42 protein-coding genes (2 of these 42 running past the window's edge) are annotated in these 57,671 nt (G+C 44.2%); 22 read left to right on the top strand and 20 right to left on the bottom strand.

The genetic code is table 11. The features are described from left to right. The 8 genes from BQ7997_RS14115 to BQ7997_RS14080 form a co-directional block, all read left to right on the top strand. On the top strand, window positions 1–313 hold the 3' end of the coding sequence (locus BQ7997_RS14115; protein WP_159436768.1) for a DUF5013 domain-containing protein. 1,112 nt of this gene lie to the left of the window's left edge; the window shows 313 of its 1,425 coding nt (coding positions 1,113–1,425); its start codon lies beyond the left edge, outside the window; its stop codon occupies window positions 311–313. A gap of 70 nt (window positions 314–383) precedes the next feature. Further along, on the top strand, window positions 384–1,928 hold the full coding sequence (locus BQ7997_RS14110; protein WP_083589244.1) for a family 43 glycosylhydrolase: 1,545 nt from the start codon (window positions 384–386) through the stop codon (window positions 1,926–1,928). A gap of 73 nt (window positions 1,929–2,001) precedes the next feature. Beyond that, window positions 2,002–3,567: a family 43 glycosylhydrolase gene (locus BQ7997_RS14105; protein ID WP_083589243.1), complete on the top strand. Its 1,566-nt coding sequence runs from the start codon at window positions 2,002–2,004 to the stop codon at window positions 3,565–3,567. Between the two features lie 13 nt (window positions 3,568–3,580). Beyond that, window positions 3,581–5,299: an alpha-1,3-galactosidase-related protein gene (locus BQ7997_RS14100; protein WP_159436767.1), complete on the top strand. Its 1,719-nt coding sequence runs from the start codon at window positions 3,581–3,583 to the stop codon at window positions 5,297–5,299. A gap of 21 nt (window positions 5,300–5,320) precedes the next feature. Continuing rightward, window positions 5,321–6,448 carry a glycoside hydrolase family 43 protein gene (locus tag BQ7997_RS14095; RefSeq protein WP_073346959.1) on the top strand — a complete coding sequence of 376 codons (1,128 nt, stop codon included), beginning with the start codon at window positions 5,321–5,323 and terminating at the stop codon, window positions 6,446–6,448. 5 nt (window positions 6,449–6,453) lie between these two features. Next, window positions 6,454–8,193 carry a right-handed parallel beta-helix repeat-containing protein gene (locus tag BQ7997_RS14090; RefSeq protein ID WP_073346958.1) on the top strand — a complete coding sequence of 580 codons (1,740 nt, stop codon included), beginning with the start codon at window positions 6,454–6,456 and terminating at the stop codon, window positions 8,191–8,193. 13 nt (window positions 8,194–8,206) lie between these two features. After that, window positions 8,207–9,946, top strand: a complete 1,740-nt coding sequence (locus BQ7997_RS14085) for an alpha-1,3-galactosidase-related protein (protein WP_159436766.1) — start codon at window positions 8,207–8,209, stop codon at window positions 9,944–9,946. A gap of 69 nt (window positions 9,947–10,015) precedes the next feature. Then, the gene (locus BQ7997_RS14080) at window positions 10,016–14,005 is read left to right on the top strand and encodes a hybrid sensor histidine kinase/response regulator transcription factor (protein WP_073346956.1); all 3,990 of its coding nucleotides are present in this window, start codon (window positions 10,016–10,018) and stop codon (window positions 14,003–14,005) included. Window positions 14,006–14,092: 87 nt separating this feature from the next. Here BQ7997_RS14080 and ybeY read toward each other — a convergent pair whose 3' ends face one another. After that, window positions 14,093–14,506: an rRNA maturation RNase YbeY gene (gene ybeY / locus BQ7997_RS14075; RefSeq protein ID WP_073346955.1), complete on the bottom strand. Its 414-nt coding sequence runs from the start codon at window positions 14,504–14,506 to the stop codon at window positions 14,093–14,095. Between the two features lie 16 nt (window positions 14,507–14,522). Beyond that, the gene (locus BQ7997_RS14070; protein ID WP_073346954.1) at window positions 14,523–15,755 is read right to left on the bottom strand and encodes a nucleoside recognition domain-containing protein; all 1,233 of its coding nucleotides are present in this window, start codon (window positions 15,753–15,755) and stop codon (window positions 14,523–14,525) included. A 168-nt stretch (window positions 15,756–15,923) separates the two neighbouring features. Between BQ7997_RS14070 and ruvB the strand changes: the two genes are divergently transcribed. The 5 genes from ruvB to BQ7997_RS14045 all read left to right on the top strand — a co-directional run bounded on the left by ruvB (window position 15,924) and on the right by BQ7997_RS14045 (window position 22,644). Then, window positions 15,924–16,958, top strand: a complete 1,035-nt coding sequence (gene ruvB / locus BQ7997_RS14065) for a Holliday junction branch migration DNA helicase RuvB (RefSeq protein ID WP_022137118.1) — start codon at window positions 15,924–15,926, stop codon at window positions 16,956–16,958. 182 nt (window positions 16,959–17,140) lie between these two features. After that, window positions 17,141–17,617 (top strand): endonuclease domain-containing protein, encoded by a 477-nt coding sequence (locus BQ7997_RS14060; protein ID WP_022137117.1) that lies wholly within the window; start codon window positions 17,141–17,143, stop codon window positions 17,615–17,617. 11 nt (window positions 17,618–17,628) lie between these two features. Next, window positions 17,629–19,125 (top strand): oligosaccharide flippase family protein, encoded by a 1,497-nt coding sequence (locus BQ7997_RS14055; RefSeq protein WP_073346953.1) that lies wholly within the window; start codon window positions 17,629–17,631, stop codon window positions 19,123–19,125. A gap of 2 nt (window positions 19,126–19,127) precedes the next feature. Further along, window positions 19,128–20,483 (top strand): TIGR00341 family protein, encoded by a 1,356-nt coding sequence (locus BQ7997_RS14050; protein ID WP_073346952.1) that lies wholly within the window; start codon window positions 19,128–19,130, stop codon window positions 20,481–20,483. Window positions 20,484–20,502: 19 nt separating this feature from the next. Further along, window positions 20,503–22,644 carry a S46 family peptidase gene (locus BQ7997_RS14045; protein WP_073346951.1) on the top strand — a complete coding sequence of 714 codons (2,142 nt, stop codon included), beginning with the start codon at window positions 20,503–20,505 and terminating at the stop codon, window positions 22,642–22,644. Window positions 22,645–22,820: 176 nt separating this feature from the next. Here BQ7997_RS14045 and BQ7997_RS14040 read toward each other — a convergent pair whose 3' ends face one another. Then, on the bottom strand, window positions 22,821–24,746 hold the full coding sequence (locus BQ7997_RS14040) for a DEAD/DEAH box helicase (protein WP_022137113.1): 1,926 nt from the start codon (window positions 24,744–24,746) through the stop codon (window positions 22,821–22,823). A gap of 74 nt (window positions 24,747–24,820) precedes the next feature. Next, the gene (locus tag BQ7997_RS14035; protein WP_073347430.1) at window positions 24,821–25,882 is read right to left on the bottom strand and encodes a tyrosine-protein phosphatase; all 1,062 of its coding nucleotides are present in this window, start codon (window positions 25,880–25,882) and stop codon (window positions 24,821–24,823) included. 207 nt (window positions 25,883–26,089) lie between these two features. Here BQ7997_RS14035 and BQ7997_RS14030 point away from each other — a divergent pair, with 207 nt between their 5' ends. Further along, on the top strand, window positions 26,090–27,049 hold the full coding sequence (locus tag BQ7997_RS14030; protein ID WP_073346950.1) for a toxin-antitoxin system YwqK family antitoxin: 960 nt from the start codon (window positions 26,090–26,092) through the stop codon (window positions 27,047–27,049). Between the two features lie 50 nt (window positions 27,050–27,099). Here BQ7997_RS14030 and BQ7997_RS14025 read toward each other — a convergent pair whose 3' ends face one another. From BQ7997_RS14025 to BQ7997_RS14015, 3 genes are read right to left on the bottom strand one after another with little or no spacing between them, the layout of a single operon-like run. Next, on the bottom strand, window positions 27,100–28,026 hold the full coding sequence (locus tag BQ7997_RS14025; RefSeq protein ID WP_073346949.1) for a carbohydrate kinase family protein: 927 nt from the start codon (window positions 28,024–28,026) through the stop codon (window positions 27,100–27,102). Continuing rightward, on the bottom strand, window positions 28,014–28,619 hold the full coding sequence (locus BQ7997_RS14020; RefSeq protein WP_073346948.1) for an SIS domain-containing protein: 606 nt from the start codon (window positions 28,617–28,619) through the stop codon (window positions 28,014–28,016). Before BQ7997_RS14020 ends, BQ7997_RS14025 begins: the two co-directional genes overlap by 13 nt. A gap of 4 nt (window positions 28,620–28,623) precedes the next feature. After that, window positions 28,624–29,157 (bottom strand): LOG family protein, encoded by a 534-nt coding sequence (locus tag BQ7997_RS14015; protein WP_073346947.1) that lies wholly within the window; start codon window positions 29,155–29,157, stop codon window positions 28,624–28,626. 104 nt (window positions 29,158–29,261) lie between these two features. Here BQ7997_RS14015 and BQ7997_RS14010 point away from each other — a divergent pair, with 104 nt between their 5' ends. The 3 genes from BQ7997_RS14010 (at window position 29,262) to BQ7997_RS14000 (ending at window position 33,249) form a co-directional block, all read left to right on the top strand. Next, window positions 29,262–30,482, top strand: a complete 1,221-nt coding sequence (locus BQ7997_RS14010) for a M16 family metallopeptidase (RefSeq protein ID WP_073346946.1) — start codon at window positions 29,262–29,264, stop codon at window positions 30,480–30,482. An 85-nt stretch (window positions 30,483–30,567) separates the two neighbouring features. Beyond that, a complete protein-coding gene (locus BQ7997_RS14005) occupies window positions 30,568–32,139 on the top strand; it encodes an ATP-binding protein (protein ID WP_044653697.1) in 1,572 nt (523 codons plus the stop codon). A 12-nt stretch (window positions 32,140–32,151) separates the two neighbouring features. Continuing rightward, entirely contained in the window at window positions 32,152–33,249 is a 1,098-nt protein-coding gene (locus BQ7997_RS14000; RefSeq protein WP_044653696.1) for an SGNH/GDSL hydrolase family protein, read from the top strand. Window positions 33,250–33,335: 86 nt separating this feature from the next. On the opposite strand, the gene BQ7997_RS13995 is transcribed toward BQ7997_RS14000, so the two are convergent. From BQ7997_RS13995 to BQ7997_RS13965, 7 genes are all read right to left on the bottom strand, one after another. Then, a complete protein-coding gene (locus BQ7997_RS13995; RefSeq protein WP_073346945.1) occupies window positions 33,336–34,595 on the bottom strand; it encodes an IPT/TIG domain-containing protein in 1,260 nt (419 codons plus the stop codon). Between the two features lie 6 nt (window positions 34,596–34,601). Beyond that, window positions 34,602–36,389: an IPT/TIG domain-containing protein gene (locus BQ7997_RS13990; protein WP_073346944.1), complete on the bottom strand. Its 1,788-nt coding sequence runs from the start codon at window positions 36,387–36,389 to the stop codon at window positions 34,602–34,604. A gap of 13 nt (window positions 36,390–36,402) precedes the next feature. Then, window positions 36,403–37,344: a phosphodiester glycosidase family protein gene (locus tag BQ7997_RS13985; RefSeq protein WP_235817296.1), complete on the bottom strand. Its 942-nt coding sequence runs from the start codon at window positions 37,342–37,344 to the stop codon at window positions 36,403–36,405. A gap of 13 nt (window positions 37,345–37,357) precedes the next feature. Beyond that, entirely contained in the window at window positions 37,358–38,644 is a 1,287-nt protein-coding gene (locus BQ7997_RS13980; protein ID WP_073346943.1) for a RagB/SusD family nutrient uptake outer membrane protein, read from the bottom strand. Between the two features lie 5 nt (window positions 38,645–38,649). Continuing rightward, entirely contained in the window at window positions 38,650–41,985 is a 3,336-nt protein-coding gene (locus tag BQ7997_RS13975) for a TonB-dependent receptor (protein ID WP_073346942.1), read from the bottom strand. A 132-nt stretch (window positions 41,986–42,117) separates the two neighbouring features. Then, window positions 42,118–43,065, bottom strand: coding sequence for a FecR family protein (locus BQ7997_RS13970; RefSeq protein WP_073346941.1), 948 nt, complete (start codon window positions 43,063–43,065; stop codon window positions 42,118–42,120). 152 nt (window positions 43,066–43,217) lie between these two features. Beyond that, window positions 43,218–43,784: an RNA polymerase sigma factor gene (locus BQ7997_RS13965; protein WP_022137098.1), complete on the bottom strand. Its 567-nt coding sequence runs from the start codon at window positions 43,782–43,784 to the stop codon at window positions 43,218–43,220. Window positions 43,785–44,179: 395 nt separating this feature from the next. On the opposite strand from BQ7997_RS13965, the gene BQ7997_RS13960 reads away from it, so the two are divergent. Beyond that, window positions 44,180–44,794 (top strand): HU family DNA-binding protein, encoded by a 615-nt coding sequence (locus BQ7997_RS13960; RefSeq protein ID WP_073346940.1) that lies wholly within the window; start codon window positions 44,180–44,182, stop codon window positions 44,792–44,794. Window positions 44,795–44,877: 83 nt separating this feature from the next. On the opposite strand, the gene BQ7997_RS13955 is transcribed toward BQ7997_RS13960, so the two are convergent. The 6 genes from BQ7997_RS13955 to BQ7997_RS13930 all read right to left on the bottom strand — a co-directional run bounded on the left by BQ7997_RS13955 (window position 44,878) and on the right by BQ7997_RS13930 (window position 50,090). Then, on the bottom strand, window positions 44,878–45,807 hold the full coding sequence (locus BQ7997_RS13955; protein ID WP_073346939.1) for a hypothetical protein: 930 nt from the start codon (window positions 45,805–45,807) through the stop codon (window positions 44,878–44,880). Between the two features lies 1 nt (window position 45,808). Then, window positions 45,809–46,681: a DUF6175 family protein gene (locus tag BQ7997_RS13950; protein WP_073347428.1), complete on the bottom strand. Its 873-nt coding sequence runs from the start codon at window positions 46,679–46,681 to the stop codon at window positions 45,809–45,811. A gap of 16 nt (window positions 46,682–46,697) precedes the next feature. After that, window positions 46,698–47,144, bottom strand: a complete 447-nt coding sequence (locus BQ7997_RS13945) for a hypothetical protein (protein WP_073346938.1) — start codon at window positions 47,142–47,144, stop codon at window positions 46,698–46,700. Window positions 47,145–47,147: 3 nt separating this feature from the next. Continuing rightward, complete coding sequence (locus BQ7997_RS13940; protein WP_073346937.1) at window positions 47,148–47,981, bottom strand: CsgG/HfaB family protein; 834 nt, start codon at window positions 47,979–47,981, stop codon at window positions 47,148–47,150. 2 nt (window positions 47,982–47,983) lie between these two features. After that, window positions 47,984–48,529: a hypothetical protein gene (locus tag BQ7997_RS13935; RefSeq protein ID WP_044656881.1), complete on the bottom strand. Its 546-nt coding sequence runs from the start codon at window positions 48,527–48,529 to the stop codon at window positions 47,984–47,986. 679 nt (window positions 48,530–49,208) lie between these two features. After that, window positions 49,209–50,090 (bottom strand): alpha/beta hydrolase, encoded by an 882-nt coding sequence (locus tag BQ7997_RS13930; protein ID WP_083589241.1) that lies wholly within the window; start codon window positions 50,088–50,090, stop codon window positions 49,209–49,211. 273 nt (window positions 50,091–50,363) lie between these two features. Between BQ7997_RS13930 and BQ7997_RS13925 the strand changes: the two genes are divergently transcribed. From BQ7997_RS13925 to BQ7997_RS13910, 4 genes are all read left to right on the top strand, one after another. Then, on the top strand, window positions 50,364–52,013 hold the full coding sequence (locus BQ7997_RS13925; RefSeq protein ID WP_073346936.1) for a DUF6377 domain-containing protein: 1,650 nt from the start codon (window positions 50,364–50,366) through the stop codon (window positions 52,011–52,013). Window positions 52,014–52,231: 218 nt separating this feature from the next. Next, window positions 52,232–53,410, top strand: a complete 1,179-nt coding sequence (locus BQ7997_RS13920; protein WP_044653999.1) for a glycerophosphodiester phosphodiesterase family protein — start codon at window positions 52,232–52,234, stop codon at window positions 53,408–53,410. 31 nt (window positions 53,411–53,441) lie between these two features. Next, the gene (locus BQ7997_RS13915) at window positions 53,442–56,438 is read left to right on the top strand and encodes a SusC/RagA family TonB-linked outer membrane protein (protein WP_022137084.1); all 2,997 of its coding nucleotides are present in this window, start codon (window positions 53,442–53,444) and stop codon (window positions 56,436–56,438) included. A 14-nt stretch (window positions 56,439–56,452) separates the two neighbouring features. Then, window positions 56,453–57,671: the 5' portion of a RagB/SusD family nutrient uptake outer membrane protein gene (locus tag BQ7997_RS13910; RefSeq protein ID WP_073346935.1), read on the top strand. The gene runs 557 nt beyond the window's last position; the window shows 1,219 of its 1,776 coding nt (coding positions 1–1,219); it begins with the start codon at window positions 56,453–56,455; its stop codon lies off the right edge, out of view.

Genomic DNA, 57,671 nt, shown 5'->3' with positions numbered 1-57,671 from the left:
ACCCAATGGAGTGTCAGAGGGAAGCCCTTGTTTTTTGAATTTGAATTTCATCGCTGTGAAAGGAAATACAATGCCCGATATTACGGACATCGACAATAATCCCAATGTATTGGGTGGACTCAAGTTCCGTAAAACAGCTGAAGAAACCGGATATAAGAACTGGTATATTCAGGAGAAAAGTTGGGAATGGGATTTTAAGTTTACGGTGGAGGAGGAAATGGAAGTATCTATCGGCTTTGTTGCCAGCTTCGGAAGAGCATCTTTCTTTCGTATCTTCAATATCAATCAGTTCAACCAGTTGGCTTTTGACTAGATGGAAGCAAAAGGTCTCCGCCTGCTGACTAATGCAGGTGGAGATAATAATTATTAAAACATAAAGAAAGATGTTCAAAAGAGTAATATGTTTATTGGGGGTGTTAACCTTGTTCACTCAGTTTTCGATAACCAGTGCACAGAAAGACGGCACTTCTCATATGGAGAGGCGTTATAAGGCGGACACGGGAAGGGGGACTTTTCTTAATCCGGTGATGTGTGGTAATTATGCCGATCCTAGTGTGATACGCGACGGTGAAGACTATTATATGACTCATTCTTCGTTTACTGATATGCCGGGGCTTACTATTTGGCATTCCCGTGATTTAGTGAATTGGGAACCCGTTGCACATGCTCTTAATAAATTTGTAGGTAGCGTTTGGGCTCCTGATATGATTAAGCATAAAGATATCTATTATATTTATTTCCCGGCAAATGGTAAGAATTATGTGGTAACGGCAAAAGATCCGCGTGGCCCTTGGAGCGATCCGGTTGACTTGAATATAGGTGAGATAGATCCCGGACACGTTGTTGCACCTGATGGAAAACGCTACTTGCATATGTCGGGCGGCAATATCGTCCCGTTGTCTGATGATGGGTTGAGTGTAACGGGTGAGATGATACATATTTACGATGGCTGGAAGTTTCCTTCCGACTGGATTGTAGAATGTTTCTGCCTCGAATCTCCTAAACTGACGTATAAGAATGGCTGGTATTACCTCACTTCCGCTCAGGGTGGAACGGCAGGACCGCCCACTAGCCACATGACTATTTCCGCACGTTCTCGAACTCCCTTCGGACCATGGGAAAACAGTCCTTTCAATCCTATTATCAGGAATACCCGCCGCGATTCTAAATGGGTTTCTACCGGGCATGGCACATTGGTTGATTCTCCGGATGGTAAGTGGTGGATTATGTTCCATGGTTATGAACGGGAAAACCGTACTATCGGTCGCCAGACTCTACTATTACCGATAGAATGGACAGAAGACGGTTGGTTTCGCGTACCGAACGGGGTGGATGTAGATCTTCCGATTAAAAAGCCTCAGGGTACTGCGGTGCAACATGGTATGCAGCTTTCAGATGATTTCCGAGGAACGGTATTGGGGCGCCAGTGGTCGGTCATAGAAAATGCTGACAAAACAAAATTTACTGTTGCAGATAATGCTTTGAATATAAGATGCGATAGTAAATTTCCTTCCGAAACTTATCCTTTAGTGTTGATGCCACAGAATAATTTTTATGGAATAGAGGCTGAGATAATAGCTCCGAAAGGTACTGAAGGTGGACTGGTATTTTATTACAACCAACGCTACTATGTGGGTATGTCATTGGAAGATGGAAATGTATGTATGCTTTTTCCGCATGGTGGTAAGTCGAAGTTTGCCGGAGGTTTGGGTGAACATGTGTGGCTGAAGATTGTCAATGACCATCACGACTTGCTTTGTTATTGGAGTATCGACGGGAAGGAGTGGACGAGAGCCGATTTTGTTCGAGATTTGTCCGGTTTCCACCATAACGCATTGTCGGATTGGGGAATATTACGTCCTGGGGTATTTGGTTCGGGTAAAGGAATGGTCAAGGTAAAAAGTTTCAGATATACAGGTCTAGATTAGGTAATTAATTCAAGTTCAGCAAGTGCTTTCTCTGAAAGGAGTTGGAGTGCACTTGCTGAATGTAAAAATCAGGATGATGAAAAGTAAAATGAAGTTTCTATCAGCAGTCTTTCTGACGCTTGTTGTAGCAACACATATTAATGCACAGCCACAGCAGTCGGACAGAATGATAACGGTCACTGAGAATTCCTGGCAGGCAGATCAGGGTGACGGTTATTATATGAATCCCATTCTCAAGGGCGATTGGGGGGACCCGACAGTGCTGCGTGTCGGTAAAGATTATTATATGACTAATCATACGGCTACTCATAGTACCCCCAGTATGCTGATATGGCATTCGCGTGATTTGGTGAATTGGGAACCGTTGACGTACGCTTTGACCGAAGATTTTGGAACTCCCGTATGGGCAGCTGATTTCATTAAGCACGGTGAACTTTATTATATCTATCTACCGGTTCCGGATCGTGGGACTGTGTACGTAATTACGGCCAAAGATCCTGCCGGACCATGGAGCAAACCGGTAGATGTGGGAGTATCCGGCATCGATCCCGGACACATCGCCACACCGGATGGCAAGCGGTATCTCCATGTAGATGCAGGATATATGGTAGAGTTATCCTCCGATGGCTTGAAAGCTGTTACCCCTAAGAAAAAGGTTTATGAAGGATGGCAATACCCGAAGGACTGGATTGTAGAATGTTTCTGCCTTGAATCGCCCAAATTGACTTACCGGAATGGTTGGTATTATATGACAGTGGCGCAGGGAGGGACTGCGGGACCTCCCACAGGACACATGATTACCACCTCCCGTTCGCATACTCCTTACGGGCCTTGGGAACATAGCCCTTACAATCCTATAGTTAAAACATCCGATCGTTCAGCGAAATGGGCTTCGATGGGACATGGTACACTGATTGATACTCCGGAAGGGGAATGGTATATCATCTTTCATGCATACGAAAATAAACTGCGCAGCATGGGGCGGCAAGTGCTGATGCTTCCTGTGGAGTGGACAGCAGACGGTTGGTACAAAATACCCGAAGGGGTTGATCCCGCCGGACGAATAAGAAAGCCGGTAAACGGTAGCAAAGTCGGTACAATGATGAGGTTATCGGATAATTTTGGAGAAGATAAACTGGGACTCCAGTGGAAACTTATTAAAGGAGACAGTCGTAAGAGAGTGACTGTCGGTAGTGGCTTTCTTCAACTGAAAGCGGAAGGTAATTCACCATCAGACAGTCGGCCTTTGGTTATAGATCCGGTGAATGATTACTATCAGGTAGAAGTAACTGTGCAATCCTCGGAAAAAGTACGTAGCGGACTCATTCTGTATGCCGGAATCAATGATTATTTGGGACTTGAGGTGGATGGTAATACACTATATCGTCTTGCCGGAGGAGATTATCATCGTGAAAAGATTGCCGATGTAAATTGCGGGGACGTAATTCGATTCAGGCTTTCCCAAGATCATGGTGATTTACTTTATTGGTATAGTAAAGATGGGGGAGATACATGGAAGCGTGTCGATTTTGTCAATAATCTGACTAGTTTTGGTGGAATGACCATACGGCCCGGTATTTATGCTTTGGGAACAGGGAGTGCTATTTTCAGAAATTTCTCGTATAAAGGAATCAAATAAGATGAAAAAGAATGTGATAACAAGAATTCTTACCGTGTCACTTGCTGTGCTTTTCTGTATGGCTTGTACATCTGTTCATAAACAAGGCGAAACGGTTGATGCTTCTGTTTTCGGGCTGAAACCTGATACTGGTGAAGATGCTTCCGGCTTCATACGCAAAGCATTGGAGTATTGTGCCGGACATCGCGTGGCAAAGCTTATCATTGAACCGGGAAGATATGATTTCTATCCAAAACAGACCTTTGAGACATATCTGTTTATTAGTAACAATCATGACGGTTTGAAAAGTGTTGCTTTCCTGCTCAAAGGAATGACGGATTTCGAAATTTCGGCTTCCGGAGCACAATTCGTGTTTCATGGATATACCTTGCCTTTTGTGCTAGAGAATTGCCGGAATGTAAAGTTAACCGGTTTCTCTATTAATTTTGCTAGAACCTTTCAAAGTGAAGGAGAGATTCTGAGTGTGGGAAATGGTAAACTGGAAGTCTCTTTTTCCGAAGAATACCCGTTCAAAGTGGAGAATGAACGTCTGAAGTTTTATGATGAAACAGGGAAAATTGAATATCCGTTCGGTAATCTGTTAGAGTTCGATCCTATACGTAAAGAAACTGCTTACATGGCACGGGATTATTATATCGGTAATAATCTCAAAGCCGAACAGACCGGACCATGTAGTGTCCGTTTGCACATTCCCGATATTCAGGGCACACCGGGAAACAAAATGGTTTTTGCTCCTAATCATCGCTTAGTTCCCAATATTGTAGCACATCGGTGTGAAGACATTGAGGTAGATAACATAACAATGTATAATAGTGGTGGCATGGGATTCATTGCTCAAATGAGCAAGAATTTGACTGTTCGTAAAATGGTAGTGACCCCGCCTTCAGGTAAGGTCGTGAGTTGTACTGCTGATGCTACCCATTTTTCCAATTGCACGGGAAAGATACGGATCGAAGGCTGTCTGTTCGAGAACCAAATGGATGATGCCACCAATATACACGGAATTTATATGCGGATTAAGAAGAAAATAAACCCATATAAATTACTTGTGCAACTGGTTCATCATGAACAGTTAGGAATGGATATATTTAACCCGAAGGATTCTGTCGAGATGGTAGATGCAAAAACTATGGTTACTTATGCACATGCTCAAATAGACTTGGTGAAACGGCTTAATAAAGACTTCACAGAAATTACCTTTTCCGACAGGTTGCCGGAGAATATAAAGATAAATGATGTTGTCGGTGCTACGGTAACCCCCGCTATTGTTCTGCGCAATACCGTTTGTCGACGAAACCGTGCAAGGGGAGTCTTGTTGGGGTCGCGCACCAATATATTGGTAGAGGGATGTACATTTCATATCGGTGGAGCGGCAATAATGACGGGAGGTGATTCACAATACTGGTTTGAACAGGGTGGAGTAAGCAATATGACCATACGCAACAATATATTCGATAACTGTATGTTCGGTAACTGGGGGAGGGCAATTATCTCGATGGATGCGGGAAAAGAACCGGAACCCGCAGATGTACCTCGTTTCAACCGGAATGTGTTGGTGGAGAATAATGAATTCCGGTTGGTCGATTCCCGGATAGTGAGTGCCGTTTCGGTGGATGGATTTGTGTTCAGAAATAATAAAATTATCCGTTCGGACGATTACCCGTTCTCCTCACGACAGGTAGAACCTTTCATTATGGAACGGTCTGTTCATGTAGACATTGAGAAAGAATAATAAACTAAACAAAATCTGATTATGAAAGTATTAAAGGCTTCTACATTACTGGTTTCATGCCTGTTTGGCATTATTCTCTTTACCAGTTGCAACAATGCTAAAGGCGAGAAAAATGAAGAAGGACAATCACAGACACAGCTGCCTTTCACGTACCAGAATCCTCTTCCATTCTCGTATCCCTATTTCAACGGGCAAGAGGAGCAGATAAAAACCGAATTGCGTGACCCGTGTATTATGCGTGACGGAGATACATATTATCTTGTATATACTCATTTTCCGTTTACTCATCATACTAGCCGCAATCCCGCGTTGCCGGACATGAATTCATCTCCGGGTATCAGGCTTTACTCATCGAAGGACCTCAAGAACTGGAAGTTTGAAAATTGGATTGTCAAGTCGAGTGAGCTACCGGAAGACTGTCCTTATAAACATCGTTTCTGGGCTCCTGAATTACGCAAGATGAATGGTAAATATTACATTATATTTTATGCTGATAATTGGATAAAAGATGAATATAATGTGCGTGGTGAAATGGGATATGTCGGATTTGTCGGTGTAGCAGATAAACCTACCGGTCCTTATGAATATATTACCTGGCTTCCCGGTTCGGGGTGTGATACACATCTCTTTGCTGATACGGATGGCAAGTTCTATTCGGTAATGCCCTTTAGCGATACATTTGTTCAAGAAGCCGATCTGTCGGGTATAAAGAAGGGGGACATTAAGCTGGTGGGCGAGCGACGGAAGGTGGTGAACAGGGATAATGCCGATATCGGTCTGTCTTTCAGTCCCGACTATATGGAAGCCCCGTGGATGATTAAGCGAGGAAACAAATATGTTCTTTTCACCGGTTCACCTTATAAGAAGGAACAAGAACCGGAGAATAACAATAGTGGACTTACTACCGGTTATTGGGTGGGAGTATCGATGGCTGATAATATTTGGGGACCTTATGTGAAGCAGCCACAAATTTTCTTGGGCGGGCATATTGCCGTATTTACCGGACCTGATGGAAAAGAATGGTTCTCTTACCGTGGCGAATCGGGTGGTAAATCACAGGGAAAACTCTGTATTGATCCTATCCCTTTCGGGGAAGATGGAAGTCTCCGGCCATTTACTCCTTCTACTGAAAAAATCACTATAAAATAAAAGCGATGAATTTTTATAAATATTTGGTGGTAGCGTGCTATGCTTGCTGTTTTTTGTCTGTACTTAATGCACAGGAACTGAAAGTGCAGGAAAAAGACTTTGCTGATATAGTTTATGAGTCTCTGCGTACAGGAGAAAAAGAAATCAGTATTCCGGCAGGAATCTATTATATGGCATTGGAAGGAGGAGAACCGCTTCATTTAAAAGGACTTTCCGGAGTAGTCATCGATTGTAATGGTTCGGAAATAATTACCAGAAAGGCTTCGCAAGCTATACAAATTACAGAATGTGAAAATGTAGTGCTGAAGAATCTCAGTATAGATTGCCAACCCCTTCCCTTTACACAAGGCACGATTGTCAACATGGACAGAGAACGCCGTATGTGGTGGGAAGTAGAGATTATGGCAGGGTATCCGATGGAAAGTTTGCTTACCACTGTACCCGACCGCATACAGGTATTTGACCCTGCCACCCTTACACTTCGTAGGAATCTCTACACTTATTGGCGGGGAAACTTTGCCTCTGTAATACGTGTCGGTGACCGTCGTTTTCGCTTTACAAAGAAAAATTTCAATGCCGACTCTAATGAGCAGGTAGGAGACTATCTGACGATGACATTGGAAAGTGGGGCGGGTACGCGCCCTCATTCTATTGTACAGTACAAATCGAAAAAGGTACATTTGGAAAATGTCACTATATGGTCGGGCAACTGTTTTGGCTTTTTTGAAGACCAATGTGAAGCAAACTCTTATCACGGATGTGTTATAGACCGCAAGATGAATGACCCTCGTGTCTCTTTCCCGCGCCTGAGAGCTATCAACGCAGACGCTTTTCATAGTAAGGCAGCAGTGGTAGGACCTACTGTAACCAATTGTATCTTCCGTTACCATGCGGATGATTGTATTGCCATTAATACAAGTTTCTATAAAGTGATGACCGCTAAAGGAACTATTGTCGACGTTGTTTCATCTGTCGGTCAACTTAAGATGAGGCCGGGTGATACACTTCGTTTTGTGAGATACGACGGAAGTATTGCAGGTGAAAGTGTATTGCTGAAGATGGAAACAGCCACCGACTTTTCGCAGCAAGACCTCGATGCAGTCAACAGTAAGTATCATTTTACGGTAGATAAACGTAAACATTCCGATGTCACTCGTTTGACGTTGAGTAGTAAAGTTGATGTCGATAATGGTGGAGTAGTCAGTTCTCTCACAAGAGGAGGAAATGGTTTTATACTTCGCAATAATATATTGGGGCATACACGTGCCCGGGGTATTCTCATTAAAGCTTCTAACGGAGTGATTGAGAATAATGAAGTAGTAGGCTGCGAGTTAGGAGGAATCGTTTTGGCACCGGAACTGGTTTGGCTGGAGGCGGGATTTTCCCACAACGTGCTTGTACAGAACAACCGGATTATCGATTGTATGTTTGCCAATTCATCTTATGGTATCGAACAGGCAGCTCCATTATGTGTGGTAGCTATCAATGCCCGTAATGAAGTGGTTCCGGCAGGAGGTTTCCGGCAGATTTGTGTGCGGCACAATACTATCATTAACAGTCCGGAGCCTGCTATGATATTTACCTCTATAGTTGGAGGAACAGTGGAACACAATACAGTAGTGGTGAGTGATAGCATTCGTAGAACACATGGGCGGATATTGAAAAATACCCAAGCTGGTACAGTATGGCTGATAAATAACAAGAATTTGGTTTACAAGGATAATTTGATTAAGATAAACAAATAAAGGCAAGATGATAATGAGAACAAAGATAATGTTGATAGGGGCACTCCTTTTTGTGTGGAGTGTTTCCTGTTTGGGAAGTAAAACGGTCAATATACTCGATTATGGGGCTTCATCTGGTGGCAGTGATTGTGTACAGGCTTTGCAGAAAGCGCTTGAAGAGTGCCGGCATTATCCGGGGGCTACTTTGTTTTTTCCGAAAGGGGACTATCATTTTTATCCGGCCTATGGGAAAGATAAGTATGTTTTTGTCAGCAATAACGACGAAGGCTTGAAGCGTGTAATATTCCTGTTGGAGGATTTCAGGGAGTTGACTATTGAAGGAGAAGGTTCACAGTTCGTGTTTCATGGATTTGTGAATCCCTTTATTGTGGAACACTCTTCGAACATTCTCTTTCGTAATTTCTCGATAGATTGCAGTCGTTCTTTCCATTCGGAATCTATCATTCTTGCCAATCACGCCCGTGGTATTGATATAGAGATACCGGAGAACTATCCTTACCGGATTAGTAATGGGGTACTTCTGTTTACAGACGGACAGGGTGAGGAACAACGGAAAACCACTGTAAGTAAGGTGAGCGTTTACCCCTATGGCTCTCTACTGGAATATGATCCGGTGAAGAAAGAAACTGCTTATATGGTGCATGATTATTATCTTGATGGCAATCCGTTGCCTGCCGACTCATTGGGAGGCCGCAGAGTTCGGGTATATCTTGACGGTCTTACAGGAATACCCGGCAATGTGATGACTTTTGCTCCGTCTCATCGCAATTATCCGGGTTTTATCCTGACCGACAGCAGAAATATAAAGTTCGAAGAAGTGACAATATACCATTCGGGTGGAATGGGAATAGTGGGACAACGAACAGACAATGTGTCTGTTCTTCGTTGTCGGGTCACTCCGTCCGAAGGGCGGTTGGTAAGTTGCACAGCCGACGCGACTCACTTCTCCAATTGTACAGGTAAGATTGAACTGGGGAATAATCTTTTTGAAAATCAGAAAGATGATGCTACCAATATACACGGTATTTATGTGCAGATTGTTGCCGTTGAAGCGCCGGATATAGTCGTTGCTGAACTCAAACACAGCCAGCAATTCGGTTTTGACTTCCTGAAAGAAGGGAAGGAAATAGAAATAGTAGGCGGGAAGAGTCTTATCACTAAATCAAGAAATAAAGTGCTCGAAGCGGAACGTATAAATAAAAGCCTTACCCGTATAAAGCTCACTGAACCTTTGTCTGTCGGTGCAGGAGTGGGTGATGCAATCGCCGAGATACGTGCCTATCCGGAAATACATATTTATGGGAATACTATTCGCCGGAACCGCGCACGCGGTATGCTGCTCAACTGTCGTGGTAAGACAGTGGTGGAGAACAACTACTTCCATAATCCCGGTGCAGCGATATTGTTCGAAGGGGATGCTAGTTTCTGGTTCGAGCAGGGAGGGGTAAGTGATTGTGTGATTCGTAACAATATCTTTGATAACTGTCTTTATGGAGTTTGGGGAGAGGCTGTGATAGATGTTGCCGCTGGTATTCATGAAGAATGTGAGAAAAGTCGCTATAATAAGAACATACGCATAACGAATAATACTTTCCGTACATTTGATAAAGGATTGTTACTGCATGCCTATGGAGTGGACGGATTGTTGTGGAGAAACAATAAAATAGAGAGAACGGCGGACTATCCTCCGGCAAGAACCTATGAATCTCCTTTCAAAATCAGCGATTCCGACCATATTAACATATGGGAATAACCGGAACAGGGGGGAATTTATTATATTTACCGCCAGGAAAACATAGCTCATTTTATAAGTAGACTTTCAATGAAACCTCTTTATCGTATTATCCTGCTGATGACAGCAATTATCACTAGCTTTTATGTTTCTGCCGATAGTCAGGGACAACTGAAATTCCATTCCCTCAGCGTGAATGACGGACTTTCACAGCATGATATTACCGATATCGTGGAAGATTCATTCGGCTTTATCTGGATTGCTACTTATGATGGTCTGAACCGTTATGATGGCAAGCGGATACGTATTTTCAGGCATAGTACAGGCGATGAGAATTCCTTGTCGGGGAATCGTATCATGTGTATTATGGAAGATTCGAGGCGTCGCCTGTGGATAGGAACCGACGGATATGGTATTAACTATTACTCTTTGGCAGAAGAACGCATTGTGCGGGTAAAAACTCCATCAGACTGCAAAGTTATCTATTCTTTTGCCGAAGATAAGAATGGGAATATATATGCAGGAACTAACAATGGACTTGTTCGTATAGACGAAAATGGAGATACGGCAGAATTGCTGCAACTTCCTATTGCCGGCTTGATGGTTTCCAATATTGCAACGTTAAAAAATGACTTGTATATCTCCACAGAACAAGGTATTTGGACTTTTGACGGCAAAAAGTGCGAACTGCTAAGCTCCATACCTCAGGATAATTATGTTTTCGTAGAATCTGACGGGAAAGAAAATATATGGTTTGCGACTCGGGTGAATGTAATCAAACAGACGCTTCCGACAACTTCCGGCGAGAGCAAAACATTCGATATAAGAGTGAACAACGTTATTCGTTCGCTTCATTATGACCATTCGGGACAACTTCTTGTTGGAACTGAAACGGATGGTATTCTTACCTATGATGCCCGGAATATGTCGCTCTTAGATTCGGTGGTGGCTCGGGCAGACGATCCTCGCGGATTGAAATCGAATTGTGTCACTGCATTACTGGTAGATGCGCAGCGTATTATGTGGGTGGGAACCAACTCCGGTTTTTATTTTACCAACCTTGATGGCTTGCCTTTCCATACTTTTCCCCAGGATGGAGGAACCGGGCAAATCGGCTTTATTTATGCGGGAAAGAATTATGTATATGTCAGTCGGGGAATAAAGGAGAGTATCTGCTATCTTTCTACTCCGGAGGGATATCAGTCTGTTCCCGCTTGTCTACCGCTTGATATGAAGAAGGTAGTTGGGATTGGCGGAAGAAATTATATCGCAACAGGTTCCGGCATTTATATTCAAACTTCCGCCGATAGCCATGCCTATGTCCCTTATACACTCAGTACACGTAATGAAAAAGGACGTTCGAATCTCTATACATCTTTGGTTGTTGATGATTTTGGTAATAAGTATATAGGGACCTGGCGCGGGTTGATTATTGAAAAGATGGACGGGCGGACAGATTGGGTTGATTATTGGAATACCAAAGCGGAAGTATTGCGCAATGAAGGGATATACGACCTTTATTATGATGCCCGTTCAAAAAGCGTATGGGTAGGTACTGTTTCGAGCGGGCTGTTTAGAATTAATCTTGATGCTTCCGGTGATATACTAGGGTTACAAAATTTCAGCGTGACGGCTAATGGTAGTTTTTACATCCCCTGCAATCAGATATGGACTATCTTTTGTTCTGCCAGCGGCACTTTGTGGTTGGGGACGGATGCAGGATTGCTACGTAAAAGCAGTGACAATGAAAGTTTTGAGCATATACAGAACGAAGAAATCCTTGATAAGAAAATCATGTCTATCCAGGAAGATGCTGCTGGAAATCTTTGGATGGGGAATACACAAGGGCTTATCAAATATTCTCCTTCCACCAATCTGGCTCAGCGTTTCACCTATGACGATGGGCTACAGTCCAATACCTTTACCGAAGCCTCTTCCAAATCGGAGGAAGGTATTCTATTTTTCGGTGGACTGAATGGAATAAATTGGTTCAGTCCTACCGAGATTATTCCGAATAATCCCCCTGCTCATATCCTGTTTACCGGATTTATGGTGAATAATGAGTATGTTACCCCACTTGTGGAAGGGCATAATAAAGTACTGCTCGACACCACTATTAATATGAAAACGTCTTTGACGTTGGCCTATTTTCAGAATGATTTTACACTGGAGTACACTACTGTTCCCTTTTACAGCATACAGAAATACAGAACTAGATATATGCTGCAAGGAATGGATAAAGACTGGGTGAATGCTTCACATACCGATATGATAGTATGGTACAAGAATTTGCCTCCGGGGAATTATACATTTATCGTAGAGGGTTACGATGCCAATGTAGTGGGCAAAGTAGTGTCACGCGCTATAGATATTTGCATAAAACCTGCTCCGTGGGATACATGGTGGGCATATCTTTTATATTCCGTAGCTTTCCTTTCCGTTGTGTTCATCGTGTGGCGCGTTTATGATCGTCACCGGAAATTGAAATATCAGTTAGAACAAGATAAATCACTGTTGGAACAGGAAGAGAAGATGAATGAGATGAAGCTGATGTTCTTCACTGACATAGCTCACGAGTTTAAAACACCTCTTTCACTGATTGTAGGGCCGGTCAATGACTTGGTGGAGAAGGGGCCGGCAGATGAGGAACAGAATTTCCGCTTCAAAGTTATTTCCCGAAATGTTCGCCGTATGATGTTTTTGGTGAATCAGTTACTGGATTTCAGAAAGATAACGAAAGGACGTTATTCACTTAGAGTGGCAGAAATGGATCTTGCTGCGTTTGTCCGTCAAGTGGCAAAAGCTTTTGCGTGGGAAGCCGGTAATGAACAGGTGAACTTTAATGTGAATACTCCCGAAGAATTGATTTGCTGGTTCGATCCCGATATTATCGAAAAGGTATTGTACAATATACTGTCCAATGCTTTCCGCTATACTAAAACCGGAGGAATTGTAGAATTGATAGTCCGTAGCGTATGGAAAAACGGCCAGTTAGTTGCCGAGATAGCTGTGGCGGACAACGGGCCCGGTATAGCCGACGATATGAAGCCGCATGTGTTCGAGCGTTTCTATCACGGTACCAGCCGTTATTCCTCAGGCATTGGACTACATCTGAGTGACACATTGATGAAAGAACATCATGGCGAAATTAACATTGCCGATAGCGTTTACAACGGTGTGGAGTTTATCATCAGCTTTCCCGGACTGGCCGATGCTTATAGTGAGAAGGAGTTCCAACCTTATCAGGAAGAAAAACAGATGTGGCTTTCTGAAGAAATGATTTCAAAAGAAGAAATGGCCGGTGCTTCCGCAACCGATTCGAGAGATAAACTCCTGATTGTGGAGGATGATATGGATCTTCGGTTATATCTGCGAAAATGCCTTGAATCACGTTATATTATTTCCGAAGCCCGCAATGGGGTAGAGGGACTCCGGAAAGCATTGGAGATTGTACCTGATCTGATTGTCAGCGATGTGATGATGCCTGAAATGGATGGTCTGGAGATGTTGCGGAAAATAAGGGAGGAAGAATCTCTGTCGCATATCCCTATTATTCTGCTGACTGCGAAAACAGATATTGATAATCAGACAGAGGGTTTTGAAGCAGGAGCTTTCGACTATATTTGCAAACCTTTCAATACCAAGATACTTCTCAAGAAAATAGAAAACTTTATCGAGCAACAAACCGCGTATAGAAATCATATTCTCACCGGAAAAGTTGTGATGGAGATAGAGACAAACTTTACTTCTTATGACCGTAAGTTAATGGACAGGTTGAACACATTGATCGAGGACAATCTGGATAACAGTGAAATGACAATCGACTTCTTAAGCAAGGAATTGGGTATCAGCCGTATGCATTTGCACCGGAAAATCAAAGGTATCACAGGAGAAACTTCTACTTCTTATGTAAACCTGATCCGGATGAAACATGCCCGTAAACTGTTTGACGATGGATGTGACCGCGTACAGGAAGTGATGGATGCTGTTGGCATCAGTAGTAGTTCTTATTTTAATAAATTGTTTAAAAGCTACTATAATGAAACCCCTTCGTCTTATCTAGCGAAAAGAAAGAAGTAAGACATTTTCTCTTATAGAGAAAAGTGCTTCACGGAAGAGTCGAATTTTAACTGGCTTTAAATAAGAACCATGTGTAAGTTTTTTTATTTACCGCATAGATAATGCCTTATTTTCTGCCGCTTCCATAATTTCCCGCTCTCCGGGACCTTTATCGTTGATTCCGCATAGATGAAGTATTCCGTGAATGATAACACGATGTAGTTCATCATCATAGGCCGCACCGAATTGTTCGGCATTAGTACGTATTGTATCCAGGCTAATGAATAAATCCCCGGACAGACGGTCGCCTTCGCAATAGTCGAAGGTGATGATATCCGTATAATAGTCGTGTTGCAGATATTGCCGGTTTACTTCCAGGATTTTCTCATCCGAGCAGAAAATATAGGCGATTTCACCGAGTCTTTTTCCATAGGAAGCGGCTACGGCTTTTATCCATTCCGTTGTCTCACGTTTTTTAATATCAGGCATCTTGACGCCTTCTGTTTGATAAGTTACAGCCATAATTGAATGTTATGATTTAAAAGAAAAATAAATAACTGATTAAGATAGCGGCTATGATACCGGAGAAATCGGCGATTAAACCACAAGTTACCGCATTGCGGGTTTTACTGATACCTACGCTACCGAAATACACAGCCAGAATATAGAAAGTAGTATCCGAAGCTCCACGTACCACGCAACTCATACGTCCTACGAATGAATCCGGGCCTAGCTCTTTCATTGTATCAATCATCAAACCGTTTGCACCACTTCCACTAAGTGATTTCATCAATGCCGTAGGCAATGCTCCTACAAAGCTGGTATCCACTCCGCATAATCCTACTAAATAACCGATTCCACCCACTAAGTAGTCCATCGCTCCCGAAGTGCGGAATACAGCGATACCTACAAGGAAAGCCACCAAATAGGGAATGATACGCACAGCCGTGGTAAAACCTTCTTTAGCCCCTTCCACAAAAGAATCATAGACATTGATTTTCTTTCTGATCCCTGTTAGAATAAACAGGATGATAACACCGAACAGAATGATGTTGGCTATCAGTGTGGAGTAAGTTCCCATTTCCTCACGGGAGACACTGATAAACAGATAAATCAATCCGGAAAAGAAGAGGCAGACTACACCCATCAATATCAGAATCGGCTTATTGATTAAGTTTATCTTCTGGGCAATGCTGACAGCTATAACTCCCACCAAAGTAGAAATGAAAGTACTTAGCAAAATAGGGATAAACACGTCTGTCGGTTGCGCAGCCCCCATTTGTGCACGATATACCATGATACTGATAGGGATAAGAATCAGTCCCGAAGTATTGATGACTAAGAACATAATCATCGGATTGGAAGCCGTGTCTTTCTTCGGATTCAGCTCCTGCAATTCTTTCATTGCTTTCAGTCCCATCGGAGTGGCGGCATTATCTAGTCCGAGCATATTGGCGGACATATTCATAAAGATAGACCCCAGTACAGGATGCCCTTTAGGAATATCCGGGAACAAACGGCAGAGTACCGGACTCAAGAAACGTGCCAATGCACTGATTAATCCACTGTTCTCGCCGATTTTCATAATACCCAGCCAAAGGGCTAATACTCCGGTAAGCCCGAGAGAAATCTCAAAAGCTGTCTTTGAAGAGTCGAATGTCGAGTTCATGATAGCGGTGAATATCTCCGTATCTCCCAGGAAAATCACTTTTGCGAGGGCGATGACGAAGGCTATAAGGAAGAAAGCTATCCAGATATAATTTAGAACCATAGTCGATTGCGTGTATTATAGATTTATATATATCATATATACGATATATATCGTGCAAAAGTAATATTTTATAGTTGCTTTTCATGCTACCGGGCTTTTTTTATTCATCTTTCTTATATTGAAAATGAATGTATTTCTCTATCTTTGTCTCCTACTTTCGAGAAATAAATGGAACAAGAAGATTTTAACATACGCGAACATCAGCTAACTTCAAAGGAACGGGATTTTGAGAATGCACTCCGCCCGTTGAGCTTTGAGGACTTTAGCGGACAGGATAAGGTGGTGGAGAACCTTCGCATTTTTGTGAAGGCGGCACGCTTGCGTGGCGAGGCACTAGACCATGTCCTGCTTCATGGCCCTCCCGGCTTGGGAAAAACAACTCTTTCGAATATTATCGCCAATGAACTGAATGTCGGCTTTAAAGTGACTTCCGGTCCGGTACTCGACAAACCGGGCGACCTGGCAGGTGTACTGACCAGTCTCGAACCGAATGACGTGCTTTTTATTGATGAAATCCATCGTCTGTCACCGGTAGTGGAAGAGTATCTTTACTCTGCCATGGAAGATTATCGCATTGATATTATGATTGATAAGGGGCCTTCGGCACGTAGTATTCAGATTGATTTGAATCCTTTTACGTTAGTGGGTGCCACTACACGCAGCGGCCTGCTAACGGCTCCGCTTCGTGCACGTTTTGGTATTAACCTGCATTTGGAATATTACGATGATGATATCTTGAGTAACATTATCCGTCGTTCCGCATCCATCCTGGATGTACCCTGCTCGGTGCGTGCAGCATCGGAGATTGCTTCCCGCAGTCGTGGAACACCGCGTATTGCCAATGCTTTGCTTCGTCGTGTACGCGACTTTGCGCAGGTGAAAGGTTCCGGATCTATTGATACGGAAATCTCCCAGTTTGCGTTGGAAGCATTGAATATCGACAAATATGGTCTGGACGAGATAGATAACAAGATACTTTGTACCATCATAGACAAGTTTAAAGGCGGCCCTGTGGGATTGACGACCATTGCAACCGCTTTGGGCGAAGACGCGGGAACCATTGAAGAAGTATATGAACCTTTCCTCATAAAAGAAGGATTTATGAAGCGTACTCCCCGTGGTCGTGAAGTGACGGAACTTGCTTACAAGCATCTCGGGCGTAGCCTGTATAACAGTAATCAGAAAACGTTATTTAATGATTAATATAAGGTTAATGTAAAGTTAGCAGAATGTTAATATAAAGTTAGTGTAAATTAGTAGTAAGTCATATCTCATTAGGGGAATCTCCGAGAGTTAATAGTCGGTAGTATTCCCATTCTCCTCCTTCTGGAAGGAGGAGTACCCGTAGGGGGAGGTGGTAGGTGAATACATAAAACAAATGATCTATGCACGATACAATGAATAAGTCTGAACTGAAATCAGTTCGAAAAGATTTAAGAAATGGGGGCACCTCTGCCGAAGCCACTCTTTGGAAACTAATCAAAGGAAAGCAAATTGATGGACTTAAATTTCGTCGGCAGCAGAGTGTCGGTCCTTATATTTTAGATTTCTATTGTCCGCAATTCCGATTGGGTATAGAATTGGACGGAGAAGTACATTCTACTTCGGCGGCAATGGATTATGCGGATACTCGTGCACGTTTCCTGTTTAATGAGAAGGGTATATGGGTCATTCGGTTTGAGAATAGGGTGGTATTTGAGAATCCTTCGCAAATAGTGGAGGAGATTCGAGAGGCTGTGAGGAAGAGGAGAGGGAATCCTACCACCTCCCCCTGCGGGGACTCCTCCTTCCAGAAGGAGGAGAGTGGAGATACTACCGGCTGTTCGATATTAATCGCTAATCATTCGTCCGTTAATCACTAATCATTATCTGCATGGCTGGACTAAAATCATTAGCAAAAGATACTGCAATTTATGGGTTGAGTAGCATTGTCGGACGATTCCTTAACTATATGCTGGTGCCGTTGTACACGGCTGTTTTACCGGCTTCTACGGGGGGATATGGAGTCGTATCCAATGTATATGCTTTTACGGCTTTGATGCTGGTACTGCTTACATTCGGTATGGAAACCGGATTCTTCCGTTTTGCCAACAAATCGGGAGAAGATCCGATGAAGGTATACGCCAACTCTCTGCTTTCGGTAGGCGGGGTATCGTTGATTTTCGTTCTTCTCTGCCTGTTGTTCCTACAGCCGATTTCCAATCTGCTGGATTACGGTAACCATCCGGAATTTATAGCGATGATGGCTATTGTAGTGGCTTTAGACTCTTTTCAGTGTATTCCTTTCGCTTATCTACGCTATAAAAAACGACCGATAAAGTTTGCGGCTATCAAACTGCTTTCTATCATTGGCGGAATCGGCCTGAACCTGTTTTTCTTATTGCTGTGTCCCTGGCTGAATGTGCATTGCCCGGAAATAATCTCATGGTTCTATGATCCCGATTATCTGATAGGCTATATCTTTATCAGTAACCTGATAGTCTCCGTTGCCCAGATGTTCTTCTTTATCCCTGAACTGAGAGGGTTTGCCTACAAACTGGATAGGGCATTGCTGAAACGTATGGTTGTTTATTCCTTCCCGGTACTGATTCTTGGCTTGGTCGGTATTCTGAATCAGACGGTGGATAAGATGATTTATCCGTTCCTTTTCGAAAACCGGCAAGAAGGGCTGGTGCAACTGGGTATTTATGCGGCTACCAGTAAAATAGCAATGGTAATGGCAATGTTTACGCAAGCTTTCCGCTATGCTTACGAACCGTTTGTATTTGGCAAGGATCGTGAAGGGGACAACCGGAAAATGTATGCGGCTGCGATGAAGTATTTCCTTATCTTCTCGTTACTGGCTTTCCTTGCCGTAATGTTCTATCTTGATTTGCTGCGTTATCTGGTAGCGAAAGGATATTGGGAAGGTTTGGGAGTCGTGGCTATTGTGATGCTTGCGGAAATCTGCAAAGGCATCTATTTCAATCTCTCCTTTTGGTATAAGCTGACGGACGAGACACGTTGGGGAGCTTATTTCTCCCTGATAGGTTGTGCTATAATCGTAGTGATGAATATTATGTTCGTTCCTACTTACGGCTATATTGCTTCTGCCTGGGCTTCCGTTGCCGGATATGGAGTAATTATGCTGCTGTCTTATTGGATGGGACAGAAGAAGTATCCGATTCAATATGATTTGAAAAGCCTTGGACTTTATGTGCTGCTTGCGGCGGTACTCTATGTGATTGGAGAACAAGTGCCAATCTCCAATCTTGTGCTTCGCCTTGCTTTCCGCACAGTGCTTTTGTTGTTGTTTGTAAGTTATATTATCAAGCGGGACTTGCCTTTGAGCCGGATTCCTGTTATTAACCGATTTATAAAAAAGAAATAAACATGAAGACAGATGAGCGTAATAAATTTGCCATCAAGTCCTTTTTGAACGAATATCTGGACTTGAAAAAGGATAAGGATAACGAATTGGCAACAGTCGATTCCATCCGTAAAGGAGTAGAATTCAAAGGTGCCAACTTATGGATTCTTATCTTCGCCATCTTTATGGCATCACTTGGATTGAACGTGAACTCTACCGCTGTCATTATTGGTGCCATGTTGATCTCTCCATTGATGGGGCCTATCATGGGTGTGGGGTTATCTGTCGGGCTGAATGACTTCGAACTGATGAAACGCTCTTTGAAGAGTTTTCTTATTACGACAGCTTTCAGTGTGACGACAGCAACCATTTTCTTTCTTCTTGCCCCTATTGCCGGTTCACAATCAGAATTGCTGGCACGCACATCGCCTACTATTTATGACGTATTCATCGCATTATTCGGTGGTTTGGCGGGTGTAGTAGCCCTTTCTACTAAAGAAAAAGGGAACGTGATTCCGGGCGTTGCCATCGCTACCGCATTGATGCCGCCGCTTTGTACGGCGGGATACGGATTAGCGTCAGGTAATCTGATCTATTTTCTCGGAGCTTTCTATCTGTATTTTATCAACTCTGTATTCATCAGTCTGGCTACCTTCCTCGGAGTTCGCGTGATGCACTTCCAACGGAAAGAGTTTGTAGATAAGACCCGTGAGAAGACAGTACGTAAATATATCATCCTGATTGTGATTCTGACGATGTGCCCGGCTGTCTATCTGACGTTCGGTATCATTAAAAGTACCTTCTACGAAGCTGCTGCCAATCGGTTTATTTCTGAACAATTAGGATTTGAGAATACACAGGTACTTGACAAGAAGATCAGTTATGAACATAAGGAACTTCGTGTTGTTCTGATTGGGTCTGAAGTGCCGGATGCTTCCATTTCCATAGCTCGTAGCAAGTTGAAAGAGTATAAGCTCGAAGATACCAAGCTTATTGTATTGCAGGGTATGAATAACGAAGCGGTGGATGTCTCTTCTATCCGTGCTATGGTGATGGAAGATTTCTACAAGAACAGCGAACAGCGTCTCCAAGAGCAGAAAGTAAAGATATCCCAACTGGAGACAACGCTCGAACAATACAGGACGTACGATGCGATGAGCCGTACGTTAGTGCCCGAATTGAAGGTGCTTTATCCTACTGTCACTACACTTTCTATCGCTCATTCGCTCGAAGTGCGGGTAGATTCGATGAAAGCAGATACAGTGACACTGGCTGTTCTGAAATTTACCAAACATCCGTCCACAACAGAAAAACAAAAAATCAGCGAATGGCTGAAAGCCCGTGTAGGAGCCAAGCAGTTGCGACTGATTACAGAATAATGAATCTAAAAATAAGAACATGAAATTCAGACTAACCGCCATCGTACTTCTCTCTATCTGTCTCTCGAAAGCTTTTGCCGACGAGGGAATGTGGTTGTTGGGAAATCTCAATAAGAACAAGCAGACAGAACAAGTGATGAAACAACTTGGCTTGCAGATGCCTGTAAAGAAACTATATGACCCGAAGAAACCATGTCTTGCAGATGCCGTTGTCAGCTTTGGCGGCTTTTGTTCGGGAGTCGTTGTTTCCGAAGACGGCTTAGTGTTTACCAACCATCATTGCGGATTCAGCAGTATCCAGCAACATTCTTCAGTGGAGCACGACTATCTGAAAGATGGTTTTGTGGCACGTAGTCTTGAAGAAGAACTGCCGAATCCGGAGTTGTATGTTCGTTTCCTGCTTCGTACGGAGAATGTGACCAAACGGGTATTGTCCGCTGCCAAACATGCTAAAACGGAATCAGAACGCCGGGTAGCTGTCGATTCTGTCATGAATGTAATCGGCATGGAGATTTCGGAAAAGGACTCCACATTGACCGGGATAGTAGATGCTTATTACGCAGGAAATGAATTCTGGCTTTCTGTTTACAGGGATTATAATGATGTCCGTCTGGTATTTGCTCCCCCTTCTTCGGTCGGAAAATTCGGATGGGATACGGATAACTGGATGTGGCCGCGTCATACCGGTGATTTTAGCGTATTTCGTATCTATGCTAATAGCAAGAACGGTCCGGCGGATTATTCTCCTGAGAATGTCCCATATCACCCTGAATATGTAGCTCCCATCTCTTTGGATGGATATAAGGAAGGCTCGTTCTGCATGACGCTTGGTTATCCGGGAAGCACGGAGCGTTATCTTTCCTCGTATGGCATTGAGGAAATGATGAATGGCATCAATCAGGCCATGATTGACGTGCGTGGAGTGAAACAGGCTGTTTGGAAGCGAGAAATGGATCGCCGTCCGGATATCCGTATCAAATATGCCTCAAAATATGATGAAAGCTCCAATTACTGGAAGAATAGCATCGGAACGAATAAAGCCATCAGACATCTGAAAGTCTTGGAAAAGAAACGTATTGCTGAGGCTGCACTCCGTGAATGGATTCAATCGCACCCGTCAGAACGGGAAAAACTCCTTCGTTTATTCTCTTCTTTGGAATTGGATTATAGCAATCGCCGCGAGACAAACCACGCTTTGGCTTATTTCGGCGAGGCGTTTATTAATGGCCCTGAATTGGTTCAGCTTGCCCTTGAAATCCTGAACTTCGACTTTGAGGCAGAAGAAAAACAGGTAGTAAGCCGCATGAAGAAACTATTGGCAAAGTATGATAATCTTGACCTTTCCATTGATAAAGAGGTCTTTGCTGCCATGCTCAAGGAGTATCAGGAGAAAGTCGACAAGAAATATCTCCCCGCCATGTATCAGAGGATAGATACGCTTTACAACGGGAATATTCAAACTTATGTCGATTCTTTATACGCAACGTCTCAAATAACTTCTCCAAAAGGCTTGAAACGTTTCCTGGAACGGGATACGACTTATAATCTGATTGAAGACCCTGCCGTTTCCTTGAGTCTCGACCTGATTGTGAAATACTACGAGATGAACCAAAGTATCTCCGAAGCTTCCGAGCAGATAGAACAAGGCGAGCGGCTGTTCAATGCCGCCATGCGTCGCATGTATGCCGACCGTAATTTCTATCCCGACGCCAATTCTACCATGCGTTTGAGTTTTGGAACAGTGGATGGCTACTCACCTTTTGACGGAGCTACCTATGACTATTATACGACTGTAAAAGGCATATTCGAAAAGGTGAAAGAGCATGCCGGTGATATTGACTTTGCCGTCCAACCGGAGTTGCTGAACCTGCTTTCTTCCGGTGACTTCGGCAGATATGCCAATGAACAAGGCGATATGAGCGTTTGCTTCATCTCTAATAATGATATTACAGGCGGAAACTCCGGCAGTGCCATGTTTAACAGCAAAGGAGAATTGCTTGGCCTGGCTTTCGATGGAAACTGGGAAGCCATGAGCAGTGATATTGTTTTTGAACCCGATTTGCAACGTTGTATCGGAGTGGATGTCCGGTATATGCTTTTCATTATGGAGAAATACGGAAAGGCGGGAAATCTTGTACAAGAATTGAAAATAGCCCGATAAGATAGCTCATGTAGTCTTACATATGCATTTACTGGAATTATGCCCAGGGGAGAACGACCGTATGCCCCGGGCTAATAAAAATAAGCCCAGGGTTCATCTCATGTGAGCCCTGGGCTAAACTTTGGTAATCCCCGGGCTGAATGGAAATCATTCCGGGAGATATATTAGTTAGAATCTTACTTCTTCGGTTTTCTGCGTGCCCATCCTTCTTCGCTGAAGTCAGGTTCCTTATCTTTGAAGAACTCCTGCCAGTCATCTTTCTTTTTCGGTCCGCGGGCATCCGAATATCCTCGTTCCGCACGGCTCGGTTTTTCTTTCTTTCCGGGTTTTGAACCTTTGGCAGACGCATCCTTAGATTTTCTGTCTTTATTCTCATAGCGTGGCGCACGTTCTTCTCCTTTACCGAATCGCTTACCGTCTTTGCGTTCTCCTGAACCGTTTTCGCGTCCTTTTCCGCCTTCCTCGCTGGATATTTCCACAACAACTTTGCGTCCGTTCCATTTCGCACGGCTTAGGGCTTTCACTACATTGATTGCTTCTTTTTCAGGCACTTCGAAGAAAGAGAAGTTCTGCATTAAGTCAATGCGTCCCAACTCGATGCGTCCGCGTGTGTTATTATTCAGCAAACCGATAAGGTCACTTGGGAAGAAACTGTCCGTTTTACCTAAATTGATAAATAAACGGTTGAAGCCCGGAGCAGCTTTCCGGCTTCTCTTTTCGAAGCCACCCTCTTTGCGGTCACCTCTTCCGGCACGTTCACCGCGGCTTTCACTTGTCGGTTGTTCTATTTCCGGGCGGTGACGGTAATACTCTGCGAAACGGTTGAATTCGTGCGAAACCATTCGTTTTATCAGGTCTTCCTTACTCAACCATTCCAGTTTACGATAGATTTCCGGCATGAAGTCCGCGATTTCTTCTTCGTTTACTTTTACTTTTTCAAGGTCATCAATAACCTTAATCAACTGCTTCTGGCAAATGCCTGCCGCAGTCGGCATCTCTCCGGCAATGAATTTCTTGCCGATGATTCGTTCTATTTCTCTTAACTTACCTCTTTCGCGGAGATTGATGATAGCAATAGAAGTACCGGTCTTTCCGGCACGTCCCGTACGTCCGCTACGGTGAGTGTAGCTTTCCGTATCATCAGGCAAGCCGTAATTGATAACGTGAGTCAAATCGTCCACGTCCAGACCGCGGGCAGCTACGTCCGTAGCAACGAGCAGTTGCAGATTACGGATACGGAACTTTTGCATAACAGCGTCCCGCTGCGCTTGTGAAAGTTCGCCATGCAGCGAGTCAGCATTGTAGCCTTCCTGCATTAATTTGTCGGCGATTTCTTGAGTTTCCTTACGGGTACGGCAGAAAATGATACCGTATATTTGCGGGTAGTAATCTACGATACGTTTTAGCGCCTCGTATTTATCTTTAGCCTGTACGGTGTAGACAACGTGTTTTACGTTGTTGGTACTTTCGTTCTTACGGCCGATAGTGATTTCTTTGGCATTGCGCAGGTAATTCTTTGAAATACGCGCAATCTCCGGGCTCATAGTAGCCGAGAAAAGCAATGTATTACGTTCCTGCGGCACATCAGCCAGGATAGCGTTGATGCTGTCCGTAAATCCCATGTTCAGCATTTCGTCTGCTTCGTCCATCACTACGTTGCGGATGGTAGATAAGGATACGGTTTTGCGTTCCATCAAGTCCAGCAAACGTCCGGGAGTGGCAACGATGATATGTACACCCCGTTTCAGGCTGCGTATCTGGCTGTCAATAGAAGAACCACCATATACAGGCAGCACCTTCAGTCCGTCAATGTATTTGGAATAATCGTTCAAATCTCCCGCTATCTGGAGACAAAGCTCACGGGTAGGGCAGAGGATAAGCGATTGCGGAATTCGATTTTTTACGTCAATCTGTTGGAGCAGGGGCAGTCCGAATGCGGCTGTTTTACCTGTTCCTGTCTGTGCAAGAGCTACTACATCATTATTTTCTCCTAAAAGGTACGGAATCACTTCCTCTTGTACCGGCATGGGATTCTCGTATCCCATTTCTTCAATTGCTCTACGTATCTCCGGAGAAACGCCAAGCTCTTCAAATGTCTTCATTAAATCTCTGTATATCTTTTATTTCGGGCACAAAGATAGAGAATAATTACGAATTATTAATTACGATTTGCCATTTATTCCAGCAGGATACTGCGTAACTCTTCTATTTCTTCGGCAGAAAGTCCTATCCCTTTCTTCAGGTAGTCTTGTACGCTTCCATACTCTGACTCAATCTGTTCCTTTGCAGCATTCAGAAAATCTTCCTTAGCCGAATAGATCGTCGTGATCGCTTCTTGCGAATTTGCCGGTAGTTGATAAGCATATTTTGAAGCCTTGGGAATATTGAAATAATCATTACTCAGCCGGTAGTCCGACATTATCACGTCTTCATTGACACCCAGGGCGGCAAGCAACAAGGCAGAAACGATTCCCGTGCGCCCTTTCCCCGATGTACAGTGAATCACAGCCGGATAGCAGTCACGATTGAGCAAAACAGAGAATAATTCTTTGAATTCCTTCTGATAGTTCATCACTAATTCACGATTCATCCGCTCCACCAGGCGATATATGGTATCGCTTTTTATTTTCTCTTCCTGAATCCCTTGCAGGATTTTATCCATATTTCCTGTCGGGATGGGAATATGCACAATCTTAAACTCATCATCATGTAGCTGCGGATAGTTATGCCGCTCTTCTTCGGCACGTAAGTCTATGATAGTCCGTATGCCCATATTCTTCAGTTCCCGACGCGAACAGGGCGGAATGCTATCTATCTGTGCAGAGCGGTAGAGCATTCCCCAACTGACTGATTTCCCTGTATCGACGGATTTATATCCGCCTAAATCACGGAAATTCTGGATACCGGGAATATTAATGTTGCGGGTAGCCACCTTGACCCTGTATTTATTATCGAACACCATCAAATAATAATAGCGTCGGGACGGGTCGTCGGTGACGATGGTCATCTTGCCGCTGGATATTTTGCTCATCGCTACGGGAGAGTCTTCGGGAATCAACTCGGGGGAAGTAGATGCATATACTCGTACCTGTCCTTTCAGTACTGGTGCCGTTTCCCATTTAATCACGCAGTTTCCCACGTTGTTTTCTTCACATACCACTACTATGGTTGGTGGAGTGCCGGAGCAGGATGGAAGCACTAACAGGATGGTAAGCCAGCTTAACAGGTTCTTGTACATAGTTTCTTTGTCTGAGTGAATCATATACGCAAAGATAGGAATTACCGGAAGATATGGTAATTCCTTTGCGATAATTAGCCAAAGTTAATAGTAATTTACGTGCGGAGCCTTGTTTGTGACATGCCATATAGGTCTTATGAGATTAGGATAAATCGGTTATTGTGTATATATTTGCAAAATATTGGCTAAAAAGATAATCGCATACAAATGATTCAAAGAATAGTGTTTTTCATTATTACTTCGGCTGTTTATCCAGCGTTGTTTTATGTTATCGTTCCGTGGAGTAACTCATTCAAGGATTTTAGCGAATCAACGGATCCTGCCGGTGGGGGTATGGCGGCTGGTTTTTCATTCTATTACGGGTGCCTGTTTTCATTCATTATCTGGTTCGTGCTTTCAACCATACTCGCTCATTGGTGTGTGCGGGCATGGTGGATAGGTGTTTTCGCATTGATAGTGGGTGGTGTTGCCATTCCGGCAATAGAAGCTCATAAGAAGAATCAAGCAGACAATTTACTCTGTCCCTATAAAAGGTGCTATGAAAACGGCATAATTCGCGAAAAAGGATATTATATAGGACAAAGGAGTTCTGAGAATAAGCACGGCAAAATTACCGAATACTATCCGGATGGAACGGTAAAGTCTGTCAACACTTACGAAAGAGGTGTGCCGTCAGGTCCTTGCGAATCATACTACCTTGACGGCAAACTGATGGTAAAAGGTGGATATAAAGGTGGTGAGTGGGATAATGGAGAACTCATCGGAATCCAGGACGGAGACTGGATATACTATCGTAAAGACGGCAGTGTGGACGATGAACGTACCTACGCCGAAGGTAAACTGGTTAGTTCTAAAAACTATACTCTTTGCTTTGATTCGACAGGGGTGGTTTGTGTGATTGCCACAGGCAAACCGTTTACGGGGCAACTCGATAAGACCGGAATTGTTTATAAATATCTTTTCCCCAATCTGTATACCGTATTCGTAAACAATGGCCGGTTTGATGGGGATTTCTGCTCTTATTACACCACAGGGGATGAATTGACCGTCGCTGCAACGGCAACCTATGTCGATGGAGAACTTAATGGTCAACTCAAGATGTATAATCCTGACGGTCAGTTGATGAAAAGTGCGGTATATGTCAATGGAAAAATCGAAGGTAACTAAGTTATCACTTTATTGCAATTGCTTCGATTTCTCCACAGTGCTGATAGTTGTTATATCGGCATGTACCTTTCTGCAAACTCCACCGAAACTGAATTGCTGAAACTACGGCAAACCTCGGCTGCGAAGTCTTTTCCGCACCGGATAATTTTATCCCATACTTCTTCGCTCAGATTATCCAGGTCGCGGTAGCGGACATCATATTTTAATAGTCCGTAAATCAGTCCTGCGTTAAAATTGTCACCTGCTCCGATGGTGCTGACAGCTTCCAGCGGCTCTATCGGATAATCTTTGTTGACCAGGTTGGTGCGTAGCGAAACTTTCTCTCCGCCTGCGGTACAGATAAACCGTGGACAGTAAAATTTGATTTTATCCTTGTATATCTTGTCGGCATCCTGCATACCATACATATAAAGGAAATCTTCTAAAGAACCGCGCACAATGTCCGCATACTCCAGGTTTTCGATGATAGTCGGTGCCAGTTTCATTGCTTCATTCTTGTGCGAAGAGCGGAAGTTCGGATCATAATAGATAATGGCCTTTTTCTCCCTTGCCTGGTCGAGTAATTCGAGAATCTTTTCCCGTAATACCGGATTCAGGGCATAGTATGAACCTACCATAACAATATCATCCTCTTCCAATTTTGGAAACAGGACATCCAGGCGTTGCTTGGGGTAATCTTTGTAGAAAATATATTCGGCATCACTTTGTTCGTTGAGAAAAGCAAGAGATACCGGTGATTTACCGTCGGGGAATACATTCACATGATCCGTCGGGATATTATTCTCACGCATGAATTGCAGGATAATGTTCCCTACACGGTCATTGCCGGTTTCGCTGATGAAACCGACGTTTACTCCCATCCGTCCTAAGGATACGATGCCGTTGAACACAGAGCCTCCCGGTACGGCTGCGGAAGGCTGGTCACCTCGAAAGATGATATCGAGGATTGTCTCTCCGATGCCGATTACTTTTCGCATAGCGATCTTGATTTTTCTCCCAGATAACCGCCGTGATGACGTTTTGAATATTCCTCTATGGTGAATTGGGTTTCCTTCATTGTCTGCACTACTAATATATCACCGATAACGGTCATGGCGGTGGTTGAGGTAGTAGGCGTCATTCCTAAAACGCAGACCTCAGCCGGCTTGCCGGTACTCAGGCAGACATCCGATTCGTGTGCCAGCGGGCTGTCGGGGTTTCCGGTAATAACGATAAACTTCAAGTCCGGGTCCAGATTATGGGCAAGGCGTGTTAATTCTACGATTTCGCGCGTTTTGCCGGAGTTGGAGATGAGCAAGAGTAAATCGTTCTTCTGTAAGATACCCAAGTCACCGTGTTGTGCCTCACTGGGATGCAGAAAAACGGATGGGATACCGGTAGAACAGAAAGTAGTAGCAATGTTCATTGCAATTTGTCCGGCTTTTCCCATGCCGGAAGTTACTAATTTCCCCTTTTTCAGATGTACTTGTTCTACAATCAGTTGTACGGCTTTCTCATAAGCGTCTGTTACAGGGATGTTGAGCACGGCTTGTGCTTCCTGTTGCAAAAGTTGTTTGATGGAGTCTATCATATAATCAGTTTATTTTTTCTTTCAATTCTTCCAGAGTGTTTGTTACTTCGTAATAGGTGGAGAAAGGCTGCCGGGCAAACCCTTTGTCTTCTAATGTTTTGAATGCTTTCAACAGTTCATCGTAGAAACCGTATTCATTGTAAAAGACCACCTTTTTATGATGGTATCCGATGGAAGCGGCGGCTATCACATGAAATATTTCATCCAATGTGCCCACGCCACCCGGCAATGCCACCAGTATATCCGATTTCTCGGTTATCACATCTTTCCGGTCACTTAGATTATGGGTGCGAATCACTTCGTCCAGGCAGTTGCTTACACTGCCTTTCTCTTCCAGTTTGGAAGGGACTACCCCGATGACTTTCCCGCCGTTCTCTTTCACGGCACGGGCTACGCATTCCATAAGTCCGAGGTTGGCTCCTCCGTAAATCAACGTTTTACCTGTTTTCCCCATCCATTCGCCGATTCGGCGGGCGCTTTCGAAGTACATTTTGTCAATGTTTTCTGAGGCAGAACAGAATATTCCTATCTTTTCCATATACGTTGTAACTGTTATAGTCCACAAATATCTGCAATTTTCTATAAACCGCAATAAGTTTTATTGTATTTTTGTACCATAATTCAATAAGGAACTAGAAAACAATGCAATCTAACGTATATACACTCCCCAACGGCCTGCGTATTATCCATGAACCGACTCTCTCAAAAGTAGCTTATTGTGGTTTCGCCATTGATGCTGGAACGCGCGATGAGGCTGAGAACGAACAGGGAATGGCTCATTTTGTGGAACATCTCATCTTTAAAGGAACGGAGAAGCGAAAGGCCTGGCATATCCTCAACCGGATGGAGAATGTGGGCGGTGACCTGAATGCCTACACCAATAAAGAAGAAACAGTAGTCTATTCCGCCTTCCTGACTGAACATTTGGAGCGTGCACTCGAACTGTTGGGGGATATTGTATTCCATTCTACCTTTCCTCAACACGAGATAGAAAAAGAAACGGAAGTCATTATTGACGAAATCCAATCATACGAGGATACTCCTTCGGAATTGATATTCGATGATTTTGAAGACATGATTTTCCGCAATCATCCGTTGGGAAGAAATATCCTGGGCAAACCGGAACTGCTACGGAGCTTCCGCACCGAAGATGTTCTTTCATTTACCCGCCGTTACTATCAGCCGGGGAATATGGTCTTCTTCGTTCAGGGACAATACGACTTCAAGAAAATAATCCGTCTGGCGGAGAAATACCTGTCGGATATTCCCGCCGTGGAAGTGAACAATCACCGTGTACCCCCTCCACTTTACGTCCCCGAGCATTTGACGATTGCCAAAGATACGCATCAGGCACACGTAATGATCGGCAGCCGTGGCTACAACGCCTATGATGATAAACGTACTGCCCTCTATCTGCTGAATAACGTGCTCGGCGGCCCCGGCATGAACAGCAAACTGAATGTATCTCTCCGTGAGCGTAGGGGACTGGTTTATAATGTTGAATCCAACCTGACTTCTTATACCGATACAGGAGCTTTTTGCATTTACTTCGGAACCGATGTTGAAGATATGGACACTTGCCTGAGGCTGACCTATAAAGAGTTGAAGCGAATGCGCGACACGAAGATGACCTCTTCACAATTGGCGGCAGCCAAGAAGCAGCTTATCGGACAAATAGGGGTGGCATCCGATAATTTTGAAAATAATGCATTGGGAATGGCAAAATCCTATCTGCACTATCACAAGTACGAATCATCCGAACTTGTTTTCAAGCGCATAGAGGCACTGACAGCAGAACAATTGCTGGAAGTTGCCAATGAAATGTTTGCAGAAGAGTATTTGTCTACGTTGATATACAAATAATTGACCGTCCGATTTGCTATCATTGCCGGAATTCGTATTTTTGTATCATATATGTATTTGATAACAATCTAATAGCAGAAATAATATGTGGATGATGGGCAGAAAACTCCCTATCGGGATTCAGACTTTTGAAGATATTCGTACTGACGGATACTTATATGTGGATAAAACGGCATTGATGTGGACGATAGCGAATATCGGCAAACCATTCTTTTTAAGCCGGCCCCGCCGATTTGGCAAGAGTTTGTTAATCTCCACGTTTGAGGCATACTTTAAAGGACAGCGTGAACTCTTTACGGGTCTTGCCGTGGAACAATTAGAGCAGAAATGGGAAGAATATCCAGTGTTACATCTCGATTTGAATGCGGAGAAATATGATTCGCCGGAAAGGCTGGATGCAGTTTTGAGCAACCAACTGACGCAATGGGAGGCTGTCTATGGGGTGGGAGATGATGAAACAACTTTGTCTTCCCGTTTTATGGGTGTTATTCGTCGTGCTTCCGAGCAAGCCGGGAAAGGGGCGGTAGTGCTGGTGGACGAATATGATAAACCCTTGTTGCAGGCTATTCAGAATGAGCCGCTTCTCGACTCTTATCGTGCCACCTTGAAAGCATTCTATGGCGTGTTGAAAAGTGCAGACCGCTATCTTCGCTTTGTATTTCTGACGGGCGTCACCAAGTTTTCTCAGGTCAGCGTGTTCAGCGACTTGAACCAGCTGAATGATATAAGTATGAATTATGATTTTTCTACTCTTTGCGGCATTACCCGTGAGGAACTTCTCGCTAACTTCGAACCGGAAATTGCAGCATTAGCACGGGCGAATGGTATGGGGACGGAAGAAATCGTGGATATGATGGCTCAGCAATATGACGGTTATCATTTTCACCACAATGGTGAAGGAGTATTCAATCCCTTTAGCGTTCTCAACGCATTTTTCAATAAAGAGTTTGGCAACTATTGGTTCCAAACCGGTACTCCCACTTTCCTTGTCGAGTTGCTGAAGGAGAGCGATTATGACCTGCGTTTATTAATGGACGGGGTAGAGGCTGCTGCTTCTGCTTTCACCGAATATCGCGCAGATAAGAAAAACCCGATTCCTTTGATATATCAGAGCGGTTATTTGACAATTAAGGATTATGACAAAAGATTTAAAATGTATTGTCTTGGTTTTCCTAACGATGAAGTACGTTATGGATTTCTCAATTTCTTAGTCCCATTTTATACATCCGTGACTGATGATGAACGAAACTTTTATATCGGCAACTTCATCAGTGAACTCGAAGAGGGTGATGCCGATGCTTTCATGCGTCGTTTTGAGGCTTTTTTTGCTGATTTCCCTTATGAATTGAATGACCGGACCGAACGTCATTATCAAGTAGTCATTTATTTGATATTCAAACTGATGGGACAATTCACGCAAGCGGAAGTGCACAGCTCTCGAGGACGGGCGGATGCTGTGGTTCGGACTCCTAAGTTTATCTATATTTTTGAATTCAAACTCAATGGAACCGTTGAACAGGCTATGCGGCAGATGGAAGAAAAAGGGTATGCTCTTCCTTATGCAGTAGAAGGAAGAAAGGTGATAAAGATAGGTGTAGAGTTTAGTGCGGAGAAAAGAAATGTAGAACGTTGGTTGGTGACGAAAGAAAACAGATAATTATTGTTAGCTATGAAAAACTTAACACGAAAAGTCCGGATTTGCTTGGGTTTGTTGATGCTTCCCCTTGCCATGACCGGACAACAGAAAAACAATTTTACCTATACGTCGGCTCAAGAACTTCTGCTGGTAGGTAAGGCAACGTCAGAAGGTGAATATTTCCATCGGGTAGACACCGCGAAGTATCACTCAATGCCGCCCAAAGTGAAGAAGCTTTTCACAAATTCCGCCGGACTGGCAATCTCTTTTACTACGAACAGCCCGGTGATAAAAGCCAAATGGACAGTTCCGGATAACCCACAGTTACCCAATCTGACACGTATTGCTCAGAAAGGCCTGGACTTGTACATCAAGCGGGACGGAAAATGGCAGTTTGCCGGAGTAGGAATGCCGGGTGGCGTGACTACAGAAAGAGTGCTTGTCGATAATATGGGTACTGGGGAGAAAGAATGCTTGTTGTACCTGCCTTTGTACGATGAACTGAAGAGTCTTGAAATAGGAGTGCCCGCTGATTCGTATATACGTAAAGGGCAGAACCCTTTCAAAGAAAAAATTGTAGTGTACGGGTCGAGCATTTTGCAGGGAGCGTCTGCCAGTCGTCCCGGTATGGCTTATCCGGCACGATTGTCCCGTAGTAGCGGGTATAATTTCATCAATTTAGGATTGAGCGGTAACGGAAAGATGGAGAAAGAAGTTGCTGAAATGTTGGCGAATATTGACGCAGATGCTTTTATTTTGGATTGTATTCCCAATCCTTCACCGAAAGAGATTACCGAACGGGCTGTAGACTTTGTAATGACCTTGCGGGAAAAACATCCGGATACACCTATTATTATCATACAGACATTGATACGCGAAACGGGAAACTTTAATCAGAAAGCTCGTGAGAACGTGAAGCAACAGAATGAGGCTATTGCCGAGCAAGTAGAAGTACTGTGTAAAAAAGGTGTAAAGAACCTGTATTTCATTAAAGAAGACCGTTTCTTGGGAACAGATCACGAGGGAACCATCGACGGAACTCATCCCAATGATTTGGGGTTCGACCGGATGCTGAAGAAGTATAAACCGGCTATTGGCAAGATTCTGAAGATTAAGTTCAAGGATGAATAGCAGGAGTGAATAAAAAGGATAGAGAATAAAAGAAAGGTCAACTCATGAGGGCGAGTTGACCTTTTGTCCTATCAAGGAACATTTGATTATTTGACAGTAATGCGTCGAATCAGATAGTTAACGGCACCTGCCACATACATTGTCTTGCAGTCTTCCGTAATGATGATTTCATACGGTTGGTTGAAAGTGGCTTTTAATCCTTTTCCATCAGCGAAACCGGCTTTCCCGGAGCCTGCGATTGTTTCTAATGTTCCTTTCGAGTAGTCACCGTTTGCGTCGGGAGTTAACTTGCGTATACAATGATACGTGTTATCAGAGATATACAAGCATCCGTCCGAGCCGGCAGCGATACCGAATGTCGCACCTACTTTGGCACTAAGCGGATTCCCGGGTTCCCCGTCATAATACTCCTGACCTTTCACACCGTCTCCCGCAATTGTTTTCTGTGTGCCATCCGGACTAATCTGAATCAGGACATAGCTACTGGAAGTGCCGACAATCATATTCTTGTTTTTGTCGAATACAATGTAGTTGGGAGAAGCATTGAGAGTTGCGAAAGTCGTTTTCGTACCCGAAGGGGTAAATTTATAAATCGCTTTGTTGTCACGCGCCGATACATATATGTTGTCTTCATCATCAAATGCTACGTTCATCGGACTCTTCATATCGGTTGCAACAGTTGAAACGGTCATGCTGCCGGCTTCAACTTTCCGCAACATTCCTTTTCCTTTATCAATAAAATAATAATCCCCTTTTGAGTCAAATCCGCCTTGCCAGATGGCACTTTTACTGTCTACAGCCACATCAAGAAGCGAAGTGACCAGGAAATCTGGTGAAATCCGGCGTATCCAGTTATACCCGCGTTCTGTAAACCAAAGGCTGCCGTCGGGAGCAAAGGCGATTCCGGTGGGTAGTTTGGTCGTTGCTTCGGTTCCTACGCCATCCTTCATCTCGAAGATGCCTTTTTGGCCTACGATGGTCTGGACGATATATTCTTGGTCGGGAGTCTTGAGATAATTAAGTTCAAGTCCTGTCAGTTCGCCTGAAGGGGATTTGACGCGGATAGAATACTTTCCCGGAGCCATTTCGGGCAATATGATTTTCAGTTCGTCTTTGGCGGCTTCTATTACCGTCGCTTGCCTGTCATTGATGAAGACAGCGTTCTCTTCCGGCATAGGGCTGAAGTTACGTCCTAATATCGTAGCTATTTCGCCGGAGTAGACATTGGTCGGCTTTACGAGAACTAATCTGAGCTCTGTTACCGATGCTTTGTAGTCGTTGTCACTGCATGCTGCAAAGGTGGATAAAAGCAGGCAGGAAAGCAGTAGTATGTATATCTTTCTCATAATCTTCTATTTATTAATAGTTATGGAACGAATCAAATTGTTTTGTTCATCCGCAACATAAATAATATTGCCGTTGACCAATAAACCGGCCGGATTTTTAAAGGTGGCATTCTGACCTGCCCCGTCCGTTTTGCCTGGCTTGAGTGGTAGGCCTGCAATTGTTTTTAATGTTCCTTTCGAATAGTCGCCGTTAGCGTCAGGTGTCAGAGAGCGGATGGTGTGGCAATTCCAGTCACCGAAATAGAGTGTTCCCGAATCATCGAATGACAGACTGCCGAATACAATTCCCATGGTGGCTTTGGATAAATCACCCGGCTCTCCATCTGAGTAAGTCTCAGCTACAGGCTTTATTCCGTTTCCAAAGATGGTTCGTTTCGTTCCGTCTGTTTCAAACATAAACAACTTGAAAGAGGCACCGTTGGCTGCAAGTACGCGTCCTTTCTTGTCTACGGCAATGGCGCACGGCCCCTGCTTCTCGTCTGACATGTCATAAGTCATACGAAGTTCTCCGTCGATAGTCAGTTTGAATATCTTTTTCGCGTCTCGGTCGGCTACATAAAGACAGTTGTCATTATCAAAAGCAATACCCATGGGAGCTGAGAATGTCGTTTGACATGTGAAGACAGTGGTGGTACCATTCGCCGTAACCTTGACAATATTCTTTAAATCCTTATTGGCTACGTAGAGATTTCCATTTTTGTCGAAGGCACCGGAATAGGACGATTTGAATGATGCGCCCGAAGCTACGGTGGTTACATTAAAGTCTTTGTCCATACGGCGAACAGCATTGTTGCGCTCTACAATCCAGATACTGCCATCCGGAGCGAGAGAAAGAGTTTCCGGGAATTTGAAAGAAGCGGCGGCTCCTGTCCCGTTGGCACTACCGGCAGTTCCACTTCCTGCTACGGTAGCTACCGTATACGTAGTCTTGTCTAAGTAGGTGAAACTCAGATTGTCTACTGTTTTTTCTTCTGTGGTCACCACGACTGGATATCTTCCTGGTTCGTTTTCCGGCATCACAATAGTTAGTGTGCCTGGAGTTACTTCTTTTACCTCTGCCTCTTTTCCATTCACCGTAACTTTCACGTCACTTGGCTTACTGCCGAATCCTTCACCTGTCAGCACCACTTCGTCTCCGGGATTTCCGGTGATAGGTGTCAGGGAAGTCGTTGTCAGTGTAATGATGTGCAGGTAGGTAAACAACGGGCTGTTTGCCTCTTTATTCCCGACTTTTACCCGGATAGGGTAGGTCCCTTCCTGGGTGTCTGGAATGATGATACGGAGTTGACTGGAAGAAATAACCTCTTTTACTTCTGCTTTCATTCCGTTGATGGTAACTTCGTTTTCATCAACAGAACTGCTGAAACATTGTCCGATAAGGAGTACTTCGTCACCTGCATAAGCTGATGACGGCATTACTTGCAGTACTGCCAACTCAGGCGGAGCGGGTGCCGTGGCATAGGTGATTTTTAGTCCTTCCACGGTTTGTTCTTTGACACTCACTTTGACCGTGTATTCTCCGTTGGGATTATCGGGAAGAGTGATGACTAAGCGATTGATAGTCGCATCGGATATTTCCGCTTGAACACCATTGATAAAGACTTTATTATCTGTAACTGTCTCAGAGAAATAAACTCCTGAAATGATGGCAGTACCCCCTGTCGAACCGGCTTTCGGAATGATGGATATGAGTTTCGGGGGAAATTGCCGGGAATCTGTCTCGTCAGAATCTGAACACCCGCATAACAGGTTGCAACAGAATAAAATGGATAAAATCAATATTGAATTCTTCATACTCTTTTGTTTTTTAAGGTTCATTGACTGTTACCATCCAGGCATTTACGACAGGACGTTCTTGGCCGTCGGAAGGACGGTTCCGTATCTGGAATGTATCCGCTATCGGGTGACGGATAAGCATTTGGGTAGATCCGCCGCCGTCCAGGTTTGCAGCCCAGGAACAGCCCAACGCTTTCATGATCGAACCCATTTCGGGATAAGTAAATCCGTATGAGTAGAACTCCACACGTCCGTCTACCACCATAAAGTAGACATGACCATCATTTGAATATCCGACACACGTACGTGGGTCGATACCTTTGTAAGTTCCACCGGATATTTCCCCGTCGCGCAATACGATGACTCCGCTTCCCGTTACTTCTTTGAGATTGTACTGCATACCCCGATATTCCACCGAGTCCGCAATCACCATCTTATTGTCTTTCGTCAATGCAATGAAGCTCAAAGCCTGTTGGGGAAGTGACTCTTTATAGATAAACGAGTTTTTCAGAATTACGCCGTTGCGGTGAATCGGCCCTCTGATGTCCATTGTACTGACATCCCAGAAGTCGGCATTAACCATCGCAGCCACCCGATGCCACGGACGGTCGGCGTAATCAGCCATTTCCGTAAGCGTCTGACGCTGGAAATTATTGCGTACATCGGCATCATACGGCATACCGACTTCGAGCGATACTCCCGGCACATTCAAGTCAATGTCGATTATAAATAGATGGGTGGAGCGGCTGTCCGCTTTCTGAAAGTGAATATCCGTCTCCGTTACTCCCAATGCCACGACAAAGCTCGTATCAGTATATACACGTGCGACAGTCTCGCTGTTAGCCAATAATTTCTTGCCTATCTCGGTCTGCGGAGTGTAGGGAATGTCCTTGATTGTATCGTTTGAACAGCTTAAAAATGCAAACGGTAACAGGAAAGACAGAATCTGTATGTAGTTTAATAAGTTCATCATCTTTGTTATTTTTTTAGTTAGCCCAATATGAATTTTGATTTAGAAGTTTGTTGAGAGACCTCTCTTTTGCCGGAATAGGCAAACGGTTGTATTTGCGTTCGAATCCAAGGTCACTTTCCAGTCGGTTGAGGCGCACCAGGTCGAACCAGCGGAATCCTTCGGCCAGTAATTCTACCCGACGTTCCTGAAGAATCGCATCAATAAATTCACCCTCAGTTGCGGGATGCACGGCAGCAAGTCCGCGGAATTTGCGTAGTTCATTCAGCCGGCCGAGCCCTTTGGCAAGTCCTTGTGCTTCGGCGCTAATCAGGTACATTTCTCCCAACCGGGTGATGATAATCGGGTCGGTAGTGACTTCTCCACCGGGATATTTGTTAATGACCTCGTTCGTTTCCTGCATGTCGACAGATATGGCGGTACGTTTGTCATCCGGCTCGAACATATTCATCACTTTGGTAGTCGGTGCATACGTATAACTGCCGCCATTTGCCGACGAACGCGAATAAAGAGACGCGCTTAGATTGACACTGGATTCATTGAGCAGGTTGGCAAACGTGAAGATTTCTTCCCTATTTGCTTTTCCCCGGAAAATCTGGTCGAAATCCGCCAGTGAGAAGTTGGCGTCCCCAATGACTTCTTCTGCTAATTTCGCAGCTTCTGTCATTTTCCCCTGGGCGAGCTTGGTGCGTGCCATCAAAGCCTTTGCCGCCTGCTTGGAGACATAATTCTTATCTGTAAACACAGGCGCGTAGTCGATGGCCGTCTGGAAATTCTTTTCCACAAAACTCCATCCTTCCGCTTCTGACGATGCGGCAATATCCCCTGAAACGGGAGCTTCGAGGATAGGAACTTCACCATAGCGGCTGACCAAATTGTAATAAAGCAATCCCCGGAAGAAACTGGCTACTCCCAGTATCTCATTCCTGGAAGATGTGTCAGGTAACTTATTCAGGGAGACAATCAGTGAATTGACTTGATAGAGAGCCGTGTAAAAACCGTCCCATGGCCCGCTGACAAAGCCGCTTTCGGGAGTGACAAGGTCTTTGACCAGTAATATCGGGTCTTTCAGTCCGGTAGCTCCGCCGCGCACCAGTTCACCACCCACGACATCCTGCGTGAGATAACCGTTTGCTGTCGGCTTGTTCTGCATATAAAAGTAGAGCCCTGTAAGCAGTAACCGTGCATCCTCTTCAGTCAGGTTGTCACTGGATACTGCGTTGTGGGGATATTGATCCATTTCGTTGCAACTTGTGGCAAATACTAATAGTAGTGCTGTTAGCGATATGATAAAATTCTTCATAGCTGTTAGAATTTAAGATTTACACCTATTGTAAACGTACGCGGCTGTGAGGGATAGAGATAATCGTATCCCATATTGGTGGCGCTAAGGCTTACATTAACTTCCGGGTCCAGGTACGGCCATTTTGTGATTACGAAAAGGTTGTCGGCCTGGAAATAGACACGGAGATTATCAATATGTATCCGGTTAATCCAGCTTTTTGGCAGGCTATAACCGATAGAAGCGGTGCGGCATCGGATATAGGACGCGTCGTGCAGCATCCGGGTATTGACAAATTTTGTCGAGTTCCATGTATAGCCGTAGATGGCACGCGGATTCTTGTTCGTACTTCCCGGCTCTGTCCAGCGGGATTCTGCGGAAGATTTCAGTATCGGCCATGTGCCGTTGCCCATTCGCAGACCACCCGTCCAAAGCTCATACAGCTTATTCCCTGATGAGAAGGTAAAGAATACGCTCAGGTCAAGCCCTTTATATTTGAATGTATTGTTGAAGCCACCGGTGAATTTGGGATTGGCAGAACCTACAAACTGCTTGTCCTTCTCGTCGATGACGTCATTGCCGTCCACATCTTCGTAGATACAGTCTCCGGCTCTTACGCCCTGTTCGTAAATCTTGGCAGGGATTTCGTCGTCCGACTGGTAAATTCCTTTCCATTTAATCATATAGAAAGAACCTATCGGTTCGCCTACTTTCAGGGCGTGCATGGAACTAGTCGTCAATATCTCGTTGTTGTCGAGAAGGGCGGTCAGCTTGTTCCTGATGAAAGAGATATTAAAGTCTGAATGCCACGAGAAAGCCCCTTTGCCTAAATTGGCTCCCAAGGTAAATTCAAGTCCTTTGTTACGCATGGAACCGATATTGCATACCTGGCTCGTATAACCCGATGTGGCAGGAGTGGGCTTCTGATAAAGCAAATCCTTCGTATCCTTTATAAATGCGTCCGCTGTGAACGTGACAGCTCCTTTGAAGAATGAAAGGTCTACACCGATATCCCCTTGCTGTGCTTTCTCCCATTTAAGGTCGCGATTGCCTGCGGTAGTCAGTCCCAGACCATTCTCTCCGTTGTAGTTGTAACCGCCGCCGGCCAGTGCCTGATAGGCATAAGAACCGATACCGCCTTGATTACCCGTGCAACCCCAACTGGCACGTAACTTGACATCTGTCTGCGGAAATTTCCACCAGGATTCTTCTCCCAAGTTCCATCCGGCGCTGACCGATGGGAAATATCCGTAACGGTTGTTGGATATAAATTTGGAAGAACCGTCCGCACGCATCGTTCCGGTCAGCAGATAGCGGTTTTTATAGTTCAAGCTCACACGGCCGAAGAATGACTGAAGCAGGAACGATGAAAGTCCTGTGCTTACATCTGCGAATTCGGCGGCAACGGAATTCACATCGAAAGAGGGAGAAGGAAATCCGATGCCCGTCTGTGCGGACGAGGACGATACGTCTTTCTGTATGGAATGTCCCAGCATGACATCCAGTGAGAAATCTTCCTCGAATGAATGCTTGTAAGTCAGCACGTTTTCCCACAAAGTACTTGCGTAGGAGTTTCGTCCGTCAATCAGCTTGCCTACCTTGTTGCCATACGGATGCTTGTCTGTATAGTAAATATGCTCCTCTTTGTAGTTGAAGTCCTCTCCGAGAGTTGTCTTGAAGTTCAAGTCTTTCGTGATGTTGAACAGCATATAGAGCGAACCAAGGGCGCGGTAGTTGTCGATATATACATCTTCTTCGTTGAGCGCTTGTATCGGGTTGTGATTGGCAAGTTCCGTTCCGCCTACGGCATACTCTCCGTCGGGACGGTAAGGAGAATCCCAGGGACGCTGTTCGATGGCGCGGGTTATTACGCTCGTACCGATATTATAACCGGTAGGCACACGGTTATTGCGTGAATAGCTCAAGTTCAGCGAAGTACCCACTTTCAACCATTTCTTGATTTCCGTGTCCAAGTTGACTTTCAAGTTATACCGTTTGAGCTGATTATTGATAATCACCCCCTCATTATGCTTGTAATTGGCTGACAGGTAATAGTTGGTTTTATCCGTCCCGCCGGATACGGAAGCCGTAGTAGTGTAAGTGACTGCTGTACGAAGTACCAAATCAAGCCAATTGGTCTGTGCCTTTCCCGGAGCCGGATTGTCGATGCGGCTTTGCGTACTGTTCGTCTGGAGATTATAATTGTCAATGGCTTCATTCAATACTTCCAGGAAAAGGTCGGTATCCGCCATGTCGAGTTTGTCGGTTCTTGTCAGGTTGGAGAAGCTGACATTCGTGTCGATGCTCACCTTTGCCTGACCTTTGCTTCCTTTCTTGGTCGTAATCAGAATTACACCGTTCGTAGCACGTGAACCGTAGATAGCGGCGGAAGCGGCGTCTTTCAGAATCTGTATGGACTCCACGTCGGCAGGGTTGAAATCATTAAGACCGTTCATTGACTGCGCTCCCCATGCTCCGGTATCTCCCGAAGTATTGTTGATAGGCACTCCGTCAATCACATACAAAGGCTCATTGCCTGCGGTGATAGACCCGATTCCCCGGATGCTTACCCGGTTCTTGCTTCCCGGCACACCGGATGCCGAGGTGATGTTGACACCGGAGACACGTCCCTGCAACAGCTCGTCCACTCCCAATGCCTGGCGTACATTGATTTCTCCCGGTTTGTACGTACCGATGGAAGAAGTGACATCCCGTTTGGTTTTCGAGCCATATCCGATGACAATTACTTCATCCATCACGTGCGCGTCTTCTTCCAGTGCAATGTGGATGGTCGGGGAAGCCCCGATGCGGATTGCCTTTTTCTTATACCCGATATAGGATATATTCAACGGCTTTGCCGGGTCTGCGGTAACAGTGAAGTTTCCGTCCACATCCGTAATGGTTCCGACGCCACCTTCCTGTATCACGTTGGCGCCGATGATTGGCTCACCTCTGCTGTCGGTCACCGTACCTTTGAGGGTCTTCTTCTCACTTTTCTTTTGTGGCGCTTCTTTCTTTACCAGTACGATGGTATTGTTATTGAGCGACCAGGATATATTCATCGGCGTGAATACCTGTGACAATATCTGGTCGATAGGCTTATTCTGACAATTGACAGTTACTTTCGCCTGGTCGTTGAGCACATTGTTGCGGTAGACAAACGTATACCGGGTTTGCTTCTCAAGTTCCTTTATAAACGTTTTCACCGTGCCATTGTTGATATTCACCGACACATTTCCTTTTTGCGCCAATACCCCTGCGGGCAATAAAACCAGCGCAAGAAATAAAATGGTAAAGTTTCTAAAAATAAGGAGATTCTGTCTCCTCTTTCTAAAGGAATAAATTAACTTTGTGTAATTCATAGTTGATACTATTTTTCATGTTTAATGGATTAATTTTATCGACTTACATACAACCAAAGGATTGGGCGATTCTTTGGTTGTTTTTTTATATAATTACCGGCTGTTCTCCATAGGCTCCTTTCTTTCAATGGGTTAATAAATAGTGATTTTATCTTTGTGTATCTCATATCTGAACTTGTATTGCAGGCTCAGTGACCGGATTACATTCTGTATGCTTTCATGGCGGAAAGAGCCGGACAGTAAATCCTGTCCGATTTGCGGGTATCTTAGCTCTATCTCCACTCCGTACCATCTCTCTATCTCTTCGATAACATCAATCAGAGGTTCGGAATCGAATATCAGATAATCGTCACACCATCCGGTTTCTACATGGACATCGGCTTTCGTTATTCTAAGTGCCTTGTCCGTGCCTGAATAGGTCGCCTTTTCGCCGGGAGTGAGGATATACTCCTGCGGTAGCGAGCCGCCGGATATTTTAATCCGTCCGGTGAGCAGGGATGTTTCGATGATATCCTTCTTATAGGTGTTTACATTGAAAGAAGTCCCCAGTACTTCTATTTGCAGGCCGTTGGCTATCACTCTGAAAGGACAGTCGGGATTCTTTGCTACGTCGAAAAAGGCTTCCCCCGAAAGATGTACCAGTCGTTGCCTGGAGTTATTCACATCATATGTGATTGTAGTGGCGCCGTTCAACTGCACTTTTGTCCCGTCCGGCAATGTGATTTCCGATTTACTGCCCGGCTTCACATTGGCGGTAATCATCTGCTGCGTGTCGGGAGTCTCGAATAAGGAATAGATGCCGAAAGAAGAAGTGACAAGCAAAGCGATGACAGCAGCATACTTGGCAAACTGTATCCAACGGCGTCTCCATATAATCTGATGCAGCTCTTTCCGTATCTGCTTTTTCATCATGGGCGGCATCCCGATTTCCGTTACGGATTCTTTTTCCATATCCATCATGGTATTCCATAGTTCTTCGTCAGGCATATTGCCGAGTTCTTTCTTGAACTCTCCAAAATCAGAAGAAGGGACTCCCTTCCCCATATATTCGCGGTATAAATTTTTAAAACGTACAGTCATATTATCGGGTATTTCTATTGGTTATACGTAAATGAAATAAGAGGGTACTATGATTTCTTTGTGTTTTATAACATAAAAATCAAGTAGGGCGGATTATTTTGTGGGACAGGATGTTGCTTTGTCATCCTTATGATGCGTTGTGGGCAGTGATATTATAAAAAGAACAGGAAGATAATATTGTATTTCAGCATTTCGCTGCGAAGTACTTTTAAGGCGGAAGTCAGGTAGTTTTTCACTGTTTGCTCGGAAAGCTCCAGTTGTTCGGCAATTTGCTTGATAGGCATGTGCTTTTCTCTGCTCAATTCATAGATGTCACATTCCCGTTGCGAAAGGGCTCTCTTTGAATTCTTCAGTTGTTGCAGGAATTCGTCGTATAATAGGATGTCTTCCGGTGATACGTCGGTAGCTTGATTTTCACAATAATCCATGAAGTCCTCGAATTGCAGCTCGTTGACTTGCCGGCGGAAATGGTCAATAACCTGGTGTTTGGCAATAGTGAAGATGAAAGCTTGAAGATTGCCGAAACAGTTCAGTTGTTCGCGGTTGTCCCATAGGCGTAGAAAAGTGTCCTGAACAATATCTTGTGCCAGGGAACGATTTTTAAGTTGTTTTAGAACGAAGCTGTAAAGTCGGTCGGCATAGGCTTCATAAATTCGGGTGAAAGCCTGGTAAGACCCGTTGCGTAGTTCTTTTATGCACTGTATTTCGTTTATTTCCATGTTTCCTATATAGATGTAGGCGTAGACAAATGTACTGAATTAATTTTTATTTCACCAAGTATATGCTGATAAATAAAGCGAAACCACCGTTCGGGGGGGGTATAAAGAAATGTTGTTTGACAATGATATTACATTTATATATCTAGCTTTATTATACCTGCTCTTGCTTTTCGCTGATTAATTTTGTACCTTTACAAGTTTTTGTCTCTTCAGACACAGGTGGTCACCTTATGCAGTGACAAATGTCATCCTGTAAGGTGACATTTGTCTGCTTATAGGGTGACTATTGTCACCTTGCAACGGGACAACCACCCGAATGCATAAACTATTATAGTTTACTGCACTCAAAATTCTTATTCGCTGCACTGAAAACTCTTAAATAGAACTATAAGATTATGGCTTATTACAACTTAAAGAAGAAACCTGCCTTGACTACAAAAGAAGGGGAAACAGAAACGATGTATGCTGACGTTGTTTATAATGGAACGATTACGGCAGAACGATTGATTCACATGGTCGCCAAGAGAACCGGATTTAAGGAAGGAGTGATAGACGGCATCCTCACGGAATTGAAAGATGACGTCTTGCAGTACTTGGGCGAAGGGTACCGTGTCGAACTGGGTGAGTTCGGCTTCTTTTCCGCCAAGGTGAAAGCTTCCCGTCTGGTGGCAGACAAGAATGATATTCGTTCCAGCTCGGTTGCTTTCAATGGTGTGAACTTCCGTGCTTCCAAGAGCTTCCGGGAAGGTATTCGCGGGGATTTGGAGCGTAAGAAATGCATTGATTTCAGAGCTTCACGGGAATGGGATAAGGAAACCTTGAAGAAGATTGTCCTGCAATATATCAGGCAACATGGCTTTATTACACGTTCTACTTATACACAACTGACGGGACGGCTGAAGAATACCGCACTTGCCGACCTCAAGTCTTTTGTATCCGAAGGAGTCATCAAGAGAGAAGGGTGGGGCAATCAGACTCATTTCATTATGTCGAAGAAAGAAGAAGAGTAAAGATAGGGCAGTCATGGACTGCATGAATAAAGAGAAATTAATAGCCTTGGCTGAACATTGAAAATTCAGTCAAGGCTATTGAATTATTTGATAATCTGTGTATAAGTGATTTGGGGCTGGTTGCTCAAATAAGCAGTTGCTATTTCCTTGATGGCATCAATACGTCTTTTCTCCAGACTTATTTTCTTGTTTAATAGTTTTTCTTCTAGTTCTTGTTCGGCTTTTTGGTCTGCTTTGATGGTATCTTCCACTTTCTTTATTAATTTCGCGGCATCAGAATGACAGACCGATTCTGTATCAATAGATGCTAAAATAAAAGCAGCTTCCTCGTAATTCTGCAAAGATATAGCAGCTTCAGCCTTTAATATCATTTGGGCGCAGACTTGATTCTGGTATTTTTTATAAATCTCAATGGCTGCTGCCTGCACCTCTTTTGCTCCTTTCAGATTTTGAGGAAAGGTCGTCAGTAAAGCCAATGCTTGCTCGTATTGCTGGTTTGCTGCCAATTGATGTGCCTGGCTTAATAGATTAGCTTTATTCTCAAGATAATAGTTAGCTATTTTTTCCTTCGTTTGTGTCAGGAACTGGCTATATACATTATCTCTCGTGTTCATTCCGGAAAAAGCATTTCGTATGGCATCTGATAAGTTTCGACCGTTTCCTTTTAAAATTTTGGAACAGCTACCGAAAAGTGTATGAGTAACTACTTGTTTGACAAAAAGTGAAAGTTCCACTTCAACCATTGTTATATTACGTAGTCCGCCTTCCACCAACTTCTGGTCGAGTATGTTTACTACAGGATATATAACGAAAGTCCCGTTTGTCTCAGACGATACACCGTTCGCTCCCATTACGGCATTTAGTCGGGTAGCCAGTAGACGGAAAGCGTTCGCGTCCATTTCCTTTTGTTGCTCAGGAACGACGATCCCGATTGTGATGTCATTATCGTGCTGGGCATAAGTGGAGGAAATGCCTAGTAAGCCGATTAAAAAGGATAAGATAAGTTTTTCCATCTTATTTAATTGTTATATAGATTGTTGTTCCTTTTATATCACGCTGTACCTGTAGCCCTAGTTTTCTCATGAATTTGAAGATTTCTAAAGCAAATTTATTGGTGTTGTAGTTATTGCCGTTTTTAGGGTCTTTCAAGGGAATACGCACGTCATCGAATATCATTTGTTTATCAGTCGTTCCCTGTATGTGATAATTATTCTTATAAGCATGTTCTTCCATCCACATTTCCAGCTCGTCGGATAATTGTAAACCTTGTCCGCCTATTTCTGAAGACATGGAATAAGAAGAATTCTGGTCGAATCCGAAATTAATGATTACTGAACGTCCGTTCTCTACAATGTCGGAGAATTTAGTCTGAATAGTATTCAGAAATTCCTCAGCACATGACCCTATAGACTTGCTTGCCAGTTTTCCAATATCGTCCGTATAGAATTTTCCGCTATCGCCTACTTTGTTCGCCAAAGATGCTCCCGTTGATACATCATAAGCCGTAACAATCACCTTCACAGAGTTTCCTGATGAAGATAGAAGGACATTCATTTCTGCTTCCACGTAAATATCTGCTCCGGACATTTCTATCAACTGGCTTTTCAGATCGGTTTGATTGTCGGCGGTAAAGACTTCATTTTGAGAGATTGCTTTTAACCGTGCGGTAAAATCAATGGTTGTAAACCCCCGGTCATCAAATGCCTCTCTGATTTTTGCCAATGTAATTCTTTTGTTGACGTCATCCTCCAATACGGTACGTAAATCTTCACCTTCCTTTGTATAAGGTATTACCATAATTTTAGGCTGAACAGTATTTACATTTTGTGCGATAGCTCCTGCTACGTTAGACAGTAGCAGTAAAAGCATCAGGATATATTTGCTCATATTCATGTATTTTTAATTAAAACCCGAATTTCCGAATCACTTTATGTTGTTCCAAATCACTGCGCAGAGCCTGAAGATTGACTTTTATATCTGTGACAATACATTTCTTTTTTGTAGCGTCTTTGGAGAACTTGGAGACGGGTATAGTAGATAAGATAAAACTGCTGCAACGCTTTTCTTCGAAAAGTTCCTTGAAGTAAGATTTGTGTTCTTTCTGTATTTTTTCTTCATTTACGCCAATTAAAGGATTCTCTACCTGGTTGGAGCCCGGTATGCCTCTGAACAGGATTGCTCTGACTGCTGCCTGTTCAGCGTTCTCTATCGCTTCCTTTGCTTTTTTTCCGTATGCAGTTACACGGAGTGATAATGTGTTTGGCCCGTCGGACAGAAAATTGACTTTATTTTGTCCGAAAAGATTATATGCAATCAGGAGGCATATAATTAATAAACAGTGTCGTAACATATTCTATTCAATAATTAGGTTACAAATAATTTTCTCATTACCCGTGAAACGGGCTTTTATTTCTCCACCCATTTTCTTGGGGACTTTACATTCGGCGAAAGATTCTCCTGAAAGTTTCTGTACTTCTATCTCTCCGAGTTCTTTCGGATAAGGTTGCCCTTCAAGCATTTCCACAATAGATACAATGAATTTATCCCTTTCTTTCACGCCTTGTTTCTTACCGATATTTAGCAGAACGACTTTGGCACCGGTCTTATCTTCTTGCAGAATTTTGAGTATCTTGCCGGAAACAGGGAAATTCTTCCGAAAATATTCTTCCAGTTGTCCCTGCAATGATTGCATGGCTTGCGTGACGGCACTTTCCGGTGAAAGCATCAGATCACTCGCTTTACCGTCGAAGCTTACAGCCTCTGTGCTCAATCCTGTGGCCACATCGACTACTTTCATTTGGAAAGAAACGCTTCCTTTATACCCCTTGACAGAACCGTCTGCATTCTTCATGGCATAAATAGGGATCTTATTGATATGACCGGTAATCAGTTTCTCTGCTGCTATGGCGATATCTTGTTCTACCAGATTCTTGCTGTCCATGAAAGCTTCACTTTTTTGTAGTTCCAGTTCCGCTTTTACTTTATCGTTACTGGTACGATCTACTACCTGAAAACGTTTCGTGTTGGTCAGCATCTCCACTACCTTTTCTGTGACTAGTCCGGAAAACCGGCTGTCTGTTTCGCACGTAAATTTGGCAACTCCCACTACGGGACGTGTGTCCGCCTGATTTTGTGTATAGCCATAAAGGCTATACACAAACATTAGGAATAATAAACTCAAACGCATGTTTATAGGTTCTTAGCTGTTTTTGCGGTTTCTATCATTGCAGCAATGGCCTTTGTTTGAGCAGCGGATTCTTCTACCAAGATAGGATACGCATCCTTTGTAAACCCTAGAGCTGTGGCAATTTTAGCTGCTTTCATCGGATTCTTCTGTGCTTTGGAGGCAGATAAAGCTTTATCTGCGGCACCGGCGGCATCCTTGATTGTCAAAGCTTGTGCAGCAATGGTCACACTGAGTGCGGTCAGTTCTTCTACTGTCGGTTTTTTGATGTTTACATCTGTCACACCGTCTTTTGTCTCACCTATTGAGCGATAGTACAGATTCTGTAATTGTTCTGTTGTGCTCATTGACAAGATAGCTGCATCATAGACGTTCTTGACATAGGTGTCCACGTCACCTACTCCGGTAGACTTCGGCTCTTTCTGGCATAGTTTTGCCAATTTTTCCATACGCTCCTGGGAAGCTTTCATTTCATCTTTTGTCTGTGCGTTAGCGACATTCACCCCTGCCACCATGAATAAGGTGACTAATACTAAAAACAACTTCTTCATAATTGTTTTGTTTTATAAATGTCCGCAGATTCCCGAACCGGACGGTTCTTATTAAAATAATTGATGAATATATATAAAGAAAAAGCGCGGGAATCTGTACCTGTCACTCATCCCGCTTATCGAGGCCTTCGCATTGCCCATCACTGCCAGAACGAGCAACGCAGAAGCCCACGCCGATATGTATAGTAATTCCACAAACCTTTTCTTATGAAAAGGTAAGCAGAAGATATAAACATATCCCGCAGACACCTACTGTTGCTTTGCTTTGGGCAGTGTTCAAAAGTTGCGAAGTTTCGATAAGCCAAAGACAAAACGTCAAGTAAACGTCTTTCTTTATAATATAAATAAACATTCCCCCATCCCTCCCTTACTCCACGACTGGAGTATCGGCGTGAGAGAACGCTACAAAAATATATAAATAAAATCAAATATCTTGTGTCGGGAGAGGTTTATTTTCTGTGTGAATCATATTTGGACGAATAGAAAGAGAGTAAAAGGTATTTTGTAACTTGGATTGTGAGTGAAATCGTTGAATGGGACTATGATTCATGTAGCGAAAATGTATTGGAGAAATATTTTCGCTACATGAATCCGAGGGTTGTTCAGATATGCAGAGCTATTGGGATAGAAAGGGAGAGAGCGATATTTTTGCGGTGAATAGTTCGGAGCCCTTTGGGTATTATTTTATACGAGTGAACTTCAGCCACATACCAAGCAACTCAAGCATCTGCGAATGATATTCAAAATCTATATTCATCCCCCAGCCATGACCACCTTTGGGAAATATATACATGGTTGCGGGGATACTGTTTTTCTTCAATGATTCATAATAGAGTACGCTATTGGTAGTAGGTACGGATTTGTCATCATCACTCAATAACAAGATGGCAGGCGGGGTATTTGTATTGACATGCTTCTCGTTAGAAAAGAACTGAATGTCTTCAGACTGAGGTTTATCACCCAGTAAGTTAGAACGGGAACCGCCATGAGTGGCTGTTTCCATAGTTATGACAGGGTAGAAAAGGATGGAGAAATCAGGTCTTGTGCTTACTCCTTCTGTAGTATAGTGGGTAGAAGCGGTAGCTGCCAAATGTCCGCCTGCCGAGAAACCGGCGATGCCTATTTTATTGGTATCTACACCAAACTCGTTGGCATGTTCGCGTACATAACGTATTGCCTGCTGTGCATCATCCAATGGTACTTCCTTATGTTTGTTCGGCATCCGGTATTTAAGCACGAAGGCTGTTATCCCTTGTCCGTTCAGCCATTTTGCAAACTGCGAGCCTTCGTGCTGAATAGCCAGTCCGGCATATCCGCCACCCGGGCATATCACAACTGCCATTCCTGTGCTTTTTGTTTTGTTGGCCTGATAAATAGTCAATTCAGGTGAAGATACATTAGTTACCCAGTTGCCGTTCCTCTCAGATTTCTCGGCTTCTGTTATTTCATTACTTGTCGGTGGAGTTGTCTCCCACAGTTTTATGACCTTTTGAGCATTCATAGTTGTACATGTAAATATCAGCAAAGCGCTTAGCGCTAATAATCGACCTTTTTTCATCATGTTAATCAAATTTTGAATATTAGAAATAGATAAGAATCTAAAGGCTACAAAGTTACATTTTATTCTTTGTAAAATGAAAACCTGATTGGATATAATTTGAACTCATTTCTTAAAAGAATTGTAACATAGTTCTTATTTTATGCCGTTTTTTCTTTGCGATAGACCATTAACCTTTGTAATTTGTGAGTTATTTATAGTAAGATTACGAAGAAATTCTCTACATTTGTCTAATCAATCTCTTGAATCTTATACATACTAAAGTCTGTTCGCCCGATGAAAAAGAACTGCCTGTTATACCTTTTACTTCTATTTTCTTGTTCTTCAGTCCTTGCCGATGAGCGTTTGGACTCGCTGCTGAATGTACTTGATAAAACCATTAAGGAAGCCGATACTTATGTGCAGATTAAGGAGAACAGGCTTCGTGAGCTAAAGAGAGAAGCCGGAAAGACACCACCTGTTTCCATCGAACGATATAATCTGAATGATAGGATTTATTCTGAATACAAGGCGTATAGCTCCGATTCCGCACTCCATTATCTGAATGAAAACAAATTACTGGCACGGCAGTTGAACGACAGGGAACGTGAACTTAAAATTCAGTTGGAGCTGTCCTATCTGTTATCATCCATCGGAATGTATATGGAAGCGGCGGACATACTTAATTCCATAGACCGCCGGACACTTCCACAGTCTCTTCTGGGATATTACTATACATGCTATGAACACGTATATGCCGAAGCAGGAGCGGCGCAGCCGCGATACCGGATGTTTTCATCGCATTATTTCAAGTTGAGCCGTGCTTATCGGGATTCCATGCTGGTAGTTCTGGAACCCGCTTCGGATACCTACCTGTGGTTGCGTGAAACTCAACTGAAAGAAGCAGGGAAGTATAATGAAGCTCTTGAATTCAGTGACCGGCGGCTTTCGGAATCTCCATTCGGCACTCCCCAATATGCATTGGTGGCCTATCAGCGCTTCCGTCTTTTTGAAAGTATGGGGAAGAAAGACGAGCATTTATATTATTTGGTTCTTTCCGCTATTTCCGATGTACGTTCCGCCATCAAAGAACAATCCTCGTTGATGGTACTGGCACAGGAACTGCATGGCAAAGGAGATTTGAAACGTGCGTATGCATATATCAACTTCTCCTGGGAAATATCACAATTCTATAAAACGCGGTTGCGCAGTTGGATGAATATAACCCCGCTTTCCATGATAAACGGGAATTACCAGGATATCATCAGGAAACAAAACAAGGAACTGCTGATTTATATCGTATGTGTAGCCCTGCTTGCGTTATTACTGGTGATAGCGTTAATCTACATCTACCGGCAGATGAAAGCCCTTTCCGTTGCCAAGAAAGGATTGCAGGAAGTGAACGAACGACTCTTCTCACTGAATGAAGAACTGGAAGAGGTGAACCGGCATCTTCGTTCCACAAATTTAGACCTTTCCGAATCCAACCTTATTAAAGAAGCCTATATCGCCCGCTTCTTCAAGCTCTGCTCTGTCTATGTAGACCGTTTGCAGGCATACAGAAAGCTGGTAAACAAGAAATTGCAACGAGGACAAGTGGCCGAACTGTTGAAAATGACTCATCTTAGTAACGATATTGTAACAGTCGAAGTGCAGGAATTATATGCGAACTTCGATTCCGCCTTCCTGCATCTTTTCCCGAACTTCGTGGAGTCCCTCAATGCACTATTATTACCCGAAGAACAAATCGTCTTGAAACCGGACGAATTACTTAATACGGAACTGCGGATTTTTGCTCTGATACGTCTGGGTATTAAAGACAGTTCACAGATTGCGGAGCTTCTGCATTACTCAGTGAATACGATTTATAATTACCGCTCGAGAGTGAAGGCCAAAGCACGTGTTTCACGCGAAGATTTCGAAGAATTAGTAGCTAAAATACGGTAAACAAGTCTGTATCAAATCTACCTTTTGATACGGGCATAATGTAATTTAATGTATTGTTTATCAAATAATTGCCTTTTGGGGGATATTGTGAATATCCACTTATATTCCCTTTGCTATTTTTTATCGTAGCATTTCCATCTATTTTTGTCATAACCGAGCGGAACTAACATATTCCGCCCCGGGAACTTCTTTTTTTATTAACCTTTATAAAAACACACATGAAAAATGATTTGTTGCATTTTTCCATACCGGAAAAAGGAAGAAGAATGAAACGTCAGCTTGCGAGCTGGTTATGGTGTTGGGCTATTCTATGCGTATGCGGAATAGTCTGTATCGCCTGCTCTGACGATGATTCTGTGAAAAAGAACCCTTACCTGCAAACAAGTACTCGCGCCATGTTGAAAGAGGTGGTGGAGGTCAAGTTTAACAACATTGATGGAAATACCGATATTACTGTCGATTTTGGTGACGGGACGGTGAAAGAGGGGAAAGCAGCTACCCTCATTACTCATGCCTATACCCAAAGTGGCGACTATACCATGCACGTCACGGCAGGTCAGTATGAGGTACAGAAAAGAATCCGTATTTATAATCTGTTGGCACTGACGGAAGCGATGAAGCAATTCAGGGAACCGTCGAACAAGAAGGTATGGGTGATGACACACCGTGCGCATACCACCGACCGTACTATCCCCGAAAACTCGGTATCTTCCGTAGAAGATGCCATTGAGTCGGGAGCGGAAGTGATAGAGTGCGATACCCACGTGACAAGTGACGGAGTGGTAGTGGTATGCCATGACCAGACAATCAATGCCACCACGAACGGTACGGGCGACATCACAAAAATGACCTACGCGGAATTACAAAAGTACAACCTGAAAGACCGGAACGGTCGGGTAACCGATGAAAAGATGCCCACCCTTGAAGAGTTCCTGAAAGCGGGACGTGGCAGAATCTACTACAACCTCGATTATTCCCCGCGTACGGCTTCTTCCCAACAGGTAGTGGACATCGTGATGAAACTTGACATGATGGAGTCCGTATTCTTCTACTGTAACAGCGCGCAGAAAGCGGAAGAAGTGCTGGGAATTACAGCCAAAGCGCACGTCTATACGTGGACGGGCAACCACAAACCGATGATGGGACTGCCGGGTAACTACTTCGTGCAATACAGCTACCTGACAAACGGGAAAAGTACTCCGTTGGGAAGTTCCATCAACGATGGAATGCTGGCTACCGTGAATATGCTTCCTGCAAGCGGCAGCAGTGTATCCGAATGGACACTGAACGAGGACTATCTGGATGAACTCCTGCAAATCTATCCGATGGTATGTATGATACAGACGGATGTACCGGACTTGTTAATTCCGGCCTTGCAGACAAGAGGACTGCGTTAACTTTATCATTTACTATTAAAATCATCTATTTATGAGAAATATTCATTGCAAAATGTGTACCTGTCTGTTAGGTATATTGCTGATGCTGTTTTCCGGTATCCAGGCAAGGGGAGCTTCGTGGGAAGCGCAGCAGGAACGTAAAATATCCGGTACGGTCATCGACGAGAAGGGCGAGCCTGTCATCGGTGCTTCGGTGGTGGTTGTAGAGACGAAACAAGGAGCGATAACCAATATAGAAGGAAAATTCAGTGTGAATGCCCCGCAGAACGGTCGCTTGAAAGTGTCTTATATCGGATACGAAACACAGGAAGTAGCCATCAAAGACCGCCAGTCATTGAGAATCGTGTTGAAGGAAGAATCGACCGCTTTGAATGAAGTAGTGGTAATAGGTTACGGCACGATGAAAAGGAAAGAAATGACTTCGGCTATTTCGCACGTAGGTGCTAAAGACCTTAATCAGATTTCCAGTCTTGATGCTTCCATGCTCCTGCAAGGCAAGGTATCCAGTGTATCCGTTTCAAATACGGCTTTGGCCGATCCGAACAGTACGGGAAGCATTCAGATTCGTGGTATATCTTCACGTAATGCCGGCCTGGGCCCGTTGATTGTTGTTGACGGAGTGCCGGGCGGTGATATGACGAATATCAATCCGGCCGATATCGAATCTATCGACGTATTGAAAGACGGTGCGGCTTCTGCTATCTACGGTACACGGGGGAGTAACGGTGTCATCCTGGTAAACCTGAAGAAAGGAACAAGAGACGGGGAAGTGCATACTACATATAGCACCGCCGTTACTTTCAACAAGGCGAAGAAAGAACTGGATATAATGAACGCCGAAGAATATCGTGCCTACCGCACCGTATCCAATCCGCTTTCCGATATGGGAGCTACCACAGACTGGTTCGATGCCGTTACCCGCCTGGGTGTGACGCATATGCATACATTGACTTTCTCCGGTGGAAACGCGAGAACCAACTATCGTGTGACTGCCGACTACCGCAAGGCACAAGGTATCGACCTGCGTTCAGACCGCCGGGAATACGGTGCACGTGCCACTATCAGCCACACAACGAAAGACGGTCTGTTCACATTCTCCGCCAACATGACTCCGCGCGTAATCGACCGGAACAAATCGGCAAGCGTCTATGGCAGTGTTATCAAGAATAACCCGACCATGCCTATTTACGATTCCGAATCCGCCAATGGCTACTATCGTTTCCCTTCCGGAGGAGACAGTTCCAATATCGTCGAGCAACTGAACGAGGAAGAGAACGGAACGGAAATCAAACTGTTGGAGTGGAATGCTACGGCTGCCGTCAATCTGCTTCCCCTATTCAATCCGAAGAACCCGAATATGGTGCTGAAATCACAGGTGACCCTTTCACAATACCAGGTCGATAAGTTCAACGGATGGTTCACCCCGTCCACCTATGGCCCTAATGTCAACTCAAGCGTTGCCGGAAAAGCAAGCCGTGACTTTGACAAGAGCACCAGCAACAACCTGGAGTGGGTGACCAACTTCTCTACCCGCATCAAAGACCACCAAATCCGTGCAATGGTAGGATATAGCTATAACTACGGTGTAAGTTCGGGCATGGGCGCGGAAAACTGGGACTTCTCTTCCGATGGCTTGATGTACAACAATCTCGGTTCCGGCCTGGAAGCGGCGAAAGAAGGAAAAACAATGATGAGCTCTTACAAGAACGACCATAAGCTAATCAGCTTCTTCGGACGTGTCAACTACGACTGGAAAGAACGCTACCTGTTCACTTTCTCCCTGCGTCATGAAGGTTCTTCCCGTTTCGGCGAGAATCATAAATGGGGTAATTTCCCCGCAGTATCCGTAGGATGGCGTATCTCTGACGAGAAATTTATGAAAGGACTATCCTGGCTTGATGACCTGAAAGTACGTTATGACTACGGTGTCACCGGTAATCAGGAAATAGGAAACTATCAGTCTTTGGCTACTTATAAGGCATATGGCTGGTATCAGTATAACGGCAACAACTTCCACGTATGGGGGCCGAGCAAGAACGTAAACTCGGAACTCCGTTGGGAAAAGGGGCATAATCAGAATATCGGTCTGGACTTCTCACTCTTCAAGCACAAAGTGACCGGTTCTTTGAACTATTTCCACCGTAAACAGAGCGATTTGCTGGGTAGCTACTCCGTATCCGTTCCGCCCAACTTGTTTACCACTATTTATGCCAATGTGGGCACACTCCGCAACACAGGTTTCGAGCTTGACATAACGGTGAATGCAGTCCGTACAAAAGACTTCAGTTATAGCTTCACATTGGTGGGAGCTACCAATAATAACAAGTTTGTCAGCTTCTCAAACGACGTGTACAAAGGGCAGAAATATTACTCGACCTGCAACATGGCGAATCCCAACAATCCGGGATACTTGCAACGGATTGAAGAGGGAGAACGCATCGGTAACTACTACACCTACCGCTATGCCGGGGTAGACAAAAAGGGTGACTGGCTGATTTATGACAAGAAAGGAAATGTCATTCCGGTGGCTCAAGGAACGGAAGAAGACAAGGCAGTGACCGGAAACGGCTTGCCGAAATTCACTGGTTCTATGACGCACAACTTCACTTACAAGAACTTTGACCTGACCGTTGCCCTTCGTGGCGCTGCCGGATTCGATATATTCAACGTGCACGATTTCTATTTCGGATTGCAGAGCATGAGCACCAATCAGTTGACGACCGCTTATTCGAAGAATGCGCATATCACGACCGGCAAGAACGTGATTACCGACTATTTCATCGAGCCGGGTGATTACCTGAAGATAGACAATATCACTTTGGGATATACGATGAACCTGAATAAAAAGTATATCCAAAAGATACGCCTGTTCGGCACAGCCAACAATCTTTATACATTCACGAAGTTCACCGGTGTAGACCCCTCTACATACGAAGTGAACGGATTGACGCCGGGTACTTTCGGAGGAGGATACAACTACTATCCGTCTGCCTTCCAGTTTATTTTAGGTTTGCAAGTAAGTTTTTAAAAAAAGGAACGATTATGAAAATGACAAAATATATCATAGGATTGGGTATGATGGCGGGCGCTGTGCTGGGTTTGCCGTCCTGTACCGACCTGTCGGAAACGGTGTACGACCAAGTGATGTCCAAGAACTATTACAATACGAAACAGGATGTTATCAATGCCGTCTTCCGCCCCTTCGAACATATGTACTGCTGTATCTGGATACGCCATGAGAATGAGGAATTGCCCGCCGACCAGTTGATTACACCTACCCGTGGCACTTGGTGGTACGACGGCGGTCTGTGGGAAATGTATCACCGCCATCAATACGATGACATCAATCAGGGCGACTGGTTGAGTGAATGGGAAAACTTTTACGTAGGCATTGCCCAATGTAATATGGTACTGGATGACTTGAACCAGTTGAACCCGTCCTCTTTTGGCTTGAGTGACAATGAATTTGAAAGTTTCAAGGCACAATTGCGCTGTATGCGTGCCTGGGGATATCTCCGTCTGCTGAATACACATCGTAACTGCATCCTCACTACTACATCCGACCAGGCAGTAAATGAACTGCCGGAAAACCGGAAACAGGTAGAACCGCAGGTACTATTCGATTTCATCGAAAGTGAACTGAAAGACTACTGTCTTGCAGCTCTGCCTTCCAAGAGCGGGCAGTCCGGCAATGGCGCGCAACAAGGGCAATTTACGAAAGCTGCCGCCGCCTCTTTGCTAGTCCGTCTCTATTTGAATGCAGAAGTGTGGATTGGGCAGGCCAAATGGCAGGAATGTATCGACATGTGCAAGCGTATCACCGGCGGAGAATTCGGGCATTATGCGATTGCGGATAATTGGTACGAACCTTTTGACTGGAACAACGAAACGTGTAATGAAGTGATTTTCGGTTTCCCCGGTTCTTACGGACTTACTAGTTGGCATCTGCAAAATGACAGGAGAACGGTCTACGGGCGCGGCTTGCCTTACGGCAGCGCCTATTACCTGAAGATAGAAGGAAATGGCGAACGGAATCCGAAATACGCGCTTTCACCGAGCTATGACAACCAGCAACCGCGTGAACTGTTTGACTATGGATTGGGAATGGTTACCCGGAAGTTTGCCAAATATCAGGGAGATATACGGTATAAGCAATATACAAATACCGGTAACAATACACGCGAAGGCATGTTCTTCCTTGAAGGTAAGATTCCAAATTCCGCAGTTAGTGGGGGATATGCCAAGAATCCGGATAATCAAT

This window comes from Bacteroides congonensis, from assembly GCF_900130125.1.
Lineage (GTDB): Bacteria > Bacteroidota > Bacteroidia > Bacteroidales > Bacteroidaceae > Bacteroides > Bacteroides congonensis.
This window is presented reverse-complemented; position numbering and strand designations above follow the sequence as displayed.

What these genes read in the sequence shown, in the direction of transcription:
- BQ7997_RS14110 (WP_083589244.1), top strand. Translation starts at nt 384, where the DNA reads ATGTTCAAAAGAGTAATATGTTTATTGGGGGTGTTAACCTTGTTCACT.
- BQ7997_RS14105 (WP_083589243.1), top strand. Translation starts at nt 2,002, where the DNA reads ATGATGAAAAGTAAAATGAAGTTTCTATCAGCAGTCTTTCTGACGCTT.
- BQ7997_RS14095 (WP_073346959.1), top strand. Translation starts at nt 5,321, where the DNA reads ATGAAAGTATTAAAGGCTTCTACATTACTGGTTTCATGCCTGTTTGGC.
- BQ7997_RS14090 (WP_073346958.1), top strand. Translation starts at nt 6,454, where the DNA reads ATGAATTTTTATAAATATTTGGTGGTAGCGTGCTATGCTTGCTGTTTT.
- BQ7997_RS14085 (WP_159436766.1), top strand. Translation starts at nt 8,207, where the DNA reads ATGAGAACAAAGATAATGTTGATAGGGGCACTCCTTTTTGTGTGGAGT.
- BQ7997_RS14080 (WP_073346956.1), top strand. Translation starts at nt 10,016, where the DNA reads ATGAAACCTCTTTATCGTATTATCCTGCTGATGACAGCAATTATCACT.
- ybeY (WP_073346955.1), bottom strand. Translation starts at nt 14,506, where the DNA reads ATGGCTGTAACTTATCAAACAGAAGGCGTCAAGATGCCTGATATTAAA.
- BQ7997_RS14070 (WP_073346954.1), bottom strand. Translation starts at nt 15,755, where the DNA reads ATGGTTCTAAATTATATCTGGATAGCTTTCTTCCTTATAGCCTTCGTC.
- ruvB (WP_022137118.1), top strand. Translation starts at nt 15,924, where the DNA reads ATGGAACAAGAAGATTTTAACATACGCGAACATCAGCTAACTTCAAAG.
- BQ7997_RS14060 (WP_022137117.1), top strand. Translation starts at nt 17,141, where the DNA reads ATGCACGATACAATGAATAAGTCTGAACTGAAATCAGTTCGAAAAGAT.
- BQ7997_RS14055 (WP_073346953.1), top strand. Translation starts at nt 17,629, where the DNA reads ATGGCTGGACTAAAATCATTAGCAAAAGATACTGCAATTTATGGGTTG.
- BQ7997_RS14050 (WP_073346952.1), top strand. Translation starts at nt 19,128, where the DNA reads ATGAAGACAGATGAGCGTAATAAATTTGCCATCAAGTCCTTTTTGAAC.
- BQ7997_RS14045 (WP_073346951.1), top strand. Translation starts at nt 20,503, where the DNA reads ATGAAATTCAGACTAACCGCCATCGTACTTCTCTCTATCTGTCTCTCG.
- BQ7997_RS14040 (WP_022137113.1), bottom strand. Translation starts at nt 24,746, where the DNA reads ATGAAGACATTTGAAGAGCTTGGCGTTTCTCCGGAGATACGTAGAGCA.
- BQ7997_RS14035 (WP_073347430.1), bottom strand. Translation starts at nt 25,882, where the DNA reads ATGTACAAGAACCTGTTAAGCTGGCTTACCATCCTGTTAGTGCTTCCA.
- BQ7997_RS14030 (WP_073346950.1), top strand. Translation starts at nt 26,090, where the DNA reads ATGATTCAAAGAATAGTGTTTTTCATTATTACTTCGGCTGTTTATCCA.
- BQ7997_RS14025 (WP_073346949.1), bottom strand. Translation starts at nt 28,026, where the DNA reads ATGCGAAAAGTAATCGGCATCGGAGAGACAATCCTCGATATCATCTTT.
- BQ7997_RS14020 (WP_073346948.1), bottom strand. Translation starts at nt 28,619, where the DNA reads ATGATAGACTCCATCAAACAACTTTTGCAACAGGAAGCACAAGCCGTG.
- BQ7997_RS14015 (WP_073346947.1), bottom strand. Translation starts at nt 29,157, where the DNA reads ATGGAAAAGATAGGAATATTCTGTTCTGCCTCAGAAAACATTGACAAA.
- BQ7997_RS14010 (WP_073346946.1), top strand. Translation starts at nt 29,262, where the DNA reads ATGCAATCTAACGTATATACACTCCCCAACGGCCTGCGTATTATCCAT.
- BQ7997_RS14005 (WP_044653697.1), top strand. Translation starts at nt 30,568, where the DNA reads ATGTGGATGATGGGCAGAAAACTCCCTATCGGGATTCAGACTTTTGAA.
- BQ7997_RS14000 (WP_044653696.1), top strand. Translation starts at nt 32,152, where the DNA reads ATGAAAAACTTAACACGAAAAGTCCGGATTTGCTTGGGTTTGTTGATG.
- BQ7997_RS13995 (WP_073346945.1), bottom strand. Translation starts at nt 34,595, where the DNA reads ATGAGAAAGATATACATACTACTGCTTTCCTGCCTGCTTTTATCCACC.
- BQ7997_RS13990 (WP_073346944.1), bottom strand. Translation starts at nt 36,389, where the DNA reads ATGAAGAATTCAATATTGATTTTATCCATTTTATTCTGTTGCAACCTG.
- BQ7997_RS13985 (WP_235817296.1), bottom strand. Translation starts at nt 37,344, where the DNA reads ATGATGAACTTATTAAACTACATACAGATTCTGTCTTTCCTGTTACCG.
- BQ7997_RS13980 (WP_073346943.1), bottom strand. Translation starts at nt 38,644, where the DNA reads ATGAAGAATTTTATCATATCGCTAACAGCACTACTATTAGTATTTGCC.
- BQ7997_RS13975 (WP_073346942.1), bottom strand. Translation starts at nt 41,985, where the DNA reads ATGAATTACACAAAGTTAATTTATTCCTTTAGAAAGAGGAGACAGAAT.
- BQ7997_RS13970 (WP_073346941.1), bottom strand. Translation starts at nt 43,065, where the DNA reads ATGACTGTACGTTTTAAAAATTTATACCGCGAATATATGGGGAAGGGA.
- BQ7997_RS13965 (WP_022137098.1), bottom strand. Translation starts at nt 43,784, where the DNA reads ATGGAAATAAACGAAATACAGTGCATAAAAGAACTACGCAACGGGTCT.
- BQ7997_RS13960 (WP_073346940.1), top strand. Translation starts at nt 44,180, where the DNA reads ATGGCTTATTACAACTTAAAGAAGAAACCTGCCTTGACTACAAAAGAA.
- BQ7997_RS13955 (WP_073346939.1), bottom strand. Translation starts at nt 45,807, where the DNA reads ATGGAAAAACTTATCTTATCCTTTTTAATCGGCTTACTAGGCATTTCC.
- BQ7997_RS13950 (WP_073347428.1), bottom strand. Translation starts at nt 46,681, where the DNA reads ATGAGCAAATATATCCTGATGCTTTTACTGCTACTGTCTAACGTAGCA.
- BQ7997_RS13945 (WP_073346938.1), bottom strand. Translation starts at nt 47,144, where the DNA reads ATGTTACGACACTGTTTATTAATTATATGCCTCCTGATTGCATATAAT.
- BQ7997_RS13940 (WP_073346937.1), bottom strand. Translation starts at nt 47,981, where the DNA reads ATGCGTTTGAGTTTATTATTCCTAATGTTTGTGTATAGCCTTTATGGC.
- BQ7997_RS13935 (WP_044656881.1), bottom strand. Translation starts at nt 48,529, where the DNA reads ATGAAGAAGTTGTTTTTAGTATTAGTCACCTTATTCATGGTGGCAGGG.
- BQ7997_RS13930 (WP_083589241.1), bottom strand. Translation starts at nt 50,090, where the DNA reads ATGATGAAAAAAGGTCGATTATTAGCGCTAAGCGCTTTGCTGATATTT.
- BQ7997_RS13925 (WP_073346936.1), top strand. Translation starts at nt 50,364, where the DNA reads ATGAAAAAGAACTGCCTGTTATACCTTTTACTTCTATTTTCTTGTTCT.
- BQ7997_RS13920 (WP_044653999.1), top strand. Translation starts at nt 52,232, where the DNA reads ATGAAAAATGATTTGTTGCATTTTTCCATACCGGAAAAAGGAAGAAGA.
- BQ7997_RS13915 (WP_022137084.1), top strand. Translation starts at nt 53,442, where the DNA reads ATGAGAAATATTCATTGCAAAATGTGTACCTGTCTGTTAGGTATATTG.